At 69.2% G+C, this 54,149-nt stretch carries 62 protein-coding genes (1 of these 62 running past the window's edge); 34 read left to right on the top strand and 28 right to left on the bottom strand.

Features of this window, described 5'->3' with window-relative positions; translation table 11 throughout:
* Window positions 1-486 carry the start of an MMPL family transporter gene (locus BQ2383_RS05335; protein WP_091030696.1) on the bottom strand. It extends 1,647 nt beyond the left edge of the window, so 486 of the gene's 2,133 nt are visible here — the first part of the coding sequence; the start codon lies at window positions 484-486; its stop codon lies off the left edge, out of view.
* A 203-nt stretch (window positions 487-689) separates the two neighbouring features.
* Here BQ2383_RS05335 and BQ2383_RS05330 point away from each other — a divergent pair, with 203 nt between their 5' ends.
* The 8 genes from BQ2383_RS05330 (at window position 690) to BQ2383_RS05295 (ending at window position 8,066) form a co-directional block, all read left to right on the top strand.
* Window positions 690-1,676, top strand: coding sequence for an aldo/keto reductase (locus tag BQ2383_RS05330; RefSeq protein ID WP_091030693.1), 987 nt, complete (start codon window positions 690-692; stop codon window positions 1,674-1,676).
* 30 nt (window positions 1,677-1,706) lie between these two features.
* Window positions 1,707-2,360 carry an IMPACT family protein gene (locus BQ2383_RS05325; RefSeq protein WP_091030690.1) on the top strand — a complete coding sequence of 218 codons (654 nt, stop codon included), beginning with the start codon at window positions 1,707-1,709 and terminating at the stop codon, window positions 2,358-2,360.
* A gap of 70 nt (window positions 2,361-2,430) precedes the next feature.
* A complete protein-coding gene (locus BQ2383_RS05320; RefSeq protein ID WP_029264336.1) occupies window positions 2,431-3,351 on the top strand; it encodes a J domain-containing protein in 921 nt (306 codons plus the stop codon).
* A 31-nt stretch (window positions 3,352-3,382) separates the two neighbouring features.
* A complete protein-coding gene (locus tag BQ2383_RS05315) occupies window positions 3,383-4,039 on the top strand; it encodes a histidine phosphatase family protein (protein ID WP_091030687.1) in 657 nt (218 codons plus the stop codon).
* Window positions 4,040-4,096: 57 nt separating this feature from the next.
* Entirely contained in the window at window positions 4,097-5,062 is a 966-nt protein-coding gene (locus BQ2383_RS05310; RefSeq protein WP_091030683.1) for a squalene cyclase, read from the top strand.
* A 79-nt stretch (window positions 5,063-5,141) separates the two neighbouring features.
* Window positions 5,142-5,564: a Fur family transcriptional regulator gene (locus BQ2383_RS05305; RefSeq protein ID WP_029264333.1), complete on the top strand. Its 423-nt coding sequence runs from the start codon at window positions 5,142-5,144 to the stop codon at window positions 5,562-5,564.
* A 65-nt stretch (window positions 5,565-5,629) separates the two neighbouring features.
* Window positions 5,630-7,099: a catalase gene (locus BQ2383_RS05300; protein WP_091030679.1), complete on the top strand. Its 1,470-nt coding sequence runs from the start codon at window positions 5,630-5,632 to the stop codon at window positions 7,097-7,099.
* 166 nt (window positions 7,100-7,265) lie between these two features.
* Complete coding sequence (locus BQ2383_RS05295) at window positions 7,266-8,066, top strand: alpha/beta fold hydrolase (RefSeq protein WP_091030674.1); 801 nt, start codon at window positions 7,266-7,268, stop codon at window positions 8,064-8,066.
* A 129-nt stretch (window positions 8,067-8,195) separates the two neighbouring features.
* On the opposite strand, the gene msrA is transcribed toward BQ2383_RS05295, so the two are convergent.
* The gene (gene msrA / locus BQ2383_RS05290; protein WP_091030671.1) at window positions 8,196-8,741 is read right to left on the bottom strand and encodes a peptide-methionine (S)-S-oxide reductase MsrA; all 546 of its coding nucleotides are present in this window, start codon (window positions 8,739-8,741) and stop codon (window positions 8,196-8,198) included.
* Window positions 8,738-9,226 carry a peptide-methionine (R)-S-oxide reductase MsrB gene (gene msrB / locus BQ2383_RS05285; protein WP_091030668.1) on the bottom strand — a complete coding sequence of 163 codons (489 nt, stop codon included), beginning with the start codon at window positions 9,224-9,226 and terminating at the stop codon, window positions 8,738-8,740. Before msrB ends, msrA begins: the two co-directional genes overlap by 4 nt.
* 156 nt (window positions 9,227-9,382) lie before the next feature.
* On the opposite strand from msrB, the gene BQ2383_RS05280 reads away from it, so the two are divergent.
* The 3 genes from BQ2383_RS05280 to pnuC are packed head-to-tail and all read left to right on the top strand — an operon-like array spanning window position 9,383 to window position 11,567.
* Window positions 9,383-10,300, top strand: a complete 918-nt coding sequence (locus BQ2383_RS05280; protein WP_091030665.1) for a DUF808 domain-containing protein — start codon at window positions 9,383-9,385, stop codon at window positions 10,298-10,300.
* Between the two features lie 23 nt (window positions 10,301-10,323).
* Window positions 10,324-10,851, top strand: coding sequence for a GNAT family N-acetyltransferase (locus BQ2383_RS05275; protein ID WP_091030662.1), 528 nt, complete (start codon window positions 10,324-10,326; stop codon window positions 10,849-10,851).
* A gap of 2 nt (window positions 10,852-10,853) precedes the next feature.
* A complete protein-coding gene (gene pnuC, locus BQ2383_RS05270) occupies window positions 10,854-11,567 on the top strand; it encodes a nicotinamide riboside transporter PnuC (RefSeq protein WP_091030659.1) in 714 nt (237 codons plus the stop codon).
* 35 nt (window positions 11,568-11,602) lie between these two features.
* Here pnuC and BQ2383_RS05265 read toward each other — a convergent pair whose 3' ends face one another.
* The 6 genes from BQ2383_RS05265 to BQ2383_RS05240 all read right to left on the bottom strand — a co-directional run bounded on the left by BQ2383_RS05265 (window position 11,603) and on the right by BQ2383_RS05240 (window position 17,352).
* Window positions 11,603-12,340 carry an amino acid ABC transporter ATP-binding protein gene (locus BQ2383_RS05265; RefSeq protein ID WP_091030656.1) on the bottom strand — a complete coding sequence of 246 codons (738 nt, stop codon included), beginning with the start codon at window positions 12,338-12,340 and terminating at the stop codon, window positions 11,603-11,605.
* Window positions 12,337-13,203, bottom strand: coding sequence for an amino acid ABC transporter permease (locus tag BQ2383_RS05260; RefSeq protein WP_091030652.1), 867 nt, complete (start codon window positions 13,201-13,203; stop codon window positions 12,337-12,339). Before BQ2383_RS05260 ends, BQ2383_RS05265 begins: the two co-directional genes overlap by 4 nt.
* Entirely contained in the window at window positions 13,200-14,054 is an 855-nt protein-coding gene (locus BQ2383_RS05255) for an ABC transporter substrate-binding protein (protein ID WP_091030649.1), read from the bottom strand. The genes BQ2383_RS05260 and BQ2383_RS05255 overlap by 4 nt, the downstream gene beginning before the upstream one ends.
* Before the next feature lie 75 nt (window positions 14,055-14,129).
* Entirely contained in the window at window positions 14,130-14,558 is a 429-nt protein-coding gene (locus tag BQ2383_RS05250) for a cupin domain-containing protein (RefSeq protein ID WP_091030645.1), read from the bottom strand.
* Complete coding sequence (locus BQ2383_RS05245) at window positions 14,555-15,913, bottom strand: amidohydrolase family protein (protein WP_244175904.1); 1,359 nt, start codon at window positions 15,911-15,913, stop codon at window positions 14,555-14,557. The genes BQ2383_RS05250 and BQ2383_RS05245 overlap by 4 nt, the downstream gene beginning before the upstream one ends.
* Entirely contained in the window at window positions 15,910-17,352 is a 1,443-nt protein-coding gene (locus tag BQ2383_RS05240; protein ID WP_091030642.1) for an adenosylhomocysteinase, read from the bottom strand. The genes BQ2383_RS05245 and BQ2383_RS05240 overlap by 4 nt, the downstream gene beginning before the upstream one ends.
* 81 nt (window positions 17,353-17,433) lie before the next feature.
* Here BQ2383_RS05240 and BQ2383_RS05235 point away from each other — a divergent pair, with 81 nt between their 5' ends.
* The 7 genes from BQ2383_RS05235 to BQ2383_RS05205 all read left to right on the top strand — a co-directional run bounded on the left by BQ2383_RS05235 (window position 17,434) and on the right by BQ2383_RS05205 (window position 21,397).
* A complete protein-coding gene (locus tag BQ2383_RS05235) occupies window positions 17,434-18,012 on the top strand; it encodes an AAA family ATPase (protein WP_091030639.1) in 579 nt (192 codons plus the stop codon).
* Between the two features lie 60 nt (window positions 18,013-18,072).
* Complete coding sequence (locus BQ2383_RS05230) at window positions 18,073-18,321, top strand: type II toxin-antitoxin system Phd/YefM family antitoxin (RefSeq protein WP_029264316.1); 249 nt, start codon at window positions 18,073-18,075, stop codon at window positions 18,319-18,321.
* Entirely contained in the window at window positions 18,318-18,575 is a 258-nt protein-coding gene (locus tag BQ2383_RS05225) for a type II toxin-antitoxin system RelE family toxin (RefSeq protein WP_091030635.1), read from the top strand. Before BQ2383_RS05230 ends, BQ2383_RS05225 begins: the two co-directional genes overlap by 4 nt.
* Before the next feature lie 85 nt (window positions 18,576-18,660).
* Window positions 18,661-20,046: an LLM class flavin-dependent oxidoreductase gene (locus BQ2383_RS05220; RefSeq protein WP_208617622.1), complete on the top strand. Its 1,386-nt coding sequence runs from the start codon at window positions 18,661-18,663 to the stop codon at window positions 20,044-20,046.
* Window positions 20,047-20,110: 64 nt separating this feature from the next.
* On the top strand, window positions 20,111-20,323 hold the full coding sequence (locus BQ2383_RS19655; protein ID WP_091030628.1) for a type II toxin-antitoxin system HicA family toxin: 213 nt from the start codon (window positions 20,111-20,113) through the stop codon (window positions 20,321-20,323).
* An 11-nt stretch (window positions 20,324-20,334) separates the two neighbouring features.
* On the top strand, window positions 20,335-20,742 hold the full coding sequence (locus BQ2383_RS05210) for a hypothetical protein (protein WP_091030624.1): 408 nt from the start codon (window positions 20,335-20,337) through the stop codon (window positions 20,740-20,742).
* A gap of 112 nt (window positions 20,743-20,854) precedes the next feature.
* Entirely contained in the window at window positions 20,855-21,397 is a 543-nt protein-coding gene (locus BQ2383_RS05205; protein WP_091030621.1) for a dihydrofolate reductase family protein, read from the top strand.
* A 41-nt stretch (window positions 21,398-21,438) separates the two neighbouring features.
* On the opposite strand, the gene BQ2383_RS19300 is transcribed toward BQ2383_RS05205, so the two are convergent.
* Window positions 21,439-21,615, bottom strand: a complete 177-nt coding sequence (locus tag BQ2383_RS19300; protein ID WP_047522894.1) for a hypothetical protein — start codon at window positions 21,613-21,615, stop codon at window positions 21,439-21,441.
* Window positions 21,616-21,624: 9 nt separating this feature from the next.
* Window positions 21,625-21,996, bottom strand: a complete 372-nt coding sequence (locus BQ2383_RS05200) for a DUF4406 domain-containing protein (RefSeq protein WP_091030617.1) — start codon at window positions 21,994-21,996, stop codon at window positions 21,625-21,627.
* Window positions 21,997-22,050: 54 nt separating this feature from the next.
* Between BQ2383_RS05200 and BQ2383_RS05195 the strand changes: the two genes are divergently transcribed.
* A complete protein-coding gene (locus BQ2383_RS05195) occupies window positions 22,051-22,797 on the top strand; it encodes a DeoR/GlpR family DNA-binding transcription regulator (RefSeq protein ID WP_091030615.1) in 747 nt (248 codons plus the stop codon).
* Between the two features lie 32 nt (window positions 22,798-22,829).
* Here BQ2383_RS05195 and BQ2383_RS05190 read toward each other — a convergent pair whose 3' ends face one another.
* Window positions 22,830-24,002, bottom strand: coding sequence for an exo-beta-N-acetylmuramidase NamZ family protein (locus BQ2383_RS05190; RefSeq protein ID WP_091030611.1), 1,173 nt, complete (start codon window positions 24,000-24,002; stop codon window positions 22,830-22,832).
* A gap of 4 nt (window positions 24,003-24,006) precedes the next feature.
* The gene (locus tag BQ2383_RS05185; RefSeq protein WP_244175903.1) at window positions 24,007-24,873 is read right to left on the bottom strand and encodes a MurR/RpiR family transcriptional regulator; all 867 of its coding nucleotides are present in this window, start codon (window positions 24,871-24,873) and stop codon (window positions 24,007-24,009) included.
* A gap of 149 nt (window positions 24,874-25,022) precedes the next feature.
* Here BQ2383_RS05185 and BQ2383_RS05180 point away from each other — a divergent pair, with 149 nt between their 5' ends.
* From BQ2383_RS05180 to BQ2383_RS05160, 5 genes are all read left to right on the top strand, one after another.
* Window positions 25,023-26,309, top strand: a complete 1,287-nt coding sequence (locus BQ2383_RS05180; RefSeq protein ID WP_091030604.1) for an ABC transporter substrate-binding protein — start codon at window positions 25,023-25,025, stop codon at window positions 26,307-26,309.
* 54 nt (window positions 26,310-26,363) lie between these two features.
* The gene (locus BQ2383_RS05175) at window positions 26,364-27,320 is read left to right on the top strand and encodes a carbohydrate ABC transporter permease (protein ID WP_091030601.1); all 957 of its coding nucleotides are present in this window, start codon (window positions 26,364-26,366) and stop codon (window positions 27,318-27,320) included.
* Window positions 27,320-28,237: a carbohydrate ABC transporter permease gene (locus BQ2383_RS05170; RefSeq protein ID WP_091030597.1), complete on the top strand. Its 918-nt coding sequence runs from the start codon at window positions 27,320-27,322 to the stop codon at window positions 28,235-28,237. The genes BQ2383_RS05175 and BQ2383_RS05170 overlap by 1 nt, the downstream gene beginning before the upstream one ends.
* A gap of 64 nt (window positions 28,238-28,301) precedes the next feature.
* Window positions 28,302-29,225 carry a serine hydrolase domain-containing protein gene (locus BQ2383_RS05165; protein WP_244175902.1) on the top strand — a complete coding sequence of 308 codons (924 nt, stop codon included), beginning with the start codon at window positions 28,302-28,304 and terminating at the stop codon, window positions 29,223-29,225.
* 39 nt (window positions 29,226-29,264) lie between these two features.
* On the top strand, window positions 29,265-29,894 hold the full coding sequence (locus BQ2383_RS05160) for a hypothetical protein (RefSeq protein ID WP_091030591.1): 630 nt from the start codon (window positions 29,265-29,267) through the stop codon (window positions 29,892-29,894).
* A gap of 27 nt (window positions 29,895-29,921) precedes the next feature.
* Here BQ2383_RS05160 and BQ2383_RS05155 read toward each other — a convergent pair whose 3' ends face one another.
* Complete coding sequence (locus BQ2383_RS05155) at window positions 29,922-30,839, bottom strand: TY-Chap domain-containing protein (protein WP_091030587.1); 918 nt, start codon at window positions 30,837-30,839, stop codon at window positions 29,922-29,924.
* A gap of 65 nt (window positions 30,840-30,904) precedes the next feature.
* A complete protein-coding gene (locus BQ2383_RS05150; protein ID WP_244175901.1) occupies window positions 30,905-31,627 on the bottom strand; it encodes a MerR family transcriptional regulator in 723 nt (240 codons plus the stop codon).
* 61 nt (window positions 31,628-31,688) lie between these two features.
* Here BQ2383_RS05150 and BQ2383_RS05145 point away from each other — a divergent pair, with 61 nt between their 5' ends.
* The 6 genes from BQ2383_RS05145 (at window position 31,689) to BQ2383_RS05120 (ending at window position 35,962) form a co-directional block, all read left to right on the top strand.
* Complete coding sequence (locus tag BQ2383_RS05145; RefSeq protein ID WP_091030584.1) at window positions 31,689-32,129, top strand: DUF6194 family protein; 441 nt, start codon at window positions 31,689-31,691, stop codon at window positions 32,127-32,129.
* A 2-nt stretch (window positions 32,130-32,131) separates the two neighbouring features.
* Entirely contained in the window at window positions 32,132-32,662 is a 531-nt protein-coding gene (locus BQ2383_RS05140) for a putative immunity protein (RefSeq protein WP_091030580.1), read from the top strand.
* A gap of 54 nt (window positions 32,663-32,716) precedes the next feature.
* Window positions 32,717-33,394 (top strand): response regulator transcription factor, encoded by a 678-nt coding sequence (locus tag BQ2383_RS05135; RefSeq protein WP_091030577.1) that lies wholly within the window; start codon window positions 32,717-32,719, stop codon window positions 33,392-33,394.
* On the top strand, window positions 33,387-34,703 hold the full coding sequence (locus BQ2383_RS05130) for a HAMP domain-containing sensor histidine kinase (RefSeq protein ID WP_244175900.1): 1,317 nt from the start codon (window positions 33,387-33,389) through the stop codon (window positions 34,701-34,703). The genes BQ2383_RS05135 and BQ2383_RS05130 overlap by 8 nt, the downstream gene beginning before the upstream one ends.
* Window positions 34,704-34,781: 78 nt before the next feature.
* On the top strand, window positions 34,782-35,612 hold the full coding sequence (locus BQ2383_RS05125; protein ID WP_091030572.1) for a PepSY domain-containing protein: 831 nt from the start codon (window positions 34,782-34,784) through the stop codon (window positions 35,610-35,612).
* A 122-nt stretch (window positions 35,613-35,734) separates the two neighbouring features.
* Window positions 35,735-35,962 carry an RNA-binding S4 domain-containing protein gene (locus BQ2383_RS05120; RefSeq protein ID WP_091030570.1) on the top strand — a complete coding sequence of 76 codons (228 nt, stop codon included), beginning with the start codon at window positions 35,735-35,737 and terminating at the stop codon, window positions 35,960-35,962.
* A gap of 9 nt (window positions 35,963-35,971) precedes the next feature.
* Here the strand turns inward: BQ2383_RS05120 and BQ2383_RS05115 are convergent, their stop codons facing one another.
* On the bottom strand, window positions 35,972-36,424 hold the full coding sequence (locus tag BQ2383_RS05115; protein WP_091030567.1) for a hypothetical protein: 453 nt from the start codon (window positions 36,422-36,424) through the stop codon (window positions 35,972-35,974).
* Between the two features lie 98 nt (window positions 36,425-36,522).
* On the bottom strand, window positions 36,523-37,146 hold the full coding sequence (locus BQ2383_RS05110; RefSeq protein ID WP_091030564.1) for a LysE family translocator: 624 nt from the start codon (window positions 37,144-37,146) through the stop codon (window positions 36,523-36,525).
* Between the two features lie 98 nt (window positions 37,147-37,244).
* Between BQ2383_RS05110 and BQ2383_RS05105 the strand changes: the two genes are divergently transcribed.
* Entirely contained in the window at window positions 37,245-37,700 is a 456-nt protein-coding gene (locus BQ2383_RS05105) for an Lrp/AsnC family transcriptional regulator (RefSeq protein ID WP_029264299.1), read from the top strand.
* 37 nt (window positions 37,701-37,737) lie between these two features.
* On the opposite strand, the gene BQ2383_RS05100 is transcribed toward BQ2383_RS05105, so the two are convergent.
* From BQ2383_RS05100 to BQ2383_RS05085, 4 genes are all read right to left on the bottom strand, one after another.
* On the bottom strand, window positions 37,738-38,136 hold the full coding sequence (locus BQ2383_RS05100) for a hypothetical protein (RefSeq protein ID WP_051662217.1): 399 nt from the start codon (window positions 38,134-38,136) through the stop codon (window positions 37,738-37,740).
* Window positions 38,133-39,032, bottom strand: a complete 900-nt coding sequence (locus BQ2383_RS05095) for an RNA polymerase sigma-70 factor (RefSeq protein ID WP_091030729.1) — start codon at window positions 39,030-39,032, stop codon at window positions 38,133-38,135. The genes BQ2383_RS05100 and BQ2383_RS05095 overlap by 4 nt, the downstream gene beginning before the upstream one ends.
* A 22-nt stretch (window positions 39,033-39,054) precedes the next feature.
* Window positions 39,055-39,825, bottom strand: a complete 771-nt coding sequence (locus tag BQ2383_RS05090; protein WP_091030562.1) for an SDR family oxidoreductase — start codon at window positions 39,823-39,825, stop codon at window positions 39,055-39,057.
* 100 nt (window positions 39,826-39,925) lie between these two features.
* Window positions 39,926-40,516, bottom strand: a complete 591-nt coding sequence (locus tag BQ2383_RS05085) for a hypothetical protein (protein ID WP_091030559.1) — start codon at window positions 40,514-40,516, stop codon at window positions 39,926-39,928.
* Window positions 40,517-40,738: 222 nt separating this feature from the next.
* Here BQ2383_RS05085 and BQ2383_RS05080 point away from each other — a divergent pair, with 222 nt between their 5' ends.
* Complete coding sequence (locus tag BQ2383_RS05080) at window positions 40,739-41,476, top strand: SDR family oxidoreductase (protein WP_091030555.1); 738 nt, start codon at window positions 40,739-40,741, stop codon at window positions 41,474-41,476.
* 67 nt (window positions 41,477-41,543) lie between these two features.
* Here the strand turns inward: BQ2383_RS05080 and BQ2383_RS05075 are convergent, their stop codons facing one another.
* From BQ2383_RS05075 to BQ2383_RS05065, 3 genes are all read right to left on the bottom strand, one after another.
* Window positions 41,544-42,482 (bottom strand): alpha/beta fold hydrolase, encoded by a 939-nt coding sequence (locus BQ2383_RS05075; protein ID WP_244175899.1) that lies wholly within the window; start codon window positions 42,480-42,482, stop codon window positions 41,544-41,546.
* Window positions 42,483-42,552: 70 nt separating this feature from the next.
* Window positions 42,553-43,296, bottom strand: coding sequence for an alpha/beta fold hydrolase (locus BQ2383_RS05070; RefSeq protein ID WP_091030548.1), 744 nt, complete (start codon window positions 43,294-43,296; stop codon window positions 42,553-42,555).
* 36 nt (window positions 43,297-43,332) lie between these two features.
* A complete protein-coding gene (locus BQ2383_RS05065) occupies window positions 43,333-44,283 on the bottom strand; it encodes an alpha/beta hydrolase (protein ID WP_091030541.1) in 951 nt (316 codons plus the stop codon).
* 208 nt (window positions 44,284-44,491) lie between these two features.
* Between BQ2383_RS05065 and BQ2383_RS05060 the strand changes: the two genes are divergently transcribed.
* Window positions 44,492-45,247, top strand: coding sequence for an SDR family oxidoreductase (locus BQ2383_RS05060; RefSeq protein WP_091030537.1), 756 nt, complete (start codon window positions 44,492-44,494; stop codon window positions 45,245-45,247).
* A gap of 98 nt (window positions 45,248-45,345) precedes the next feature.
* Window positions 45,346-46,101, top strand: a complete 756-nt coding sequence (locus BQ2383_RS05055) for an SDR family oxidoreductase (protein WP_091030532.1) — start codon at window positions 45,346-45,348, stop codon at window positions 46,099-46,101.
* Window positions 46,102-46,159: 58 nt separating this feature from the next.
* Here BQ2383_RS05055 and BQ2383_RS05050 read toward each other — a convergent pair whose 3' ends face one another.
* From BQ2383_RS05050 to BQ2383_RS05035, 4 genes are read right to left on the bottom strand one after another with little or no spacing between them, the layout of a single operon-like run.
* Window positions 46,160-48,679, bottom strand: coding sequence for an FG-GAP-like repeat-containing protein (locus tag BQ2383_RS05050; protein ID WP_091030529.1), 2,520 nt, complete (start codon window positions 48,677-48,679; stop codon window positions 46,160-46,162).
* A 51-nt stretch (window positions 48,680-48,730) separates the two neighbouring features.
* Window positions 48,731-50,248, bottom strand: coding sequence for a hypothetical protein (locus tag BQ2383_RS05045; protein WP_091030526.1), 1,518 nt, complete (start codon window positions 50,246-50,248; stop codon window positions 48,731-48,733).
* Window positions 50,241-52,817 carry a family 78 glycoside hydrolase catalytic domain gene (locus tag BQ2383_RS05040; protein WP_167381541.1) on the bottom strand — a complete coding sequence of 859 codons (2,577 nt, stop codon included), beginning with the start codon at window positions 52,815-52,817 and terminating at the stop codon, window positions 50,241-50,243. Before BQ2383_RS05040 ends, BQ2383_RS05045 begins: the two co-directional genes overlap by 8 nt.
* Before the next feature lie 19 nt (window positions 52,818-52,836).
* Entirely contained in the window at window positions 52,837-54,108 is a 1,272-nt protein-coding gene (locus BQ2383_RS05035; protein ID WP_091030519.1) for an ABC transporter substrate-binding protein, read from the bottom strand.
* Window positions 54,109-54,149 lie beyond the last annotated feature (41 nt).

The raw sequence follows: 54,149 nt of genomic DNA, 5'->3' as shown, positions 1-54,149 counted from the left end.
GGGGCCACCCGTGACCTGCACGCTCACCCCGTCGATCGGGTGCTCGGCCACGCTGTCGCGCAGGCCGTGCACGGCATCCGCGGCGGCATCGTCGTCGGCCTCGTCCAGGGTCAGCGTCGCCTGGATCACCGCTGCCTGCCCGTCGTCGCTGACGATCGGACCCCGCGGTGCGACCCCCGTCTGCGCCTCGACATCGGTGGCGAGGGATCCGAGTGCAGCGAGGTCTGCATCGCCGAGGCGTCCGCCGTCATCGCGAGCCGCGACCAGCAGCACCGCGTGCTCGTCCGCGTCGGGGAACTGCTCGGCGAGCGCCGCCGCCCGAGCCGATTCGGAGTCCGGCGGAGCCACGTCGTTGCCCGAGGGGAGCGATGCGCGACCGAGGGCGCCGAGGAGCGCCGTGAAAGCCACGACCGCGATCAGCAGGGAGATCCACCCGCCGCGTCGAGAGGTGAGCCACAGCGGAAGGGAGCGGAGGGTGCGGAGCATGGGTCCAGTCCAGCCGCGACGGCGCCGAGGAGGATCGGGCGGGAGGGTGAGACGCGTCTCCATCGTTCGATGGATGCTCCGTACCGCCGCGGGAGGTTCCCGCGAACGGGGTTCCCTCAGAACCTCCCCCATCGCGGCCTCCGGGCGTAGCGTCGGATCGACGGCCGCGGATCGCATCCGCGGCGAAGACGAAAGGACAGCTCATGCACACTCGCACTCTCGGACAGGGCCTCCAGGTCTCGGCGGTCGGACTCGGCTGCATGGGGATGTCGCAGAGCTATGGCCCGAACCCCGGCAGCCGCGACGACATGATCGCGGTGCTCCGGTCGGCGGTCGACCACGGCGTGGACTTCTTCGACACGGCCGAGGTGTACGGACCGTATGTGAACGAGGAGCTCGTCGGCGAGGCGCTCGAGCCGATCCGCGACAGGGTCGTCATCGCGACCAAGTTCGGGTGGGACATCCAGGAGGGGAAGAGCGTCGGGCTGAACAGCCGACCCGACCAGATCCGCCGGGTGGCCGAGGCATCGCTGCGGAGTCTGCGCACCGATGTGATCGACCTCTTCTACCAGCACCGCGTCGACCCCGACGTGCCGATCGAAGACGTCGCCGGCACCGTGGGCGAGCTGATCGCCGAGGGCAAGGTGCGCCACTTCGGTCTCTCGGAGGCTTCGGCCGACACCATCCGCCGCGCCCATGCCGCGCATCCGGTGACCGCGCTGCAGAGCGAGTACTCGCTGTGGACGCGCGAGCCCGAGGCCGAGATCCTTCCGGTGCTGGCCGAGCTCGGCATCGGGTTCGTTCCCTTCAGCCCGCTCGGCAAGGGGTTCCTGACCGGCACGGTCGACACCGCGGCGGACTTCGCGGCAGGTGACATCCGCGCCACGATCCCCCGCTTCACGGCAGAGAACCGGGTGGCGAACCAGGCGCTCGTGGCGCACGTCGCCGAGCTGGCCGCGACGAAGGAGGCCACCCCGGGCCAGATCGCCCTCGCCTGGCTGCTCGCCCAGCAGCCGTGGATCGTGCCCATCCCCGGCACCCGGCGCACCGCGCGCATCGCCGAGAACGCGGGCAGCACCGCCACCGCGCTCTCCGCCGACGAGGTCGCCGACCTGTCGACCCTGGCCGCGCGCATCGGTGTGGCCGGCGACCGCTACAACCCGCAGCAGATGGCGTTCGTCGACCGTTGAGCCGCCGACGGCCTCGGTATCGTGAGGCGGGTGACCTCCGCCCGCAGCTACCCCGCGACCATCGCGGCCGCGGTCGAGCACGAGACGGTCATCCGCAAGTCGCGCTTCCTCACCCGCATCGAGCCCGTCACGTCGGTCGAGCGGGCCGAAGCGGTGATCGCCGGCATCCGCAAGCGGGCCTGGGACGCGAACCACAACTGCACCGCGATGGTCACGGGCCTGCTCGGTGATCAGGCGCGATCGTCGGATGACGGAGAACCGTCGGGCACCGCGGGGATCCCGATGCTCGAGGTGCTGCGTCGACGCGAGCTGACCGACGTGGTCGCGGTCGTGACCCGGTACTTCGGCGGCGTGAAGCTCGGGGCGGGCGGGCTCGTACGGGCATACTCCTCGGCGGTGTCGGAGGCGCTCGACCTGGCGGCCCTCGTGCGGCGTGCGGCGCTCAGGCAGGTAACGCTCGAAGTTCCGCATGCGGATGCCGGGCGCTACGACAACCTGCTGCGCGAGTGGGCGGTGCATCACGGTGCGACGCTCGGCGAACCGACCTACACGGCGACCGCGACGCTCGAGCTGTGGGCTCCGGAGGCAGAACTCCCCCGGCTCGCCGACGACCTGGCCGCCGCATCCGCGGGTTCGGTCATCCCCGTGCTGGGCGTCGAGCGCATCGTCGACGTGCCCGACTGAACCCGGCGGGAACGGCGAAACCACAAGATCCGGCGGATATCCTGGATGCCGCGGTCGCGGAGGGAGAGCGATGTTCGACAGTCCGCTCTCGGCTTCGGCCTACGAGATCCTCGAGGTCGACCCCGGCGTCGATGACGTCGAGCTGCGCCGCGCCTACCGTCTGCGCCTGCGCCAGACCCACCCCGACACCGGTGGTGACGCGGCGATCTTCATCCAGGTGCAGCGCGCCTGGGAGCTGATCGGCACGGCAGAGGGCCGCGCCGCCTACGACCGCCGGACCGGTGTGACCCACGAGGCGGGCTCCGAGTGGAGCGGATGGCGGCCGCCGCCGACCCGCACCGACACCCGCCCCCGCGCCCGGTCGTACGGCCACCCCGGCGGCTGGCGGCGCGAGCGCTACCTCGACCTCATCCGCGAATGGGCCGGCCGTGGCGTCGAGGTCCCCGATCCCTACGACCCCGCACTCGTGCGCTCGGCGCCTCGGGATCTGCGCCGGCTCCTCGCCGATGCGCTGGCGGAAGAGGCGACCGCGCGCACGGTGTCCGACCTGGGCATGGGCTTCACGGTGTGGCACGACGTCGCCGCGGGAGCCACCGCCGACGACAAGCTCGACCACGTGGTGCTCGGCCCGTCGGGTCTGTACGGCGTCATGTCGGAGGACTTCGGCGGGGTGGTCGGCTTCCGCCGCGGCGAGATCACCGGTCCGAGCCTCGGCACCCGCGCGCCCGTGACCGCCGCGCTCGGGCGGATGCGCACGGTCGCCAAGGCTGCCCGCGTGAAGTTCGGCGGTGCGATCATCGTGCTCCCCGACGACGACCTCTCCCAGGCGGTCACCCCGCTCGGCACGACCAGGGGCGTCCCGGTCGTGGTGGTGCGGCGCAGCGCGCTCGCGATGGTGCTGCGTCAGGGCGTTCCACAGGCGCGGGCCATCGGCGGCAACGAGCTGTTCGACGTGCGCACCCGACTGCAGCAGACCGTCCGCTTCGTCTGACTCCGACGCCGGCGGGGGTTACGGTGTCGTTGTGCCCGCACACGAACCGATACTCGAACACCCCGCCCCCGAAGCACCGACCGGAAAGCTGGTCCTCCTGCGCCACGGCGAGACCGAATGGTCGCGGACCGGGAGGCACACGGGGCTCACGGACATCCCTCTCACCGCGCGGGGAGAGGGTCTGGCCCGTCGCGCCGGTGGGCTCGTCGCGGACTACGACTTCTCCCTCGTTCTGACCTCTCCTCTCGTCCGTGCGCAGCGCACCGCGGAACTCGCGGGCCTCCACGCCGAGATCGACCCGCTCCTCGTCGAGTGGGACTACGGCGGGTACGAGGGTCGCACCACGAAGGACATCCGTGCGGAGCTCGGCTACGGCTGGAGCACGTTCACCCACGGAGTGATCCCCGGACGCACCCCCGGCGAGACCGTGGAAGAGGTCGCCGCGCGAGCGTCGCGCGTGCTCACGCGGGTGCTCCCGGCCATGTCGCAGGGGGATGTCGCACTGGTGGCCCACGGCCACTTCCTGCGCATCCTGACGGCGGTGTACCTGCGACTCGCTCCGCGCTTCGGCGCCCAGATCAGCCTGGATGCCGGATCGGTGTCGGTGCTCGGCTTCGCGCGCGAGCAGCCCGCCATCCTGTCGTGGAACTACGGCCCGGAGCTGCCTTCGGCACCCGCCGAATCCTGACGCGACGGCATCCGCCAGGGGGTATGCGTCCGCCGCGCCGAGGAGTAGCGTGCCCGCATGGCGATCTCGGCGGAGACGATGCAGTGGCTGCTCGACGGGGACCCCGCGCTGCGCTGGCAGGTGGAGCGCGACCTGCTGCGGGTGCCCGAGCAGGTGTGGCAGGCGACGCGGGCCCGGGTGGCGACCGAGGGCTTCGGCGCCGCGCTCCTCGCCCGGCAGGACGACGACGGCCAGTGGGCCGGCGGCGCATACTTCCCCGCAGGTTTCTTCGGCAGCGCGGAGGCCGAGGAACCGGGGCAGCCGTGGACGGCCACGACCTGGTCGCTGAACACTCTGCGCGAGTGGGGCGTGGATGCCGCCGTGCTCGGCGACACCGCGGAGCGCCTGGCGCAGAACAGCCGGTGGGAGTACGACGACCTGCCCTATTGGGGCGGCGAGGTCGACGTGTGCATCAACGCCTACACGCTGGCGAACGGCGCCTGGCTGGGGGCGGATGTCGCCGCCCTCGCCGCCTGGTTCCCGGCCCACCGCCTGGACGACGGCGGGTGGAACTGCGAGGCCGAGGAGGGCGACTCGGTGCGGTCGTCCTTCCACTCCACGCTCAACGCCCTGCGCGGGATGCTCGCCTACGAGCGACTCACCGGCGACACGTCGTTGCGCGAGGCGCGGCACTCGGGTGAGGAGTACCTGCTGCGGCGTCGACTGCTGTACCGCGAGTCGACCGGAGAGCAGGTCGGCCCGTTCGTGGGGCGCTTCGTGTATCCGAGTCGCCATCGGTACAGCGCGCTGACGGCCCTGGACCACTTCCGCGAAGCGTCGCTCGTCGAGGGCCGCGCTCCCGACGACCGGATCGCGGATGCCGTCGAGCTGGTCCGCACCGCGCGACGGGCGGACGGCACGTGGACGCAGACCACTCCGCTCGCCGGTCGCACCTGGTTCCCGGTCGATGCCGGGGAGGGTCATCCCTCCCGCTGGCTGACACTCATCGGCACCCGCGTGCTCGACTGGGCCGGACGCGCCTGAACCGGGGCCGCACCGCCGCGGCGCAGCATCCTGATATGCGTTCTTTTGAGTTATTCAAATAACGGGGTACACTCGAGACATGGAGACAGAACTCGACTCGGCGCTTCGCGTTGCCGGGCTTCGGGCGACCGCGGGCCGCGTCGCCGTTCTCGAGGCTCTCGACTCCATGGCCCATACGGATGCGGAGCGGGTCTACCGTGCCGTGTCCGAAGTGCTGCCGACCACGTCGATCCAGTCGGTGCACAACATCCTCGCGGACCTGACGACGGCGGGTCTCATCCGCCGGATCGAACCGGCGGGTTCCGCGGCGCTCTATGAGCGGCGCATCGACGACAACCACCACCACGTCGTCTGCACCTCCTGCGGTGCGGTCGGCGATGTGGACTGCGTCGTCGGCGAAGCGCCGTGTCTCACCCCGTCCTCGACGGGTGGATTCACCGTCCAGACCGCCGAGGTCACCTTCTGGGGCCTCTGCCCCAGCTGCCAGAACGCCGCGCAATAGCCGACCGACGAACACCCATCCACGGATGGGGTATTCGTCGCGCCTGCGCGGAGAAGGAGAGAACCATGACGAAACCTGCCGATTCGTACCGTCCGTCCACCACCACGCAGGCCGGAGCCCCGATCGTGAGCGACGAGCATTCGCTGACTGTCGGCCCTGACGGCCCCACGGTCCTGCACGATCACTACCTGGTCGAGAAGATCGCGGCGTTCAACCGCGAGCGTGTGCCGGAGCGCAACCCGCACGCGAAGGGCGGCGGCGCCTTCGGCGAGTTCGTCGTCACCGAAGACGTGTCGGCCTTCACGCGGGCTGCCGTGTTCCAGCCCGGCGCCAAGGTCGAGGCGCTCATCCGCTTCTCGACGGTCGCCGGCGAGCAGGGCTCGCCCGACACCTGGCGCGACGTGCGCGGGTTCTCGCTGCGCCTGTACACGGAAGAGGGCAACCTCGACATCGTCGGCAACAACACCCCGACGTTCTTCCTGCGCGACGCGATCAAGTTCCCGGACTTCATCCACTCCCAGAAGCGCCTCGGCGACTCGGGCCTGCGCGACCCCGACATGCAGTGGGACTTCTGGACGCTCTCTCCCGAGACCGCGCACCAGGTCACCTACCTCATGGGCGACCGCGGCCTTCCCCGCAGCTGGCGGCACATGAACGGCTACGGCTCGCACACCTTCTCGTGGGTGAACGAAGCCGGCGAGCTCTTCTGGATGCGCTACCACTTCGTCTCGAACCAGGGCGTCGAGGCGATGGGCGCCGAGGAGGCGCAGCAGCTCGCCGGATCCGACGCCGACTTCTACCGCCGCGACCTGTTCGACGCGATCGCCCGCGGCGACCACCCCTCCTGGGACCTGTACGTGCAGATCATGCCGTACGGCGAGGCGAAGGACTACCGGTTCAACCCGTTCGACCTCACCAAGACCATCTCGCTCAAGGACTACCCGCGCATCAAGGTCGGCACGCTGACCCTGAACCGCAACCCGGAGAACTTCTTCACGCAGATCGAGCAGGCCGGCTTCTCGCCCAGCAACCTGGTGCCCGGCACCGGGCTCTCGCCGGACAAGATGCTGTTGGGCCGCATCTTCGCGTACCCTGATGCCCAGCGTCACCGCATCGGCCCGAACTACAACCAGCTGCCCGTGAACCAGCCGCACGCGGCCGAGGCGCGCAACTACCAGCACGAAGGTTCGATGCGGTACCAGCACAACGACGCCGCACACCGCACCTACCACCCGAACTCGTTCGGCGCAGCCGGGGGCCCCGAAGCGGATCCGACCGTGGCGCTCGAGGCGAACTGGGAGGCCGACGGCCAGCTCGTGCGCTCGGCGGCCACGCTGCACGCCGAGGACGACGACTTCGGTCAGGCGGGCACGCTCTACCGCGAGGTCTTCGACGGCGAGCAGCGGGCGCGGTTCCTCGAGACCCTCACCGGTCAGGGCCGCTCCATCACCATCGACGACATCCGCGAGCGGTTCTTCCAGTACTGGACGAACGTGGATGCCGAGCTCGGCGCCGCCCTGCGGGATCGGGTCTGATCCGCGTCATCCGCTGAGAACCCGTCTTCGCGCCGAGACCCCCTCCTGCCCACGTCGGCAAGAGGGGGTCTCGGCGTTACGGCGGGGTCTCGGGGTTGGAGGCGGGGTCTCGGCGCGGGGCCGTGGGAGCAGCGCCGCTGACGCAGAACCGGGCCAAGATGGAAGGGTGGCCACCCCCCTCTCCGACCTGACCAGCATGCCCGACCCGCAGCACGTGTACGCCGCCGACGGCACACGCCTGGCGACGTACACCTGGGGCGATCCGAATGCTCCGGTCGTCGTGATCGTGCACGGATTCGCGTCGAGCGCCCGCGACAACTGGGTCCTCACCGGCTGGGTGCGCGAGCTCGACCGTGCCGGCTACCGGGTGCTCGCGCTCGATCAGCGGGGGCACGGGCGCAGCGAGAAGCCGCACGATCCGGAGGGCTACCGCATCCGGACACTCGTCACCGATGTCGAGACCGTGATGGACACGTACCTCGTGGACGATGCGTTCTACGTCGGATACTCGCTCGGCGCCCGCGTGGGCTGGGAAGTGGTGCGCGAGCTGCCCCACCGCATCGGCCGGGCCGTGCTCGGCGGAGTGCCGGACGGCATCCCCCTGGCCCGCCTCGACCTGGACCAGGTGCGGGCGTACATCGCCGACGGCACCCCGGTCGAAGACCCCACGACGCAGAACTACATCGCGCTGACGGAGCGGGTTCCCGGCAACGACCTGCAGGCGCTGGTCGCGCTCGCGGAGGGCATGCGGTCGTCGGGCATGATCGACCCCGATCCATCGGATGCGCCGACCCGCCCGATCCTGTTCGCCACGGGGTCGAAGGATGCGATCATCGAGGGCTCACGGGCGCTGGCGTCCGCGGCGCCCGACGGTCGTTTCTTCGAGATCCCGAATCGGAACCACTTCAACGCTCCGGGCTCGCGGGACTTCAAAGAGGCCGCGCTGGAGTTCCTGAAAGAGGCGTAGCCGCGCGCACGCCCGCCCATTGCGAAGGAGTTCTCACGGAATGAAGGAACGGATGCAGCATCCGCTCCTTCATGCCGTGAGTTCTCCTTCGTTCCGTGCGAGCGGCGCGATGGTCTCTGGGACCCCGGCCTAGACGGCGGAGCTCTCCGCGCGCTGGGGCAGCACCCATCCCGCACGCGGGAAGTGGCAGGTGTAGCCGTTGGGGTACTTGATCAGGTAGTCCTGGTGCTCTTCCTCGGCCTCCCAGAACGGACCCTCGGGCTCGATCGTGGTGACGGCCTTGCCCGGCCACAGGCCCGAGGCGTCGACGTCGGCGATCGTGTCGCGTGCGACCGTCTCCTGCTCGGGAGAGAGCGGGAAGATCGCCGAGCGGTAGCTCGAGCCGATGTCGTTGCCCTGACGGTCCTTGGTGGACGGGTCGTGGATCTGGAAGAAGAACGCGAGGATGTCGCGGTACGTCGTCTTGGTCGGGTCGAACACGATCTCCACGGCCTCGGCGTGGCCGGGGTGGTTGCGGTAGGTCGCGTGTTCGTTCGAGCCGCCGGTGTAGCCGACGCGCGTGCCGATCACGCCGGGCTGGCGGCGGATCAGGTCTTCCATGCCCCAGAAACAGCCGCCGGCGAGGACGGCCGTCTCGGTCCCGGGCGTGCGCGTGATGGTTCCGGTGTCGGTCATGACTGCTCCTCAGAGGTGTCGGTGGTGGGGGTGTTCGGCGTCTTCGCGAAGAGGGGACTGTAGCGACCGTACCCCTCCTCCTCCAGCCTGTCAGCCGGGACGAAGCGCAGGGCCGCCGAGTTCATGCAGTAGCGGAGTCCGCCTTCGTCACGGGGGCCGTCGTCGAAGACGTGGCCGAGGTGGCTGTCGGCGTTCGCGGAGCGCGCTTCGGTGCGCTTCATGAACAGCGAGCGGTCGGTGCGCGTGGTGACGGCATCCGCATCGATGGGCTTGGTGAAGCTGGGCCATCCGGTTCCGCTGTCGAACTTGTCGGTCGATGAGAACAGTGGCTCGCCCGAGACGACGTCGACGTAGATGCCGTCGTCGTGGTTGTTCCAGTACGCGTTGCGGAACGGCGGTTCGGTCGCGTCCTGCTGCGTCACCTCGTACTGCAGGTTCGTGAGACCGCTGACGGCCTCGGGGGTCTTGCCGTAGTCGTTCGACATGATCTGACTCCTTAGTCCGACGTCGCTGGCTGCGGCGTCATAGAAGGAGAACCGTGGACGGCGCCGTTTTGGTCCCGCAGGGCTGGGAGCGCGCTGTGAGTTTCTGCGAAGTCGATAGAGTTGCCTCCGCACTGCACACCGCCCGAGGGGAACCACATGTCCGTAGGACTGCTCGCCGTCGTCGACGACATCCTGAGCGCCGCGATGAAGGCCTCGGCCAAGGCGGCAGGTGTCGTGATCGACGATGCCGCGGTCACCCCGCAGTATGTGCAGGGCATCACGCCCGCGCGCGAGCTGCCGGTGGTCGGCAAGATCGCGCTCGGCTCGCTCGCGAACAAGTTCCTCATCATCATCCCGGCGGCACTGCTGCTCACCGCGTTCGCGCCGTGGGTGCTGCCGTATCTGCTGATCCTGGGTGGCGCGTACCTGTGCTTCGAGGGCGCCGAGAAGGTGCTGGAGTGGTTCGGCGTGCAGCACGGCCATGCCGACGAGGGCGCCCGTGACGAGAAGAAGCTGGTCCTGGGCGCGGTGCGCACCGACCTGATCCTCTCGACCGAGATCATGCTCATCTCGCTGGCGAGCCTCGAGAAGGGGCTCGACATCTGGGCGACGCTCGCCATCCTCGCCGTGATCGCGCTCCTGATGACGGGCGTCGTCTATGGCGCGGTCGCCCTGCTCGTGAAGATCGACGACATCGGGCTGAAGATGGCGAAGAACCCGGTGCGACGCGTACGGCACACCGGCACCCGGATCGTGCGTTCCATGCCCGCGGTGTTCCGCTTCATCAGCATCCTGGGCACGGTCGCGATGCTCTGGGTCGGTGGACACCTCGTGCTCGTGAACCTGGGCGAGGTCGGCTGGCACTTCCCGGTCGACGTGCTGCACGGCGTGGAGCACGCACTCCACAACCTCGGCCCGGTCGTCGTCTGGATCGTCGACACCATCATCTCCGCGATCGCCGGTCTCATCCTCGGGCTGCTCATCGTCGGGATCGTGCTGGGCATCGCGAAGCTGTTCGGCAAGACGCCGAACTTCCACGAGGGCGAGGAATCCCCCGCCGACGTGCACGTCTGAGTCGGGAAGAGAGCCACCCGCCGATGACAGACGTCCGGATCAGGGATGCGGAGACCGCAGACCTCGAGACGATCACCGCGATCCACAACCACGCGGTGCTGCACACCACCGCGATCTGGAACGAGGATGCGGTCGACCTCGCCGACCGCATCGCCTGGCTCGCCGATCGCACCTCCCGCGGCTACCCGGTGATCGTCGCGGTCGACGACTCCGGCGTGCTCGGCTACGCGTCGTACGCGCAGTGGCGTCCGCACAGCGGCTACCGGCACACGGTCGAGCACTCCGTGTACGTCGTCGGCGGTCAGCACGGCCGCGGCATCGGCACCGCGCTGATGGTCGCACTGGTCGAACGCGCCCGCGCCGCAGGGATGCACGTCATGATCGGCGGAATCGAGAGCGGGAACACCGCGTCCATCGCCCTGCACGAGCGCCTCGGCTTCACCGAGGTCGGACGGATGCCGCAGGTCGGCGCGAAGTTCGGACGCTGGCTCGACCTGAGCATGCTCCAGCTCGTGCTCGACGACCGCGCCGAGCCCGGCGCGGCATCCTGACCATGGACCTGCTGCAGTGGTTCGTCGACGCCTTCAACTCGTACTGGACGCTGCCCGGCGGCCAGACGCTCCTCGTCCGTGAGGTCGTCGGCAACGCGTTCGGCCTGGCGAGTGCGCTCGGCGGCATGCGCCGGAAGATCTGGGCGTGGCCCGTCGGCATCATCGGCAACCTGCTGCTGCTCACCGTCTTCCTCGGATCCGCCCTCAGCCCCGATCCCTCGCTGCCGCATCTGCTCGGTCAGGCCGGCCGGCAGATCATGTTCATCGCCGTCGCGATCTACGGATGGATACGTTGGCGCAACGCCGAGGGTGGACAGATCGTGCCGAAGTGGGCACCGACGGGGGCACGCATCGGCCTGGTGATCGTGATGGTCGTCGGCACCGTCGCGCTGACCCCGCTGTTCCGCGCGCTGGGCTCATGGGAGCCGGTGTGGGCGGACGCCTGGACCTTCGTCGGATCCCTGCTCGCCACCTACGGCATGGCCAAGGGGTGGACCGAGTTCTGGCTCATCTGGATCGCGGTCGACGTGGTCGGCGTGCCCCTGCTCTTCAGCTCCGGGTACTACGCGACCGGCTTCATGTACGTCTTCTACGGCATCTTCACCGCGGTCGGATTCGTCATCTGGTGGCGGGCGCAGCGCAGCGCCGCGCATCCGGTCGTGATCCTGCCGCCCGACCCGAACCCGCGACGCCCGGAAGACGACGAGCTGGTTTGAGCCCGCCGCTGCCGGATCCGCTGTCGGCCGGGAGCTCAGTGCCGGACGCGCGCGAGGAACTCCGCGGTCGCTGCCTGCTGCGGCGCATCGAACACCTGCGACGGCGGCCCCTGCTCGACGACCACGCCGTGCTCGAGGAACACGATACGGTCGGCGACCTCGCGGGCGAACGACATCTCGTGCGTCGCCATCACGATGGTCGCACCCTGCTGCTTGAGCTCGCGCACCAGGTCGAGCACCTCGCCGACCAGCTGCGGGTCGAGCGCGCTGGTGATCTCGTCGAGCAGCAGCACCTCGGGCTGCGTGAGGATCGCGCGCACGATCGCGACGCGCTGCTGCTGCCCGCCCGAGAGCCGGTCGGGGTACTCGTCGGCCTTGGCGCCGAGCCCGAGCGTCTCGAGCAGTTCGCGCGCCTTGGCCCGCGCCTCGGTCTTGCGCATGCCGTGCACGCGGACGGCCGCGAGCGTGACGTTGTCGAGCACGGTCAGGTGCGGGAACAGGTTGAAGTGCTGGAACACGACGCCGATCCGGGCGCGCACGGCGTCGGCATCCACCCGCGGATCGGTGATGTCCTCACCCGAGAGGAAGATCTGTCCGTCGTCGATGCCCTCGATGAGGTTCATCGTCTTCAGCAGCGTCGACTTGCCCGAGCCGGAAGCGCCGATGAGCACGACCACCTCGTGCGTGCCGACGGCGAGGTCGATGCCGCGGAGCACGTCGTGGTCACCGAAGCGCTTGCGCACTCCCCTGGCCTCGATCACCGGGACGCTCATACGACTCCTCCGGCCTGCTCGCGCTTGTTCATCCGTGCCGTGACGACGTCGGTCAGCCGGATCATCGGCCAGCTGAGGATGATGAACATGAGCCCTGCGACGATGTAGGGCGTGTAGTTGTAGGTGTCGGCGACCATCAGCTGGGCGGCGCGGACGGCGTCGACCACGCCGAGCACCGAGATCAGGCCGACGTCTTTCTGCATCGACACGAAGTCGTTCATGAGCGCGGGCACGACCTTGCGCACACCCTGCGGGATCACGACGATCCGGAGTGTCTGGCCGTGGGTCAGTCCGAGCGATCGCGCGGCGATGCGCTGCGACGGGTGCACGGCCTCCATGCCGGCGCGGAGCACCTCCGCCACGTAAGCGGAGTAGGTGAGGACGAGCGCGATCGTGCCCCAGAACATCGCGGGCATGCGCGGGAAGATCATCAGCGCCGGGATGCCGAAGCCGATCAGGTACAGCACGATCAGCAGGGGGATGCCGCGGAAGAAGTCGGTGTAGGCCGCCGCGAGCGCGCGCAGCGGGAAGAACACCGGACCGCGCAGCGAGCGCATGGTGGCCAGGGTGGTGCCGAAGATGGCCACGCAGACCGCGGCGATCACCAGCACCAGGAGGTTGACGAGCAGCCCCTGGAAGATCGGGCCGATGCTGTCGAGCGCGACCTGCGGGTCGAAGAACGTCTGACTGACGACCGCCCACCCGGGGGTGTTGACGACGACGATGACCAGCACCGCCGCGACGACGAGGCTGCTGATAAGTGCGATCAGGACGGACCGGGTGGTCGCCCGGCGCCGCAGGACGCGGCGCGACAGCTCGAGCTCGCTCGGCTGCCACGCCGTGTCGACGGGCTGTGAGGTCATTTGAAGACGGGGACGTCGACCGCGTCGCTGAGCCACTTCTGCTGCAGCTCGTCGAGCGTTCCGTCTTCACGCAGGGCGTCGACCGCGTCAGTCACGGCCGGCGTGAGCGCCGAGCCCTTGGGCAGCACGATGCCGAAATCGTCGCCGCCGTCGGCCCCGGCGAACTGTCCGGTCACGACGCCGTCGTCGAGCTGTGCGCCGACGACGTAGAAAGCGCCGGGGAGGTCGGTGATCATGGCGTCGATCTGGCCACCCTTGAGGGCGAGCACGACGTCGTCGACCGAGTTGAAGACGCTGAGGTTCGCTTCGCCCAGCTCGGCCTTGGCGACCGTGTAGCTGGTGGTGCCGCTGGCGACGCCGACCTTGGTGGCCTTGAGCTCGTCGATGGTCGTCGCGGATGCCGCGGGCGAGTCGCCGACCGCGACCACGGCCTGCGTGGTCGTGTAGTACGGCGACGAGAAGTCGACGGCCTTCTTGCGGTCATCCGTGATGGAGAACTGCTGCAGGTTGATGTCCCAGTCCTTCGGGCCCGGCGCGATGGCGCCGTCGAAGGTCGTGCGCACCCAGACGATGTCGTCGGCCTTGTAGCCGAGCTGCTCGGCGACCGCATTCGCGACCGCACCCTCGAAGCCCTCGCCGTTGGAGGGGTCGTCATCGACGAACCAGGGCTCGTAGTTGGGCTCGCCGGTCGCGATCGTGAGCTTGCCCTCGGTCACGGTCTGCAGGCCCGAGTCGTCACCGCTGCCGGATCCGGTCTCGGCAGCGGGGGCGCTGCAGGCGGCGAGGGTGATGGCGAGGGCGGCGGCAGCGGCTGCGGCTGCCGCGCGGCGGAGGGAGGGAGCGAAGGGCACGATGACTCCAGTGCGAGAAGGGTGTGGTGGAGACGGCGAGGCAGGCGGGTCTGCTTCTGCAGAGACGGTCTGCCTCTACAGAGTAGGCGATTCGGCGAGACGCCAATCGGCGAAATCGAAACCTGGAGACACGAAGCACGAGACCAGTGCCTCGTCGGCATCGAGCGGGCGGGCGGCCTGCCAGATACCGGCGGGAACCAGCACCTGGGCGGCATCGTCGGGGCCGAGTACGACCGTGGTCGCCGCGCCCGGTTCCGCACCGTCGCCGCCGAGGCGGAGTTCGAGTCGCCCCGGACCGTGCCAGAGCCACAGTTCGTCACTGGTCACGACGTGCCATTCGCTGCGCTCGGTGGGCAGCAGCAGGTAGTGGATGCAGGTGGCGGCCGGGCGCGGGCCGTTCGGCGTCTCCACGGGCAGCGGGCTCGTCCACGTGCGACGGAACCAGCCGCCCTCGGGGTGCGCGGCGAGGTCGAGCCGTTCGGCGGTCGCGGGGCGCGGTGTCATGCGGAACCTCCGGATGCGGGTTCGACGGGTCGGGATTCGGCGGGTGCGGATTCGACGGGTGCGGATTCGACGGCGGCGCGCTCGAAGGACTCGATCGCGTAGCGCACCTCGCCGGAGACGACCGTCGCGGCGGTGCGGCCGGCCCCGTGCTCGACGAGATCGGCGACGGCATCCGGGCCGGCCGGGATGTCGAAGAAAGTGAGGTCGGCGAGAGCGCCGACGGCGAGGTATCCGGTGCGTTCGGGGCCGACGTCGATCCCCATGGCGTGCGCGCCGCCGAGGGTCGCGGCACCGAGCAGTCGCGCGTGCAGGTCGCGGTCGGTGTAGCCCTGCGACCGGGCGATGCGGGCGAGCTCCGCCACATCGGCGAGCACGTCGAGCGAGGGGCTGGACGACAGGGAGTCGGTGCCGACGGCGATCGGGCTGCCTTCGCGCAGGTACGCGGCGATGGGCGGCTCCTCGAGTCCGATGACGGCGTTCGAGCGCGGGCACAGTGCCACGGTGGTGCGGCGCTCCCGCAGGATGGCACGGTCTCGGGCGCTCATGTACACGCCGTGCGCGATGTGGCAGTCGGGACCGAGCACGCCGAGCTGGTCGACGAACTCGGTGGCGCTGGTCCCGAATCCGGCCTTGCGCAGCTCTTGGAAGCTGGCGAGACCGGCCGTGTGCCAGGCCTGCGGATGCTCGTGCGCGAATTCGCTCTCGAACGCGGCCTCGCCGAGGTGGATATGGATGCGTCCGCCGCGCTCACGCACGATGTCGGGGATCTCCAGCAGCGGCTCGATGTCGAGCGAGTACGGAGCGTGCGGCGACAGGCCAGTCCCGGGCGGGGTCGGCAGCGCGTCGAGGGCCCGCTCGACCTGCGCGCGTCCGGTGCGCGCCCAGTCGTCGTTGGTCCAGCTCATCACCTCCCAGTAGGTGATGCCGTGCAGTCGGGCGTCGTGCAGGGCGGTCGCCGCCGCGCGGTCGGTCACGACGTCGGCCACCGCTGTCGTGCCCGAGCGCAGCGCCTGTGCCGCGCCGTCGGCGGCATCCGCGGCCCAGTCGCGCCCGCCCTCGTAGACCGGGTCGAACGCCCGCACCCAGTCGTCGAACCCGTCGTACTGTCCGCGGCCGACCGAGGCCATGCCGGTGTACTGCAGGTGGGTGTGCGCGTTCACGAGACCCGGGGTCAGCACGCCGGGCCAGTGCACCTCGTCGGCCTCGATCCCGCGCTCGGACAGCGACCGCAGCACCCACTCGCGCTCGCCCACGTGCATGATGCGGCCGTCGCGCACGGCGACCGCGCCGTCGACGATCGGTGGCGCGGTGATCGGCACCACGAGCCCGGCGGAGTAGACGGTGACGACGGTCATGCGGATGCTCCCCGGAATCGCGGCGAGCGCCACTCGCGCAGTGCATCGACCTGCGCGGGGCTGCGCTCGTCGATGCGCTCTCCGCGGACGGCGAGTGCGGCCGTGCCGATCGTGGTGTCGGCCTCGGGCGGGAGCGGATGCACTCCGGCGGGCAGGTCGTGCGTGAGCAGATGCTCGACGGCGAAGAGCTGCACCGCGAACGACAGATCCATGATCTCGATCGGGTTGCCCTCGCCAGCCGACAGGTTCACGCAGCCACCGCGGGCGATGACGAGCGCCCCGTCTCCGGCGCGTTCGACGAACGGAGAGGCTTCGCCGTTCTCGTCCGCGTACTGTTGCAGCGTCGAGGGGTCGAGGTCGATCTCGTGCGGAACGCCGCCCGCGACCGCGACGACCGCCGCCGTGCGCAGGACTTCGACGTCGACCGTGTGCGGAGCGCCCGTGGCCGAGACGACGAGTGCGCCCGGTGCGAGGTCGTGCAGCCGGCCGATGCGGTGGCCGTCGTGGGCGGCGCGGAGCGCGCGGACGGGGTCTGTCTCCGTGACCGCGACCTCGACGCCGAGTGCCCGCAGGTGCGCGGCGACGCCCTCGCCGACGGGGCCGTATCCGACCACGACCGCGGGCTGGTCGCGGATGTCGATGCCCGCGGCATCCAGCGCATCGGCGATCGCGAACACGCACGACTGGCCGGTGCCGTAGCGGTTGTCGAAGGAGGTCTTGGTGAGGGCGTCGTTCACGGCGATGACGGGGATCTCGAGCACGCCTTCGCGCTCCATCAGCCGCAGCGGGGTGAGTCCACTCGTCGTCTCCTCCGCCGCGCCCTTCATTTCTACGGCTAGGCCCTCCTCATGCGCGAGGCGGATCAGATGCGAGCCGTCATCGAGCAGCAGGTCGAATCCGCGGCGCAGGAACGCCACGGCGGCGGCGCGTTCGGCCGCTCCCGCGAGCGCCGGGTCGCCGTCGACGGGGATACCCCGGGCGCGCAGCACCGCGGCCACCTCGACGTCGATCTCGTCGGGGTGCGCGTAGACGGTGACCGTGGCTCCGGCATCCCGCAGCAGCAGGGCGAGTTGGGCGGTCTTGGGTTCGAGCACCATCGCGATGCCGATCCGGACGTCGCGCACGGTCCCGGCCTCGCCGAGACGCCGGGCGAGGTCCGACGAGACGGGCATGTGGCGTCCGGCCGCATCCACGCGGTCCTCGGCGGTCTTCCGCACCGGCAACGGGTGGCCGTCGAGGAGGATCTCGGGCGCCTCCCCCGTCACGAACGTGACGCCGTCGTCGCCCAGGTGTGCACCGAGCGCGGGCAGCAGCTGACGCAGTGCATCGGCCACGGCATCCGTCCCGACGACCGAGAAGTCCCGACCCGACACGAGCAGGTTGGTCTCGCGGGCGAAGCGGCGCACCAGACGCTGGGCGGTCACGGTCTCGTCGGTCACCTGTCAAGGGTAGAGCCCGTGGGGGCGGGTGAATGCCAGCAGATGACGCCACGCGATCCGCCCGAATGTGAGACTTGAGGGATGACGGCCGTGGGATCAGTGGACACTCGCCTTGTCGTGTTCCGCGGCGACTCCGGTTCGGGCAAGACGACGACGGCGACATCGCTGCGTCCGCTGCTCCGCGCCAAGACCGCGGTCATCCATCAGGACCATTTCCGGCGCACGCTTCTGGCAGGCGGCGAGAAGGCGTCTCGATCGGCCGACGCCGCCGCACTCATCGACACCGTCGCCCGCCAATCGCTGGACCTGGGGTACGACGTCATCCTCGACGGGGTCTTCAACCTCCGGGATTATGCCGGGCGGTTGGAACAGCTGTGGCGGGACCATCGAGGCGTCACTCGCATCTACCAGTTCGACGTCGGGTTCGAGGAGACCGTCCGACGCCACGAGACACGAGAACTGCGCGACGCCTTCAGTCCAGAGCAGATGCGCGCGTGGTACGACGGCTGGCAGCCGCTCGAGTTCGTCGAGGAAGGCCGCATCGGCCCGGAGGAGACGCTCCCTACGATCCTCGCCCGCATCGTCGCCGACTTGTGCGAGGGCAGCTCCTCCCCAGTCGCCGATTCTCGGAGACCGAAGGATCGATTCACGGATTCGTAGATGCCACCGCCTGGCCGCGGCATCATGTACATCTCAGACTTCAAGATGTACAATTGGCCCATGTCCACGATCAGCGTCGCCGACGCGCGCAACAACCTCTCGACGGTCATCGCCCGCTCTCAGGAGGAGGCCGTGTTCATCGAGCGACGCGGTCAGCGTGCCGCCGTCGTGGTCAGCCCGGAGCAGTACGAGCGGATGATCGAGGCACTCGAAGATGCCGAAGACGTGGCCGCGTTCGACGAGGCGATGGCCGAAGAAGGCCCGGACATCCCCTGGGATCAGGTAAAGGCCGACCTGGGCTGGACGTGAGTTATCGGATCGAACTGCGCCCCGCTGCGGTTCGAGCATTGAAGAAAGTCGACCATCAGGATCGCGACCGGATCCGCGGTGCCATCGCCCTGCTCGGCGAGAACCCCCGCCCGCCGGGAACGAAGGCGCTGCAGGGACGCAACGGACTCCGCGTCCGCGTCGGGAACTACCGCATCATCTACACGATCGACGACGACGTGCTCATCGTCGCGGTCGTCACGCTGGGTCATCGGCGGGACGTCTACGAGCGCTGACCACCCTGCCCGACACATCCCCGGAATGTGTCCGCGCATTTCGGCGGCCCTGGACCACCCCGCGCCGTTCGCCTTTCATGGGGGCATGACCCGTCAGATCCGCTTCAACGCCTTCGACATGAACTGCGTCGCCCACCAGTCGTCCGGCCTGTGGCGGCACCCCGACGACCGGTCGCGGCATTACAACACGATCTCGTACTGGACGGATCTGGCGAAGCTGCTGGAGAGCGCGACCTTCGATGGCGTCTTCATCGCCGACGTGCTCGGCACCTACGACGTCTACGGCGGCACGAACGAGGCCGCGATCCGCAACGGCGCCCAGGTGCCCGTGAACGACCCGATCCTGCTGGTGAGCGCGATGGCCGCGGTCACCGAGAACCTCGGATTCGGCATCACAGCCGGCACCGCGTTCGAGCACCCTTACCCGTTCGCGCGACGTCTGAGCACGCTCGACCACCTGACGCAGGGCCGGATCGGCTGGAACGTCGTGACCGGATACCTGCCCAGCGCCGCCCGCAACATGGGCCAGGAGGATCAGCTCGCGCACGACGACCGTTACGACCACGCGGACGAGTACGTCGAGGTGCTCTACAAGCTCTGGGAGGGCTCGTGGGAAGACGATGCCGTGGTCGAGGACCGCGAGCGCGGCATCTTCACCGACCCGTCGAAGGTGCACCCGATCGGGCATGAGGGGAAGCACTTCAGCGTTCCCGGCATCCACATCTCTGAGCCGTCGCCGCAGCGCACACCGGTGATCTACCAGGCCGGTGCGAGCCCGCGCGGAGTGAAGTTCGCGGCCGAGAACGCCGAGGCCATCTTCGTCGCCGCCCCTTCGAAGGAGGTGCTCGCCGGCACCGTGAAGCGCATCCGCGATGCCCTGGAAGCTGCCGGACGCGACCGCTACGACGCGCGCGTCTACACACTGCTCACGGTGATCACCGCCGCGACGAGCGAGGAGGCGACCGCGAAGCACGCCGAGTACCTCTCGTATGCGAGCCCCGAGGGCGCGCTCACCTTCATGTCGGGCTGGATGGGCGTCGACCTCTCGCAGTACGCCGAGGACGAGCCGGTCGGGAACGTCGAGTCGAACGCGATCCAGTCGGTGCTGCAGCATCTCAAGGAAGAGGCCGACCTCGGCCGCGAATGGACCGTCGGCGACTTCGGACGCCACAACGCGATCGGCGGCCTCGGCCCCACGGTCGTCGGGTCGGGTGTCGAGATCGCCGACGAGCTGCAGTCCTGGGTCGAAGAGACCGACATCGACGGCTTCAACCTCGCCTACGCGGTCACGCCCGGCACCTGGCAGGACGTGATCGAGCACGTGATCCCGGTCCTGCGCGAGCGCGGCGTCTACCCGAACGAGTACACGCCGGGCACGCTGCGAAACAAGCTGCAGGGCAAGGGAGACCGCGTACAGGACACGCACCGCGCCGCGAGGTACCGCGTCGGGGCGTTCGCGCCGAGCGCCTGAGAGCAGTACTCCGGAATAGAACAAGCAGTATTTGTACTCGCAGTACAAGCGTCATTAGCATAGAATGATGACCAAGCCGCAGAGGTACCGGGATGTCTCGCGATTCCTCCGCGGGCAAGGCTGGCAGAACACCCGCACACGCGGCAGCCACCACATCTGGCAGTCCGGAGACCGAACGCAGACGCTGTCCATCCCGGTCCACGGTGACACAGTAAAAGCCGGAATCGTCCGCCAGGTGCAGACCGCGTTCCCGAACACTCCGAGCGCATGGAATTGAAGGGCAGAGACATGACGACCAGACTCAGTGCCCGCGCCTCCCGCGATGACGACGGATCGTGGACGATCGAGATTCCGGAGCTCACCTCCGAGACGCCCAGCGGCGCAACGATCGTGGCGACGGGCAGCGCGCTCACTTTCCGCGGAATCAAGAAAGCCGCCTCCGACCTCGCGTCCGTCTGGCTTGATGTCGAGCCCACTGATGTCGAGGTTGACGTCGTCATCGATGCGCCCAGCCGAGTTATGCAGTTGCTCGCGGACAGCAATGACGCGACGGCCGCCGGAGAGGCGGCGATAGAACGAGCGGACAGGCTCCGGCGCGAAGCAGCTCGTGCGCTCCGCGCCGACGGCTACCCTCTCGAAGCAGCCGGCGCTATCCTCGGCGTCACGTACCAGCGGGTGCAGCAGCTCGCCAGCTAGAACACGCACGTTCTTGAGGCGCCTGCCGGGGGCGAGTTGGATCACCAGCACTCCGACGACGCAAGTCGCTCGACGCAAGTCACCTGACTCACCTCCACGGAAGGAGCAGATCATGGCTCGAGTGATCGTCCACGCGACCGTGACCCTCGACGGGTTCCTGGCGGATGCGGACGGCGGAGTCGACTGGATGTTCGGCCGCCCCTCCGCTCCCGAAGACGATGTCGTCGTCGAGAACGTCATGAAGAACATCGGCGCCATCGTCGGCGGGGCGAACAAGACGCAGACCATCGACGACGGAGAGATCCCCTACGGCGGCATGCTCAAGGTGCCGGTCTACCTCATGACCCACAGCGAGCACGAGCCGATCGAACGCGACGGGATCACCTACACGTTCGTGGTCGACGACATCGCGCAGGCGGTCGAATCAGCCGCGCAGGCTGCGGGCGACAAGTGGGTCAGCCTGCTCGGCGGGAGCATCTCGCGACAGTGCCTCCAGCTCGGACTCGTCGACGAACTCCACCTCGACGTCGCGCCGGTCCTGCTGGGCGGCGGCATCTCGCTGTTCGCCGGGCTCGGGCAGCGCATCGAGTTGGAACGCCTCGAGACCTCGGCCTTCGCGAGCGAGACCCACCTCCGCTACCGCGTGCTCCGCTAGGACCTCTCGCCGAGAACGCGTCCGACGAGGGGGCCGCGCCGTCAGTCGTCGCTGCGGCTGAAGATCCCGCGCAGAACGAGGAACACCACCACGGCGACGACCGCGACGATCGCGAGCTTGAAGATGAACGCGAGCACCGAGAACAGCGCACTCACGATCCACCACGCGATCACGACGGCGAGGATGACGCCGAGGATGGTCCAGATGTTCTTGGTCATGCCTCCAGCCTACGGAGTCGAGGCTGAGGGGATCTCCTCGAGCGAGCGATAGACGGGCAATCCGCGCTCCTGGGCGATCTCGACATCCTTGTCCGCACCCGACGACTCACCGGTAAGGCGCAGCACGGCGTCGCAGTGCTGCAGCAGCCGGTGCGCCGTCTCGTACATCACATCGCCGTCGCCGTCGCCGGCTTCGGCGGAATCGAGCGTGCGCAGGATCGGCAGCGCCACCCACTCCCCGATCATCGGCACGTGGCCGAGACGGAAGATCGGCCCGGAGGCCTCTTCGAGGCGCGCCAGGTTCCGGGCGATGAGTTCGGGGTCGCCGCCGGTGCCCGAGCGGTACGGACCGGCGATCAGGATCAGGAGTGGTTTTGTCATGCGGATGACTGTAGTCTGAATCGTGCAAGAACGTGCAACTTCGTGAGGAAACATATGCTGGCCGCGCAACGCAAAGACCACCTGCTCGCCCTCCTCGACCGCGAGGGACGAGTGGTGGCCAAAGCTGTCGCCGACGAGCTCGGAGTTTCGGAGGATGCCATCCGCCGCGACCTCCGCGAGCTCGCCGAAGAGGGGAAGCTCCTCCGCGTGTACGGCGGCGCACTTCCGCTCGCCGCGCCGGAACCCCCGGTTCGCGAGCGCGCCGAGCTGGCGACCGAGAGCAAGGAACGCGTGGCCCGCGCTGCCGTCGCCACCATCCGTCCCGGATCGACGATCGTCCTCGACGCCGGCACGACCACACTGGCGATGGCCCGGATGCTGCCCTCCGGCACAGGAATCACCGTCATCACGGCGAGTCCCGCCGTCGCCCTCGCCGTCGCCGAGCACTCGGACGCACGGGTGATCATGATCGGCGGCGAACTCTCCCGACACTCCCTCGTGACGGGCGGCGGGCTGGCGATGGAGGCGATCCAGCACCTGTCTGCCGACACCTTCTTCCTCGGCACCACCGGCATCGATCCCGACCGCGGCCTCACCACAGGCGAACTCGACGATGCCGTCACGAAGCGCGCGCTCGCGTCGCGCTGCACCGAGACCGTCGTGCTTGCGAGTGAGGAGAAGATCGGCGCCGTCGCGCGCTACCCCGTCCTGGCGCTCGATGCCGTCACCGCGATCGTCACCGACTCGGCCGACACCAACCCGCTCATCGCGGAGATCGCGGGACGGGTCGGAGGAGACTGACCCCCGCTTCGGGCCCGAGACGGGCGGGAACCTCAGACGTAGAGCAGATCCTGGGCGACCGCATCCCTCCACCCGGGAACGGCGAGGCGCTCGGGATCGTCCCATTCGCCGCCGACGATCTGCGCGAACGCCCCCTCCACACCGAAGAGCTTCTCGAGCGGGGTCCAGTCGGACTCCCCGGGCATGGGCACGAGGGAGCGCTCCTCGAGCATCCCGGGGTGGATCTCCTCGATCAGCGACAGCAGGCGCACGCCCGTGCGCACGGGCCGCAGCGCCTCGGCATCCGTGACGTGCAGGATCACCCCCTCGCACGCGTCACCGGCGTGATCGCGGACCAGCGGTGTGAAGCCGTAGGGAACCGCGGCGATGCCGGGAAGCCCGGCCGCCGTGATGGCTGCGGCATAGCGCTCCCCGTCGATGAAGGGCGCCGCGATCACGCGGAACGGCACCGCGGTGCTTCGCCCCTCCGAGACGTTCACGCCCTCCGCCAGGCAGGTGCCGGGGTACAGCAGGGCCGTCGTGGGGCTGGGGAGGTTCGGGGACGGCGGCATCCACGTGCCCTCATCCACGCGGCGAGCCGTATCGCGAGACCACCCGTCCACCGTGACGACTTCGAGTTCGACATCGATCCCGCGCGTCCGCACCCAGTGGCGGGCCAGCTCGCCGATCGTGAGCCCGTGCCGAATCGGCATGCTCCAGCGTCCCACCAGGGACTGCGCCCGCTCGTCGAGCATCGGTCCTTCGGCCCGGTCGAGGCGGCCGCCGATCGGGTTCGGACGATCGAGCACCACGACCGCCACACCGGCATCGGCGCACGCCTCGAGCACGTGGCTCATCGTCCAGATGTACGTGTAGAACCGGGCACCGACGTCGGGCAGATCGATCAGCATCACGTCGAGGTCGGCCAGGTCGGAGGCGGCAGGACGCACGGCGTCGCCGTACAGACTGCGCACCTCGACGCCGGTGACCGGATCGACGAGATCTCCGACGAGTTCACCCTCTCGCGCACGCCCGCTGAGTCCGTGCTCGGGACCGAAGAGCCGAGTGAACCGCCATCCGGTCTCGGCCAGCGGCTGCCGTCCGCGTCGGAGATCGGAGGTGAGCGCGAGGTCGTTCGTGACCATCCCGACGCGACCCCCTTCGAGGCGCGCGAGCAGATCGGGACGGATGTCGCGTCGGATCAGGCGGTCGATGCCGAGAAGCATGGGATCAGTCGATTCTGTGGTCGGTGACGGCGTTGTAGGTGCGCTGCAGGTTGTCGGAGATGGTGTCGTAGTCGGCCTGCGCGATGCGGGTGAACAGGAAGTCGAGCACTGCGAGCTGGGCGATCCGACTCGCCATCGCGCCGGATCGGAACGTCGACTCCGAGACCGCGGTGACGAGGACCAGCGAGCAGACCCGTGCGAGCGGAGACCGGGGATTGTTGGTGATGGCGATGGTCGTCGCCCCGGCGCGGGCTGCGACCTTGGCCGACTGGACGATCTCGAGAGTGCGACCGGAGTGCGAGATCGCGACCGCGACATCCCGTTCGTCGAGGAGTGCGGCACCGGTGAGCGCGAGGTGGAGATCGGTCCGCGCCTGCGCCACGAGTCCCGCGCGGTGCAGCTTCTGCTCCAGGTCCTGCGCGGCGAGGCCGCTGGAGGCCGCGCCATAGATGTCGATGCGGCGGGCGGCGCGCACCGCATCGACGCAGCGCTCCAGTTCGTCGATGTCGATCTGCCGTGCCGTGCGTTCGATGGCCGACGCCTCGGCGAACGCGATCTTGCGCACGGTGGTGAGCGCGTCGTCGTGCCGGCTGACATCGCTCTCCGACACCTGGAACCGCTCACGGTCGGAGGCGCTGCGGTCGAGCTCGGTCGCGAGAGCGAGGCGCAGATCCGGGTACCCGGAGAACCCGAGGCTCTGCGTGAAGCGGGCGATGCTCGCGACCGATGTACCGCAGGCGGCGGCGAGATGGGTGATCGAGTTGTCGACCACGCTCTGCGGATCGGCGAGCACGTGCGTGGCGATGCGGCGCTCGGTGGGCGTGAGCGCGGACAGGCGCTGATGGATGGCGGTCATCGCACTGGTGGACACGGCACCAGGATGACACGACCATGTTACGAATGGAAGTAATTTTCGGAAAGGGCTTGAGTTTCTGTAAAAGATTCCCCAAAGTGGGCGGAGGCTTTCACAGCAGAGATGCCCCGGTCCCGCCGACGGCTCTCACAACCGAGAGGAACACCATGCGATACCGCACCACCCGACTCGCGTTCACCGCAGGTCTCCTGGTCACGGGGCTGGCCGTGGCCGGATGTGCACCCGCGGCTTCCAGCGGAGAGGCCGGCGGCGAGGACGTCACTCTGAAGATCTGGTCGTGGCAGGCTTCTTCCTCCCCCAAGTGGGAAGCCGTCTTCGACAAGTACGAGGAATCGCACCCCGGCGTGACCATCGAGTTCGAGGGCTACCAGCCGACCGAGTACAACCAGATCCTCGCAACCGGCCTCGAGGGCAGTGACGGCCCCGACATCGCCATGCTCCGCGCGTACGGCGGCATCCAGCCGGCGATCCAGTCCGAGCAGATCGTCCCGATCGACGACATCGTCGACGGGCTCGACCAGTTCGATCCGACCGTGCTGCGCGCGGCTCAGGGCAAGGACGACGGCAAGACCTACGGCGTGCCCTTCGCGTACCAGACGATGCAGATGTTCTACAACAAGACGATGTTCGACGAGATGAAACTGAAGGAGCCGAAGGACTGGGACGAGTTCATCGAGCTCCAGGAGAAGCTCCTCGACGAGGGCGTCACCCCGATGGCCCTCGGCGCCCGTGAGGACTGGGTCCTGCCGATGTTCCACGACATCGTCGGTTCGGCGAACTACGGCGGTGCCGACTTCGAGGAGAAGGTGCTCGCCGGCGACGTCGACTTCACCGACCCGGCCTACGTGTCGTCGCTCGGGATCGTCAAGGACATGCAGAAGTACCTCGACAAGAACGTCAACGCGATCGCCGTGGCGGATGCCGTGCTGCAGTTCACGTCGGGTCAGGCCGCGCAGTGGCCCGGCGGCTCGTTCGACCTGCCGACCTTCCAGAACTCGGCACCCGACACCGAGTGGGGCGTCTACGAGGTGCCGCCGGCTCCGGGCAGCGCGCTCGACCACGCCGTCACCCCCGGCTACGCCGACGGCAGCTTCGGCATCAACGCCTCCAGCGACCAGCAGGAGGCCGCGACAGAGCTGCTGAACTGGATGACCACGAAGGAGTTCGGCCAGCTCGTCGCCGACGAGGTCGACCAGTTCTCCGCCCTGCCCGGTGTGAAGTACTCCGACCCGCTGATGCAGGAGATGAACGAGCAGTACACCGCCAACCCGGCGCCGTACCTGCTGCTCGTCGACTTCCGCTACGGCGACCCGACCGGCACGGCCGTGCTCGGACCGGACATCCAGGCGATGTTCCTCGGAGACAAGACCCCCGAGCAGCTCGGCACCGACCTGCAGACCGGGATCTCCACCTGGTTCACCCCCGCATCCTGACCCGACCGTGAGGGGCGCCGGCCTCGGCGCCCCTCACGCAGCGAAAGAGGCATCATGGCCCTGACCCTCCCCCTCCGCCGGGAGAAGACACGGCGCTCACGCGCGGGAATCGCGCTGTCGACCCCGACCGCGACGCTGTTCGTCCTTCCCGCCGCGGTGCTGTTCGCCGTGCTCATCCTCTATCCGATGCTCGCCGCGCTCAGCTACTCGTTCTTCGACTGGCAGGGAACCAAGCAGGGCGGTTTCGCCGGCGTCGCGAACTACATCACCCTCCTCACGAAGGAGCCGTACGCCTCCGAGCTGTGGAACGCGTTCGGACACAACCTGCTGCTGTTCGCGGGCGCACTCGTCTTCCAGAACTCGCTCGGCCTCGGCATCGCGACGCTGCTACACCGTCGCAAGCGCACCAAGCGCTTCTTCCAGACGATCTTCGCGCTCCCCTACCTCGTGAGCCCGATGGTCATCGGCTACCTGTGGTCGCTCATGCTCTCCCCGCTGTTCGGCCCCGTCAATGCGATCCTCCGCGGCGTCGGGCTCGAGAGCCTCGCGCTGCCGTGGCTGGGCGACCCGCAGCTCGCGATCTGGGTGATCGTGCTCGTGAGCGCCTGGCAGTGGATCGGCTTCCCGATCCTGCTCTACGGCGCAGCGCTCGGCGGCATCCCCGAGGAGATCGAAGAAGCCGCCGCCCTGGACGGCGCCACCGCAGGCAAGCGCTTCCGGTACATCACCCTCCCGATGCTCACGCCGACCATCGGCATCATCACCGTGCTCACGTTCATCGGCAGCATGGAGGCCATGGCGATCCCGTTCGCGCTCGCGGGCTCGAACGGCGCCCCGGCCGGATCCACCGACGTGATGATGCTGCTCTTCTATCGCACCGCGTTCGAGTCGGGGAACCCGAACTCGATCGGCGTCTCCTCCGCGCTCGCGACCGTCCTGTTCATCTTCATCATGGTGATCTCGGTCGTGATCACCTCCACGATGCGTCGCGCCGAACGAAAGCTGTTCTGATGAGCACCGCCACCGAACCCCGCACCGAGCCGACGACCGAGGCGATCGTCTCGGGCCGTCCCTCCGCACCGCGTCGCCGCACGAGCCGCACCTCGGACACCCCGTTCATCGGGCGGCTGTTCGCGAACATCTTCCTCTGGGGATATGCGCTCATCGCGATCGGTCCCCTGCTGCTCATGGTCAACAACTCGCTGCGTACCCAGCAGCAGATCGCGACCGAGCCGCTGGGCCTCCCGGTGCCGCCGACCTTCACGAGCTTCCAGAGCGCGTGGATCACGGCATCCTTCGACACCTACTTCCTCAACTCCATCACCGTCACGGTCGGGTCCGTCATCGTCACGACGGTGGTGTCCGTGCTCGCCGCGTACGCGTTCGCCCGGGCGAGGGCGAAGTTCTTCCGCGGCATCGAGGCGGTCTTCCTCTCCGGGCTCATGCTGCCCGTGCACCTGGCGATCCTGCCGCTGTTCTACCTGCTCGACTCGCTGAAGATGACCAGCAACGTGTTCAGCCTGATCCTCGTCTACGGCGCTCTCGGCATCCCGTTCACGACGTTCGTGCTGACGGTGTTCTTCCGGGCGCTGCCGATCGAGCTGGAAGAAGCCGCCCGCATCGACGGAGCCGGTCCGTTCCGCACGTTCATCCAGATCCTGCTGCCGCTCGTGCGGCCCGCCCTCGCGACCGTGATCGTGTTCCGCTTCGTGCCGGTGTGGAACGACTTCTTCTACCCGCTGATCCTGCTGCGCGACCGCGACTCGTACACGCTGCCCGTCGGGCTCACCCGCTTCTTCGGCGAGTACTCCACCGACTGGCCGCAGTTGTTCGCCGGGCTGACGATCGCGACGATCCCGCTGATCGTGCTGTTCCTGCTCGCGACCAAGCAGATCATCAACGGGCTCACCTCCGGAATGAGCAAGTGAGGCGCCCGTGGTGAACGGGGCGCCGGGCTCGGCGTGGGCCTCGTTGCGGAGCCCACACCGAGGGGTGGCCGAGGAGCTGACGCTGCTCGGCACCCCCGCGGACGACGACCCCGAGCCGCTCGGCGCTGATCATCTGTTCGACCTGGCCTCGCTCACGAAGATCTTCACGACCGTTGCCGCGCTGCGCCTGGTGGATGCCGGGATGCTCGACCTCGATGAACCGGTCGCGCCCGTGCTGCCGGTCGGCACGGGCACGGGTGCCGCGCTCATCACTCCCCGGCACCTACTGACGCACACCGCTGGGCTTCCGGCCGAAGGCGGCGCGTGGCGATCGGGGCTCGCGGGCGAAGAACTGCGCTCCACCGTGCTGCGAAGTGCACTGCGTGCCGAGCCGGGCACCGCGCACCTCTACTCGGACGTCGGATTCATCGCCGTCGGTGAGCTGATCGAGCGGGTCTCGGGCCGCTCTCTCGCGGAGCTCGTCGCGGACGCGGCCACGGTCATGGGCGCGGAGGCACTCACCTGGAGCCCTTCAGCGACCCGTGCGGTGGCCACCGAAGTGCAGCCGCATCGCGGGCTGGTACGGGGAGAGGTCCACGACGAGTTGGCGCACGCGCTCGCTCGCCCCGCGGGTCACGCCGGGCTGTTCGGGACCGTGCACGACGTCGCCGCCCTCGCCCGCACGATCCGCGACGGCGGCGAGGGGGTCCACGGGCCGGTTCTCTCTGTGGAGAGCGTGCGCCTGATGGTGACACCGGTCGTCACCGCGGCGGCGGGCTACGGCCAGGCGGTCGGTCTGCGGGTGCGGGACTCGGCGTGGATGGGCGAGGTGCACGCCGTCGGCCACACCGGCTTCACCGGCACCGCTTTCGCGGTCGATCTCGACTCCGGAGGCTGGGGCGTGCTGCTGACGAATCGCGTGCATCCCTCACGGGAGGGCGCCGATGTGACCGCGGTGCGCCGGGACTTCTTCCGGACGATCGTCTGAGGTCCCCGCCTGCCCTTCGCACTCCAGTAGCGTCTTCCCATGAGCTTCACGCCCCTCCGGTCCCGGTCGCGCAATCTCTACACCTGGTTCGCCACACGCCCTGATCTCTTCGTCTCCGAGCGCTCGCCCCGCAAGTCGGCGACCTGGCTCGTGATCGCCGGGCTCATGGTGGTCGTGATGCTCCTCGTCTACCTCAACCCGGAGTCGACGGCCGAGCTCCTCGGCGGCCGCGTGCGCAGCGGGCTCGCGATCGCCGGTGCCTTCTTCCTCCCGCCGGCTGTCTTCGTCGCCGGCATCGTGATGTTCTTCGTCAGCGCCCGACGCTGGCGGATCAAGGGCGGAGGCGTCCTCACGAATCCGGTGATCCACGGTGTCGCCGCGGGATTCCCGCTCGATCAGACCGTGTCCGCGCTGCGGCGCGGCAGCTCCGACAGCGCCGGCATCGTCGCCGCACTGAAGGACGTGATCGAACACCGGGGCGATGACCGACTGCTGACCATCTGGACCTCCGACGCCGATCGGGCGATGTACATCGGCGTGATCCGCGTCGCGGGGAAGGAACTCTGGATCGACTCCGAGCCGGTCGCCGTGGACCCCGCGCTCTTCTTCGACGCGAAGGAGCTCAACCGCACCGCGATGCGCGAGCAGGCCGGCCTCGGCGGTCGCTGAACCGCGCCGGCGTCCCGAAGGCGCTGATCAGACCTGGGCGGGACCGAGCCCTGGGAACTCGAGTGAGGTCTGCTCCGGATCGCGCCAGGCACGGTGCACGAGGGTGTCGGGGCTCGTCGCTCCATAGGCATCCCGCAGCGCCGCGACGCAACGCTCGGCGAGTTCCCGGAAGTCGCTCGCGTACGCGGGCAGCGGGAGCTCCGAAGTCCAGTTCGGCTGCGCGGCTCCCGGCTCGTTCCATCCGGCGGCTCGCAGCACCGACTCATCGGCATCCGCGACCAGATCGCGCGCCGGCGCCTCGGCGTGGAGCGTCCCGGGGTCTCCGGCGAACTGCACGTAGCGCAGCGGGTCGCCGTCGACCGAGACGATGAGGAACACGCCGTCGGTCACACCGCGGAGCGCCGTGATGAGACGGAGAGTGAACGCTCCCCAGGCCGACGGCTCGGCGTCGGACGGCCGCGGGACCGGGCGCTGCGCGACGGCGTCTCGGGTCGACGCCGCCCACGGCATCGGCTCGGGTGTGCGGGTGGTCGTGAAGACGAGGTCCCGGTCGTCGGCGGACACGAACTTGAGCCACGACTGCAGCTCGGGCCGCTCGAACCCGAACCTCTCGAACCCCTGCTCGGCTGCGCGCGGATCGCGGGTGTCGAGGCGTACCAATGCTCCGCCGCCCGGCTCGACGGTGACCGGGATGCCGCGATACGTGCCGCGGTGCGCGACGCGGAAGCACTCCAGCTGTTCGTCGGGTGCGATGTTGCGGACCCACCCGTTCCCGATCTTCCGGAAACCCTCGACCGGGGTGGGGCTCCAGAGCGCCCAGTTGCCGCCCGGGCTGGCGAGCGGGTACTCCGTGTCCCCGGCGCGGACGTATCGTCCCGACTTCTGCATGGTCAGCACCCCGGATTCCGGATCGGCGCCGCGAGCACGCGCATCATCTTCGGCCACCGCAAGCTGCACGTCATACGAGCCACCCTAAGCGAGCCGTCCGACCTCGCGGTCGACGACGACCGTCAGTCTCCCTCGCCCCGATCGGCGAGCAGCGCGTGCAGGTGCCCGGCGGCCGCGAGGAGCGCGACGCTGCGCCGCGTGAGCACGACCAGCCGGTCCTGGAGGATGCGCTGCACCTCGCCCGTGTCGGCATGCTGCCGCACGTGTTCGAGGATGCGCGAGATCGGCGGGATGCCGTAACCGCCGGCGCGCAGGGCGGCGACGATGCGCGCCTCGGTGATCGCCGCCGCACCGTACGAGCGCGTGGATGCCGTGCCGCGGCGCGGGTGCACCAACCCTTCCCGCTCCCAGTGACGCAGCGCGGACGGACGGATGCCGAGAGCTAGCGCGAGTTCGCCGATGGTCATCGCGTCCGCGTCATCGAAGTCGTCGTCGGCCTCGACCAGAGCGACATCGAGGCCGTGCAGGGCCTCGCGCACGCGGGAGCGCTCGTCCGCGAGGCCGACGTGCAGCTCGTCGATGCGCTCGGCTGCGGCCTCGACCGAGGCGCCGATCAGAGTCGGCATCAGTCGCCGGGCCGGCACAGGGCCGATGGCGGCCGCCATCGCACGATAAGCGCGCGCGGCGGTCTCGTGCCGCCGCGCGTAGCGGCGATAGCCGTTGGACGCGCGCTCGGCCGGAGGGATGACCCCGAGCCGCTCCAGGTCGCGCACCTGCTGCGTCGAGTAGCCCACGCGTCGTCCGAGCGCAGCCGTCGTCATGACATCCTCTTGAGGGTTCAGCATGCGAATCTCCCTCCTTCCCGCATCAAAGTCCACATAAGCACGTGAACCTCATCATTGAGGGATGACAATGCAGGAGATCATCGACACAGTCCGTGGCTTCGACGGCGTCCTCGTCGTCACCCCCGAAGAGGGCAGCGACTTCCCCGCGCTTTCCTGGGGAGACGCCTACTTCTATCACGCACCGGACGGGCGGATGCCGGAGCGCACCCAGCCGTACGGAACGATCATCACGAAGGACTACCCCGACGACACGACATCCGCGCTGGATGCGCCAGGGCGGTTCCGCGTCAACATCAACGTCGGCCGCGAGCGCGCGGTGTCACTCGTCGCCGTCGGCCCCGCACCGACGGAGGTCGACGTGTTCCACCGGCATCCGCTCTACGGTGCGGCCGGGTGGGTGTGCGTGATCGACCCGGGCGAGCGGACCGAGGGCGCCGTGCTCGATCTGCTCCGCCAGGCGCACGAGTCCGCACGGCAGCGGGCCGAGCGGCGGGCGAGGTGAGCATGACCACTCCCCAGGGCATGACCGAAGCCGACCGGCGGATCGTCGCAGTGTGGGCCGCCGACTGCGCCGAGCGGGTGCTGCCCCTGTTCGAGACAGAGGCGCCGGACGATGACCGCGCCCGCGACGCGATCGCGAGAGCTCGAGCCTTCGCCCGGGGCGAGCTCACCGCCGCCGGCGAGATCCGTCGGCGATTCGTCGCGGGCAGGGCTGCGCACAGTGCGAGCTCACCGGCAGGGGCTGCCGCCGCCCGTGCCGCCGCGCAGGCCGCGGGCGTCGCACACATGGGCGCCCATGCACTCGGAGCGGCGGCATACGCCGCGAAAGCCGTGGAGCTGGCGCATCCGTCGAATCCATCGGCCCGCGCCGAGGAGGTGCGCCGGCAACTCGCCGCCCTCTCCCCTGAGGCATCCGCCGCTCTGCGCGCACTCCCCCCGCTCGGCGAGGATTCCGCGGGCCCTCTCGGCCCCGGCCTGCTCGCCACCGGCACGCTGGGCGAGGTGATCCGCGAGCTCCAGGCTCACCTCCGCTGACGCGTCCTCCCGAGCTTCAGCCCCGATTCAGCCTCTACCGGCCACACTGGAGGAATGCGGATCCTGGTGGTGGACGACGAGGTGCGCCTGGCCGAGGGTGTGCGCCGCGGCTTGGAGGCCGAGGGCTTCGCCGTCGACGTCGCGCACAACGGCGTCGACGGACTATGGCGGGCGCGGGAGACCCGGTATGACGCGATCGTGCTCGACCTGATGATGCCGGGCATGAGCGGCTGGAAGGTGTGCGAGGCGCTGCGCGCCGAGGAGAACTGGACGCCCGTGCTGATGCTGACCGCCAAGGACGGCGAGTGGGACCAGGTCGAGGCGCTCGAGACCGGAGCCGACGACTACGTCACCAAGCCGTTCTCATTCGCGATCCTCGTCGCCCGCCTCCGCGCCCTCGTGCGCCGCGGGGCCGTCGCGCGCCCCGCGATCCTGGAGGCCGGCGATCTGCGACTCGACCCCGCCGCCCACCGGGTGTGGCGCGGCGACACCCCCGTGACCCTCACCGCACGGGAGTTCTCGGTGCTGGAGTACCTCATGCGCCACCGCGGCCAGGTCCTGTCGAAGCGCGCACTCATCGAGGGTGTCTGGGACGACGACTTCGACGGCGACCCGAACATCGTCGAGGTCTACGTCGGGCATCTGCGCCGCAAGCTCGACAAGCCGTTCGGCCGCGAGGCGATCGAGACGATCCGCGGTGCGGGCTACCGGCTGGCGGCCGACGGTGGCTAGGCGCAGCTGGCGCTCGGTGCGCGGGAGGACCACGCTCGGGGCGACGGTCGTCGTCGCGGTGGCCCTGCTCATCGGCGCCTTCTCGTTCTACGGGGTGCTCAGCGCCAGCATCCACGGCAGCACAGAGCGGGCGGCTGAGCAGCGCCTCGATGAGCTCGCCGAGCGCAGCGACGGACCGGGCCGCGGCGGGATCGACTCCCTCGAGGACGAGTTCGTGCAGCTCATCGGCCCGGACGGATCGGTACGGGCGGCCAGCGAAGATGCCAGGGAAGCGCTCGGTTCCGCGGCTCTGCCCGTGTCCGACGACCCGCAGACGCTGACCGTCGACGGGGAGCGGATGCTCGTCGTCTCGGACGACCTCGATGATGACCAGACGCTCGTGCTGGCCGTGTCGATGGATGACGACGCCGAGACCCTGACCACGGTCGCGACTCTGCTCGCCATCGCCGTGCCCCTGCTCCTGCTGCTCGTCGCGGTGACCACCTGGCTCGTGGTCGGCCGGGCGCTCCGTCCGGTCGAGCGCATCCGCGAGAAGGTCGACGGCATCACCGCCGAGCGCCTGCACCAGCGCGTGCCGGTGCCCGAGACAGCGGATGAGATCGCGGCGCTCGCGACCACCATGAACGGGATGCTCGATCGACTCGATGCCGCGGCCACCGCGCAGCGACGTTTCGTGTCGGATGCCTCGCACGAGCTGCGCTCTCCCCTCGCGACGATCCGTCAGCACGCCGAGCTCGCGCAGGCCCACCCCGACGTGACGAGCATCGGCGAGCTCGCGGAGGTCGTCTCGGAAGAGGGGCTGCGCCTGCAGGGCATCGTCGAGTCCCTGCTGCTGCTCGCCCGCCTCGACGAGGGCGCGAGCACGCACGACGAGGCGGTCGACCTCGACGACATCGCGCTCGGCGAGGTGCGCCGGCTGCGCGCGGCCGGGTTCGACGTCGACGGCTCCGGCATCCAGGCGGCCAGGGTGAACGGCGATCCTCGCCTGCTCGGGCAGCTGGTGCGCAACCTCGCCGACAACGCCGTGCGGCACAGCCGCGGCCGGGTCGCGATCGCCGTGACCCCCTCCGGCAGGCATGTGTTCGTGACGGTCGAAGACGACGGCACCGGCGTGCCCGCCGAGGAGCGGGAGCGCATCTTCGAGCGCTTCGTGCGCCTCGATGACGCGCGGAGCCGCGACGCCGGTGGCAGCGGACTGGGTCTCGCGATCGCCCGCGGCATCGCCTCATCGGCTCGCGGGACTCTCGCGGTCGACGACTCCCGCTGGGGTGGCGCCCGCTTCGTCGTCACGCTGCCGCTCGGCGCCTGAGCGCGGATCCCCCCGTTCCTGAAGACGGCTTCAGGAGGCTTCAGGGAGGCTTCAGCGCCCGCGCGAGACCATCGGGACATGGACGACAAGACACCCACCCCGGACCAGACTCCCGACCAGACCCCCGCGAGCACCCCGGATGCGCAGACCGTCCCGGTCGCGCCCGCTCCCCCCGCCATGGCCCCGACCGCCGACGCCGGGCAGCACCCGACGTTCCCCGCGGCCGAGCCGGTCGCCACCCCCGCCGCATCCGAGGCCAAGCCCGGACGCAAGCGCGCCCTCCTCATCGGCGGCGGCATCGCTGCGGCCGTGATCCTCGCGGGCGGCGGCATCGCAGTCGGCGCGGCGATCGGCGACGAGTTCGGCGACGACGACGACCGCTCTTCGATGTCGGACGGCCCCCGTCACGACGAAGGAGCACCCCAGGGCGATCACGACGACGATCGACAGGACGACGACAGCACCTCGTCGAACGACCGCGGCCCGGTGACCGGCATCGGCACGGCATCGGCAGACGAGCTCATCGAGATCGCGGATGCCGCACGAGGCGCCGCCGAGGGCGAGGTCACGTCGATCGATGCGAAGCGCGACGGCACCTGGGAGGTGCAGCTCACGACGACCGACGGGACCGAGACCGACGTCCGCGTCGACGAGAACCTCGCGGCTTCCGTCATCGAGACCGATCCCGCTGACGGCGACGACACCGGTCCCGCGCTCACCCTCGACGACGCGGCGATCCGCTCGCTGGTCGATGCCGCGCTCGCCGAGGCCGACGGCATGATCACCGACCTCGATGTGGACGGCGACGACGTGAGCCCCTACGACGCGTCGGTCCTCACGTCGGACAACCGTTCGATCGACATCGACTTCAGCGCCGACTTCGCCGTCGTCGGAACCGACATCGACTGAGCCGAGGGCCTCGTCCCCCCGCCGTCCTGCGACGTCCGAAACGCCCGATGCCGCCGCCCCTCCCCGGGGGCGGCGGCATCGTCATGCGCCGGGGCGGACGCGGCGACGGCTAGCATTCAGGGATGAGCAACTCCGGACCGATCGACGACATCTCCATCGGCGGCGAAGTGATCCGCCTCGGACAGTTCCTCAAGTTCGCCGGCCTCCTCGACTCGGGCGGCAACGCCAAAGAGGTCATCATCGACGGGTATGTGACGGTCAACGGTGAGGTCGATCGCCGCCGCGGACGCCAGCTGCGCGACGGCGACCTGGTGTCGTTCGAGGGCCGAACGGTGCGCGTCCGTCCCTGATGCGGGAGCTCAGCGGATGTCGCCCGGCAGGATCTTCCGGACGGTCACGACGATCAGGGCGATCAGCAGACCGACCAGAGTCACATCGGCCACGATGTACGCGTAGTGCGCCCAGTTGGTCCCGGCGGCCGCGAGTCCCGCGATCACCAGATCGCTGCGCTGATTCAGCACGGGGCGGATGACGGCGACCTCGACGAGGTAGACGAGCCAGATCGCGCCGAGGATCCCCAGCGTCGCGCGCCCCGCCCGCGCGCGCACGCTCACCACGGTGAGGACGATCAGCACCACGCCCGCGAGCACGTTCAACGCCGTGAACACGAGCCGCCCGATGCCCAGTCCGATCGGGATCGTGACACCCGGCGCCAGGAACTTCAGCGGCGCCTCCAGGAACGAGAGGGCGATGATCGCGCCGAGCAGGAACGCCGGCAGCAGCAGACGGAGCGCCGTGGTGGTCCGTGCCATGCCTGTCACCGCTTCCCGTCGCCCACAGATGGATCCGCGTCCGACGCTACCCCGGCCCTGTGATCGAGGCGTCGCCGAGCACCGTGCTTAAACGCTGCTCACAACCACTCGAACACCTGCTCCACGAGGATTCCGACGCCGATGACGGTCATCGCGATGCCGGCGAGGCGGGTGACCAGCGAACTCGCGCGCGGCCGGGTGCGCAGCAGGCGGCGGGCGAGCAGTCCGACCGTCGTGTAGACGACGGCGGTGTTGAGCAGATGCAGTCCGCCGAGCGCGAGCATCTGCGTCGTCGACGACCAGCCGTCGGGACTCGTGAACTGCGGCAGCAGGGCGAGCAGGAGCAACAGTCCCTTGGGGTTGATGCCACTCACTCCCGACCCTCGCAGGAACTGCGACCATCCGCCGGTCGCGATCGGCTCCCCGCTCTCGGCGATCGGAGCCGGTCGGCTGGCGAGCGTCGTCGCGCCGAGGAAGATCAGGTAGAGCGCCCCGACCACGGTCAGGGTCGTGAGCGTGACCGGATACGCGGTGACGAGCGCGCCGAGCCCCAGCGCGACGGCGACAATGACGACCGTGTAGCCGGCGAGCATCCCGAGGATCGACGGCGCGATCGAGCGGGCCCGCAAGCCGGCCGAGATCGCGTACGCCCAGTCGGCGCCGGGGGTCAGCGCGAGCATGACCGCGACCAGCCAGAACTGCATGACCAGTGCGATATCCATCGGTCCTCCTCAATCCGAGGAAGAGACTACGAAGGATTCTGCGAAAGGTGCTTCGATTCTTCGCGTAGTCGCGACCGATTCCTGCAAGACTTGTCGCCATGGATGCACTTGACCGGGAGATTCTCTCGCTGCTGCAGGATGACGGCCGGATGAGCGCGACGAACCTCGCTTCGCAGGTCGGTCTGAGCCTCTCCGCCTGTCATCGACGGCTCAAGGAGCTGGAACAGTCCGGGGCGATCGAGCGGTACCGCGCGGTGGTGGCTCCGAAGGCGGTCGGGCTCACGTTCGAGGCCATCGTGTTCGTGACGATCGGGCGCACCGACAAGGACACCATCGTCGCGTTCGAAGAGGCGGTCGTGGCCATCCCCGCGGTCGCCGAGGCGCAGCGCCTGTTCGGCGACCCCGACTACATGCTGCGCATCCTCACCCGCGACATGAGCGCGTACCAGGAGCTCTACGACAGCACCCTCGGAGCGCTCCCCGGCGTGCAGCGGCTCACCTCGACCATGGTGATGAAGCGCCTCGGCGCCGACCGCGCGGTGCCGATTCCCTGAGGCACCGAGCGACGTCACCGCCGGCGGACGCGCTCCGCTATCGATTCCAGTGACGCAGCTTGTCGGGGTTGCACACGATCCAGATGTTGGACAGCAGACGTGATCGCATTTCCGCCGTGAGTGCGGCGACGACACGCTCGTCGCGGACGAGTGTGAGCCCGGGGACACCGTTGATCGATGCGGTAGCGATGAAGGTCCCCGGCGTCATCAGCGCACGCAGCTCCGCGGCAGCCGCCTCCGGCCCCGTCGCCGGCATCGGACCGGTTGGAACGTGACCGCCGCTGTCGATGACGACCTCGACCTCCGGGTGGAGCAGCGCCTGGATCGCCTCCTCGTCCAACGAGCAGAGCGCGCTCGCGAGCGACTCGACGGTGTCGACATCGGCAGCATCATGACGGCGCCGTCGCAGCCACGCCGGGTAGTGCTTGCGGGTCATGCGGTGACCGCGGTGACGTGCCCAAGCTTCTGCGGACTCATCACCCAGAGCAGCTGCAGGATGCCTTCGCTGGACGTGGTCACCGTGACCATGGTCGTGACCGTCCCGTTCTCGACGAGAGTGGCCGCGGGCTGGCCGTTCACCTGCACCCAGTCGATGGTCTTCCCGATCCAGAAGTGGTGCGCGAACGCCGCGACGAACTTCGCCACGCGCCCGCGACCCATCACGGGGATACGCGCAGCGAGCTTGACGCCGTTGCCATCGGTGTAGCTGACGACATCGGCGGCGAAGAGCGCCTCGAGCTCGTGCGCATCGCCCTTCTGAGCAGCCGTGAGGAACGCCTCGAGCAGGCGGCGCTGAGCCACCGGATCGACGTGGGCGTTGCGCGCCGACGACAGGTGCGCCCGCGCCCTGCTGACGAGTTGCCTCGCGCTCACGACGCTGCTGGAGATCACCTCGGCGATACGTGGGTACGGATAGTCGAACGCCTCGCGCAGGATGTAGGCCGCCCGCTCGGTCGGCGTCAGCTTCTCCAGCGTCAGGAGGATCGCGAACTGCAGCGCTTCGGCCCGCTCGGCACCGAGCGCCGGATCGTCATCCGTGTTCACCGGCTCGGGGAGCCACGGACCGATGTACGTCTCCCGCCGCGAGTGCGAGGACTGCAGCACATTGATCGAGAGGCGGGTGGTGATCGTCGTCAGGAACGCCACGGGCTCCTGGATCTTGCTGCGATCCGTGTTCTGCCAGCGGATCCATGTCTCCTGCACGATGTCCTCCGCGTCGGCGACCGTGCTCAGCATCCGGTACGCGATGCCGAAGAGTCGTCGGCGGTGCGTGTCGAAGATCCGTACTGCCTCGTCGAGGTCGGCGGCCTCGCCGAATCCGCTGTCGGCCATCGTCACGCCCTTCCCCCTGTCTTCATCGGAGTCCTGCGACAAGGCGTCGGCCTTCTTCGTGAACCCAGGTATCGAGGGTCGTGGACGCGAGACGCAGCGGAGACCGAGGAAGCAGCAGGTCTCCGGAGATGTTGAAGCCCAGGGTAGTGGTCTCCGCGTCCTCGACGACATAGCGCGGGTCATGGTCGACGCGGAGTACCCGACGCACGAAGTCCGGCAGAGGCATCTGCTCGGGGCCGCCGAAGTCGACCGCGCCGCCGAGCGGATCACCCATCGCCAGGTCGACGAGCGCTTCGGCCACGTCGGATGCCGCGACGGGTTGGACGGGCTTCGGTGGCAGATGCACGGTGTCCTGTGCGGTGTTCCACTCGGCGATCTGCCGCGCGAAGTCGTAGAACTGCGTGGATCGGAGGATGGAGTGGGCGATCGGCCCCGACCGCACGAGGTTCTCCTGCACGCCCTTGGCGGCGAAGTAGCCGTCTTCCCCGGCGTGATCCGCGCCGACGATCGACAGCACGACGTGGTGCTTCACTCCCGCGCGCTCCTCCGCCTCCAGCAGACGCTGCGTCGTGGTCTCGAAGAACTCGCGTGCGGCGGCACCCGACACGTCCGGGGCGTTGGTGACGTCGATGACGGCATCCGCGAACTCGAGCGCCGCATCGAGGCCCTGCCCCGTGCGCGCATCCACGCCGCTCGCCGGCGCAGCCACCACGACCGCCTGAGCTCGACGTTCGAGTCTCTCGACGACCATCCGGCCCACTTGGCCGGTCCCACCCAACACGACGATCCGCATCTCGCTCGCTCCGTTCCTGGGTCCCGCGCCGTGCGCGCAGGGGGTTCTCCTCAACAGTGACCGGACAGCACCTCGAAGTGTGACAACAGTCAGAGAACTTTCACGTGGCGGCCCGGATCCGTCGTCGTTCGTAGATCAGGGTCGCGGTCAGCAGGAGCGCACCGATGACGATGCCCGCGGTCTGGGCGGGCAGCTCGGAGACGGAGAAGACACCGACGAGCACCAGGGTCACGAGGGCACCGCCGAGGACGGCATTCACCGCGCCGACCATGCTGGCCATGGTGAACAGGAACGAGGACCGCGCGTACCGCACCCCGAGCTCGCCGGACTGGGGCGTGTCGAGCGCGATCAGCTCGGGACCCCGCGGATGCAGGCTGACGAAGTATGCGCGGATCCGCTCCATGCGTCGACGCGCAGTGATGTTCTCGACGCTCGTGTCGACGAGTCTCACGACCGTGAACCATCCCAGCGCGAAGATCGCCGGAAGGACGGTGAACGCGAGAATTCCGATCAGGGCGGGCGAGTTCGCGGCGAACCCGATGGCCACCAGACCGCTGGACAGGGTCGACAGGTAGATGGAGCTGCGCGTTCCCGCTTCGCTGATCGTCGAGCTCGCCGCCGACTGCAGCACGAACAGTTCCGTCCCGACCGCGCTGTTCAGGGCGGAGAGGTCGGGCGTCTCATCGGTCATGATTCGCGCCGTCGCTCGGCGTCGGTGAGGGAGAATGCCTGCTCGCTGATGGTCGACATGTTCACCTTCCGGATCGTGGGGCGCGATATCGCCCTGTCCACAGCAGAGACCGGGCGGGGGACCCGGTTGTGACAGGCCTTGAGCGAACAGCCCCTCCGAGGTGTCACAGGGCGAAGTGGTTCGCGGTCACATTGGTGTCCGAGAAAAGATCAGGAGAAGCAGATGGAAAGCAGTCTCAGAAGCAAAGTCGTGCTCGTGACCGGTGCGTCGTCGGGAATCGGCCGGGCCACCGCGCTCGCCATGTCCGGTGCCGGAGCACTCGTGGTGGCGGCCGGGCGTCGTGCAGAACGCCTGCAGGCGCTGGTCGAGGAAGCGCCGGGAGAGATGGTGGCCATGGAGTTGGATGTGACCAGCCCGGACTCCGTGGACCGGGTGGTCTCCGCGGTCGTCGCCCGTTTCGGCCGGCTCGACGCCCTCGTGAACAACGCGGGTCTGATGCTCGCCGGCATGATCCTGAATGCGGATACGAACGAGTGGGTGCGGATGGTGGAGACGAATCTGCTGGGTTCGATGCGTGTCGCCCATGCGGCTCTCCCTCACCTCATCGAGTCACGCGGCTCGTACGTGCAGGTGTCTTCGACATCGGGGCGCATCGCGTCAGCCGGCGCCGCCGCCTACTCGGCGACGAAGTTCGGCATCACCGCGTTCGCCGAATCCTTCCGCCAGGAAGCCACGCCGTACGGGGTGCGGACGATCGTCGTGGAGCCGGGCTTCGTCGCCACGGAGCTGACGGATCACACCACCGACCCGGTGATGCGCGAGGCGGCCGATCGCATCGGCGAGTCGATGCGCACCCTCCAACCCGAGGACATCGCGGCGGCCGTCGTGTACGCCCTCGGACAGCCCGAGCATGTGGCAGTGAACGAGATCCTGGTGCGGCCCACCGATCAACTGCACTGAGGACCACGGCTCCCTCCGTGTCGCGAATGGTGCGCCGCCGTCGTCCTGACGGCGGCGCACCTTCAGCTCACGGAGTCCCCGCGCCGTCCCCCGGCGGCTCGGCGACGTCGGCCACCGCCTCGGCGAACGCGTGGGGCGCCTCGGCCGGGAGGTGATGCCCCGCGTGTGGGATACGTCGATGCTCGCGCGGCCCGGTGAACAGGTGGGACTGCGGCGTGCCGTCGGTCGCCGGGAAGTTGCCGTCCGCCTCGCCGTCCAGCGTGATGGTTGGGACGCTGATGGGCGGCGCCGAGGCCAGCGCGTGCTCGAGGTCTTCGTACTTCGGCGCCCCCGGTGCGAGTCCGAGCCGATGACGGTAGGAGTGGATCACCACGTCGACGTAGTCGGGGTTGTCGAACGCGGCGGCGGCACGATCCATCTCGGCATCGCTGAACGCCCACTCCGGCGAGTTGCGGCGCCAGATCACGTCGGCGATCTCGCGCCGGTTGGCGTCGAGCCCTCGGCGTCCGCGATCGGTGGCGAAGTACCAGAAGTACCAGAATCCGGCTTCCAGATCCGGACGGATCGGCGTCTGCGAAGCGGCGATGTTCTGGATGAGATACCCGTTCACCGAGACGAGGCCCGAGATCCGCTCGGGCCACAGCGCCGCGACGACGCAGGCGGCGCGCCCGCCCCAGTCGTACCCGGCGAGGACCGGCTCGTCCAGGTCGAGGGCGTCGATGAACGCCAGGAGGTCGGACCCGAGCGCCGCCTGCTCTCCGGTCCGAGGTGCGTCCCGATCGCGGAACCGTGTGTCGCCGTGGCCGCGCAGATACGGGACGATCGCCCGGTATCCCGCTTCGACGAGCATCGGCGCGACTTCGACATAGCTGTGCACGTCGTACGGGTAGCCGTGCAGGAGCACGACGGGATCCGCCTGCGGATCGCCGAGGTCGAAGTAGGAGACGGAGAGGTCTCCCGCATCGACACGGCTGGCGGCGGGGAACGGTGAGGGGGCAGTGGTCATGGTCATTCCTTCTCTGGCCGATGGTGCGGCGCCCCGCACCGCGGCGGCAGTGCGGGGCGCCGCGGTCATGTCAGGCCGCGCTCGACGTCTGACTCGCGACGTACGCTTTGCCCGCGGAGGCGATGACCTCGGCGACGATGTCGGGGTTCGACACCAGGGCGGCGTGCGATGCCCCCGCGATCTCACGCGTCCCCTGCGAGGAGGCGCGCTCCGCACCGGCGCGGAAGACGGCGACGGGGATGTTGAGGTCCTGGTCGCCGAACACGTGCCAGGACGGGATGCTCTTCCAGGCCGGGTTCGCGGCGGTGACCGCATCCGAGAGCGCCGCCTCTGTGACGGGGCGCTGGGTCGCGGCCATGAGTGCGGCGACGTCCTCCGCCACATCTGCCGCGAACTGGTGGTGGAAGGCTTCCGTGCGAATGGCGAGCTCGTTGCCGCCGGTCGCCACCGGGTAGGCGGTGAGCGTCTCGCCGAGGGTGCTTCCCGGTGCGCTGCTCGACAGGTCGAGAGCGCTCTGGCCGGTCTCCGGGACGAACGCCGAGACGTAGACGAGACCGACGACGGCAGGGTTGTCGGCCGCGGCCTCGGTGATCACGATGCCGCCGTAGGAGTGGCCGACGAGGATGACGGGTCCGCCGATGGAGGCGATCACGTCGCGCACGTAGGCGGCGTCGACGGCGAGGCTGCGCAGCGGGTTCGCGACCGCGACGACCGTCACGCCGTGGCTCTGCAGCCGGCCGATGACCGCATTCCAGGAGGCGGATTCGGCGAACGCGCCGTGGACGAGGACGATGGTGGGCTTCTCGATGGACATGGTGTCTTCTTTCTTCTGGGGTGGGGTCGTGCGGGGTCAGGCGGCGGTCAGGGCTTTGCGGAGCACATGGATGGCCTGCTCGATGGCGGCCGTGGTGGCGGCGGAGCTGCGCAGCGGGTTGAGCATCATGAAGTCGTGGATCGTGCCGTCGTAGCGCACGAGGGTCGTCCGCACGCCGGCCTCGATGAGCTTGCGGCCGTACGCCTCCCCCTCGTCGCGGAGCACATCGTTCTCGTCGACGATGAGCAGGGTCTCCGGCAGCCCCTCGAGTTCGCTGATCGGGGCGCGCAGCGGGGAGGCGGTCACGTCCTTGCGGGCTTCCACGTCGGGGAGGTAGCAGTCCCAGAACCAGGCCATCGCATCGGCGCGCAGGTGGTAACCCTCGGCGTACTCGCGGTAGCTCTCGGTGTTCTGGCCGGCGTCGGTGACCGGGTAGTACAGCGACTGGTGAAGGAAGACGACGTCACCGCGCCGCTTGGCGAGGATCGCCACGACGGCGGCCATATTCCCGCCGACCGAGTCTCCGGCGATGGCGAGCCGGGACGCGTCGAGGCCACTACTCGCACCGTCGTCCATGATCCATCGCGCTGTGGCATAGACCTGCTCGATGGCGACGGGGTGGTGCACCTCCGGCGAGCGGTCGTACTCGACGAAAACGATCGCCGCTTCCACGCCGTTCGCGAGTTCACGCACCAGACGGTCGTGCGTGCCGGAGTTGCCCAGCACCCAGCCGCCGCCGTGGACGTAGAGCACGACGGGGAGGTCACCAGTCGCGCCGGCGGGCTTGACGATGCGCACCTGCACGTCGCCGACCTCCGCAGGGACGGTGATCCACTCGTCGGCGACGTCAGCTTTCGCGATGGGGCCGGCCTGGACGTCGTCCAGCAGTGTGCGCGCGCCGTCGACGCCGAGGTCGGCGAGGAACGGGGGCTTTCCCGCGGCATCGGCGAAGGCCCGGGCTTCGGGCTCGAGTACATGGTCGGTCATGACAGGTCCTCTCGTGTGGGGTCGAGCCGGTTCGGATCGTCGCCGATCATGTGGCTCATGCAAGACAGGACCAGGTGAGGCCGAAGAATGTGACGACATCTTCGGAGCCGGTCGGCCACCCGTCGGTCGGTGTCACAACCGGTGCGCCTGCGCGGTCATGTTCGTACGGAGAGGATCCGGAACGGGCAATCGGCAACGAGGGAGAGACATGAGAATCACGGTCATCGGCGGAACGGGATTGATCGGAACGAGGCTCGTCCGCACGCTGCGAGCGAGCGGACATGATGTCGTCGCCGCCGCTCGCGCCACCGGCGTCAATTCATACACGGGCGAAGGACTGGAGGATGCTCTGACCGGCGCGGACGTCGTCGTCGACGTCTCGAACTCCTCGTACACCGACGAGGAGGCCGCCCGCGACTTCTTCTACACCTCGACGATGAACCTGCTCACCTACGGCGAGGCCGCCGGAGTCCGCCATCACGTCGCACTCTCCGTCGTCGGCACCGACCGTCTGGCCCGTGCGGAGGGCGGTTACTTCGTGGCGAAAGAGCAGCAGGAGCGGATGATCGTCGAGTCGCGACGCCCATACTCCCTCGTGCACGCCACCCAGTTCTTCGAGTTCATCCGCAACATCACCGACCAGGCGGCGCGCAGCGGCGCCGTCCGTGTCGCGGATGTGCTCGTGCAGCCGATGGCCGCCGACGATGTCGCCGAAGCGGTCGCTCGCACGGCCGTCGGCGAACCGCTCTTCGGCATGGTGGAGTTCGGCGGTCCGGAGGTCTTCAGCCTCGAACAGATCGCCGCCCAGGATCTCCGGGCCCGGCAGGACGAGCGTGAAGTGGTCGCGGACCCTCTCGGCACCTATTTCGGAGCGCGTCTGCAGAACCGCGATCTGCTCCCCGAAGCGACCGCGACGATCGCTCCCACGAGGTACCACGAGTGGCGTATCGCGGCGACCGTCTGAAGACCAGACCGTGCGCGATGGCATCCGTCACAACGAGGGCTGCCACTCGGTCATAGCTGATGGGCACCCCTTCGGCGCCCCGGAAAGGAAGGCATGAAATGGCAAAGATCGTCGTCATCGGAGGAACCGGCCTCATCGGTTCGAAGGTCGTCGCGAAGCTGAGCGAGCACGGCCACGAGGCCGTCGCCGCCTCTCCCAACACCGGCGTCAACTCGCTCACCGGCGAAGGACTCGCCGAGGTCCTGGTCGGCGCGAACACGGTCGTCGACGTCTCCAACTCGCCGTCGTTCGAGGCCCAGGACGTCCTGAAGTTCTTCACCACCTCCACGCGCAACCTGCTGGCAGCCGAGGCGGAGGCGGGCGTGACCCACCACGTCGCGCTCACCATCGTGGGCACGAACCGCCCGCAGCACATCGACTACTTCGCCGCGAAGGTGGCGCAGGAGCAGCTCATCCGTGAGTCGGGCATCCCGTACTCCCTCGTGCACGCCACGCAGTTCTTCGAGTTCGTCGGCAGCATCGCCGATATCTCGACGGAGGGCGACACTGTGAGCCTGCCGGGCGCGCTGATCCAGCCCATCGCAGCCGAGGACGTGGCGACCGCCGTCGCGCGCGCTGCGGCGGGCGAACCGGCCGGCGACGTCGAGATCGCGGGCCCCGAGGCCATGGGCATGGACGAGTTCGCCCGGCGCGCGCTGACGTTCCGTGGCGACGCCCGCACGGTGGTCCGCGACGACACCGCTCCGTACTACGGCGCCGTGATCGAGGAGCGCACCCTCATCCCCGTCGAGGGCGCGCACATCTTCGAGACGACTCTCGAACAGTGGCTGCCGCTGAACCCGCCCCGCAAGTAACAGACCGCACCACGTAGCGGGCACCCTCCTCGACCGAGAAGGGTGCCCGCTTCGTCGCCTACTGGTAGGTGACCGTCGCGTCCCACGCCGTCGTGTCGTACGCCGCGGTGGAGCGCGCCTGGGTGACGAACTCCAGACGGTCGCCGGCCGCGACCGTCACCGGCACCCGGAACGTGCGCGCCGCGGCAGTCGTCAGAGTGATGCCCGTCGTGCCGGTCGGCCAGATCTGAGTGTTGTTCTTGAGGATGCGCACGACCACTCCGTCACCACCCGCCTGCGGCTTGGAGACGACCCCTGTGACCACCGTGCTGCCCGCAGTCGGGGCGACATAGACGCGCGCGGCATCGGCTCCGACATCCGGATGCTGTGCGTCGGACCGGACCATGGTCCAGGTGGCCGTCCCCTTCCACCGGGTGTTGGCGGCATCCCACGTCATCGGCGCGATCACTCGTGAGCCGCTCGGATAGGTCCACTGCTCGTACGACCACCCTCCGGCGCCCTGGGTGCTGGCGAAGTCGGACTTCGCATGATGCACGGCGTCCGGATGCTTCAGCTGGCGCACGAAGTCCTTCGTCATGTTCCAGTACATCGAGTTGTCGATCACGCCGTCGGTGTTGGTCCACTTCTCGGCGGGTGCCACGAGACCGCTCGTGTCGGCGATCTGCACCGATGTCTCCTCGGCGAACTCGTTGAACGAGTTGATCACGACGCTCTCGGGCGGGGTCGGCCGGTCGAGCACCCGCCGCCACGTCTTCTCGATGTAATAGAGCCCGTTCTGACGCGAGACCGGGGTGTAGCCGGGCACGTTGTTGTTCCACCCGGGCATGGTGAGCATCACCTCGTCGTTCGACGGCGAGCCGTCGGGGCCGAGCTGCCAGCCGTACTCACCCGGCAGCGCGCTCGAAGCGAAGCGCACGGTGAAGTGGTTCGACGCGCTCTTGTCACCCGTGTAGGAGCGCCACGCGTTCTGCGTCGAGACCGGCGCGTAGACCACGAGCAGCGGCTTCCCGTCGACTTCGTGGTAGTGCTCGGGACCGCCGATCGCGGGGTCACCGGCGAACTCGGCCCAGGTCTGCGCCGCTTCCTGCTCGATCGTCACGGGGGTGCCCGTCCACTGCACCCGGCCGATGGCGAAGGCGTATCGGATGTCGCGTTTCGCGGGTTGCGCGTTGTGCACCGCGATGCGCGCCGCGACGTCGGCCGCCCGGTTGAGGATGGCACCGCTGACGTTGTTCAGACCGTTCGTCTCGTCGAGCAGGAGCCAGTCGATCTCCGCACCGGAGATGGTGTTCAGGTGCTCGTCGATCACCGCCGAGTTCCCGCTGTCGTACGTCTGGTAGCTGCCGAGGGTGTACGGGACGTACCGGATCGCCGGCTTGCCGGGGAATCCCGCCCAGGTGTTGGTGGAGACGCTGTCCGCCGAGCGATATCGCAGAGCGTTCCAGGTTCCGCCGCCGACTCCGGCGGTGAAGGCGACGGTCGCCTTCCAGCCGTAGCGGTCACCGGTGATGTTCCCCTGCAACAGACGCGTCGCGCCCACCCCGAACCCCGTATGCAGCGCGATGTTCTCCGGCGAGATGGCCTTGAGCGCGCGGTCGTACTCGCGGCCCATCAGGTCGCCGCCCACGCCGTCGCCCGTGACGTCGGCGTGGAAGTAGACGTAGGGCTCCGCGTAACCGTCGCCGTTGCCGTCCGTGACGAACTGGTCGTTCGATCCGATGCCGTGCGTGGTGGTCCACGCGGCGGGGGCTCCGAACGCGGTGCCGGTCGACGGGGTCGTGTACCAGGACCCGTCCCACGCGGCGAAGTACACCGCATCCGCCTTGCCGTCTCCCGTCGTGTCGGCGAGGAACTGGCGGGTCGTGTTACCGCCGAAACCGGTCCGCCAGGTCGTGAGGGCGGCGAAGCCGGTGCCCGATGAGGCGCCGGCGTGCCACGTGCCACTGTTCACCGCTCCGGAACCGTTGGTGAAGGTGGCGAGATCCGCGCGGCCGTCTCCGGTCACGTCGGCGACGAAACGTGCATTGGCGCTCGCCCCGGTGTTCGCCCTCCAGAGCGTGTACTGCTGGAACGACGTCCCCGACGAGAGCGCGACATACCAGTCGCCCGGCTGCCCGTCGCCGTTGCCGTCAGTGGCGAAGTACGCGACCGCATCCGCGCGGCCGTCACCGTTGACATCGGCCATGAAGCGCTCACTCGACCCGGCTCCGTGGCCGGACACCCAGGCGGTCGCGGCCGCGAAACCGGTGCCCGTCGAGAGCCCCACCCTCCACACACCCGTGGCATCGAACGTGACGGCGTCGTCCTTTCCATCGCCGTTCACATCGGCGAGGAACTGGCTCGCACTGGAGGCGCCGTGGCCCGTCGCGGAGGTGATCGGCAGTGCAGGGACCTTCGAGTACCAGGTGGCGTACCAGATGCCGACATTCGGCGTAGCGGCCGCGGTCGCGGTCGCGCCGGAGGTGGTGGCGTCGGTGGCCGCATCGACGGCGCCATCCGCGGCGACAGCGGGCGACACTGCGCCCGTGGCCACGAGCGCGACCGCGGCGAGCGCCCCGATCAGATTGCGATATCTCATGTGTGCTCTCCTTTGAGCGTCCGGCATCGGTGCCGGTCCGGTGTTCGGCTGTTATCGACGCCGCCCGTCGACGTCGAGAGTGAGGATCAGGCGGGGGCCGGCCACGCCGAGGAAGGTGCCCGCGAAGTCGGTGAGCGGCCGCGGCGGCGCGTCGGGATCGTGGGCATCGCGCACCAACAGCACCGGACCCACCCGCTCGACATCCGCTTCGGTGAGCTGTTCGCGGTGCGGCGAGAAGACGAGCTCGACGACCGCGGTCGCCCCGATCCGAGCCGGGAGGGTCACGGTGCGAACCACGTCTTCGACGGCGATCTCGATCACGAACTCCCCGGTCGTCTCCGGCGCTTCGACGACCGTGAAACCGACCGTCGTGTCTGCGGGGTAGCGCGTCTCCTGGCGGATGCGCCAGACGCCGGCGTCCGTGTGCACCACGTGCGTGCCGGGGTACAGGTCGGTGACCACCAACACCTCCCCGTGCAGCCGGGCTGCGGTCTCCCGAGCCTCGAGCAGCCCGATCGCCCCGCGGATCGTGCAGCACCAGTGCGCATCGGGTTCGACCGCCGCGAGGATCGGATCGCTCGCGGTGGCGATCGTGTCGAGCCCGAAGCTGCCGTCGAGGCGCTCGGCGAAGGACAGCCCGTTGTGCGCGATGCGGGCGGCATCCACTCGGTACCGGCCATCGCCGGTCAGCTCGTGGAGGGATCCCGCGACGCCGATCGAGTCGACGATCGCGCACGGCTCCGTCCAGCTGTCGGGGCGGCCGAACCAGTTGAAGGTGGCGTGATTGAGCGTGCGCCCCTCGCGCGCATACGTGTCATAGAGCACGGTCGCGACATCGGCGGCCTGTGCGTCGCCGGTCGCGACCGACCAGTCGGCGAGGTTGCGGGCGGCGGCGAGCACCGCGTGCAGCTGGGCCCGGTGCGCGACGACATCCAGGGTGCTCACGGTCTGCGTCAGTTCGACGATGAGATCGGCGAGATCGGAGCGCCCGCTGAGGAGAGCCGCCGGCACGAGCGCGTTCAAGGACAGCAGCACGCACCACACGTCGCTCGAGACGGCCCACCCGTCGATCACCTCGGTGGCGGTGCCCGATGGCGCACCGCCGTAGGTGGGGACGACGCGCGCCCACGGATAGTCGCGGCGCCGGAGAGCCGGGGCGATGAGCGCGTCGATCACGCGGAACGCGGCCCTCCGGGAGCGTTCGTCGCCGGCGACGTGGAAGAACTGCAGCAGCCCCGCGGCCACCCACCCATGGCAGGCGACCTGCTGCTCATCGCTGACCTCCCCGACCTCGGGGCCGAGATACCCGCGCGGCACGAGCGCATCGAGCATCGCCTCGTTCAGTTGCGTCGCACGCTCGAGGGTCGGCATTCCGGCCCGCGCGTACCGGGAGAGCGAGAGCAGCAGGCGCCCGGCGAGGTCTCCCGGCCAGTCGCTCTCGAGAGTGCTCCGCATCACGTCGGCCACCTCGTAGTCGTCGCGCAGCAGCCTCTGCACCGAGGCGCGGAGCGCGTGATCCTCCTCGAGTGCCGACACGAAAGCCGGCGTGCCGGAGCGCACGTCAACCATGAGCGCTCACCTCCGCCGCAGCCATGACCGTGTCGGCGTCGTCTGCGAGGTACACGTGCGTACCGGGGCCGACGTCATGCGGCGCGACGCCCGGGATCAGCACCCTCGCCTGCCCGTCGACCGGAATCTCGATCTCCACACGCACGTGCGGCCCTTCCCGGTGCCATGCCACCCGGTAGGTGCCGCGCACCGAGTGGTAGACCGATGCGGCGCTCGGCACGTCGGCCAGGAAGGTCGGAGAGATCACCGCTGACCGCCACGCGATGGAGGTCGGACTTTGACGAAGACCCGCGACATCGCTCTGCAGCCAGTGGTCGATCATCCCGAGCATGAAGTGGTTGTTGGAACCCTCGCCGACGGTGAGCCTCTCGGCCGACCAGGTCTCCGCGAGGGCGGTCACCCCGCGCGAGAGCTGCATGCCGTATCCGGGAACATCGGTGCGCGAGATCGTGCGATGCACGAGCTCGGCATGACCGCGCCGGTGCAGCAGATCGACGAGCAGCGCGAAGGTGACCTCGCCGACGGTGAACGCGTCGCCGTCGGCAGCGATGCGCTCGAGCAGCGAGGCGAAGAAGGCGTCGGATGCCGCGCCGTCACCGCGCTTCTCGGCGATGTCCGTGAGGATCACGAGCTCGGTCTGACTGGCATCGGCGCCGGGAGCCTCGTGCCGCCGGAGCGCGTGGAGCACGGAACCCGCCAGCGCCCGGAGCTCCGACGCCCACGCCTGCTCGCCCACGATCTCCGCGATCACCTCGGCGGACTCGAGCACGCGCAGGAACCCGTGCGAGGCCACGAGTTCGCGGGGGGCCGAGGCGTCGATGGCGATCCAGTCGCCGAGGCCGAAGTCGATCAGCCCCGCCACCTGACGGCTTGCGAGATAGGCGACGTACGCCTTCATGGCAGCGACGTTGTCTTCGAGCACGCGTCGGTCGCCGTACTCCCGGTAGTGCGCGAGCGGGAGATGCACGATGACGCCACCCCAGTTGACGTCGAAACGGAACGCATCGTCATCGTCGAGGTAGGCGTGTCCGCTGAAGTCGACGAACTCGGGGACCGTATTCGGAATGGCCCCGGAGGGCAGCTGGGCCGTCCTCGCGTGATGCAGCATGTCGCGCAGGTGCGCTTCGACGTCGTAGCCGCGCGCGATCGCGTCGAAGCAGAAGTGCAGCTGCTCCAGCCAGCCGAGCTTCTCGCGGTGCGGGCAGTCGGTGAAGACGCTGTGCATGTTCCCCTGCACGGCGCGGTCGATGACCTCGTGCAGTCGCTGGAGGAACGGATCGCCGCTCGTGAAACCGCCGGCGCGCGCGTTGGCGGCCCGGATGACGTGAGCGGAGACTTCGATCCCCGCGCTGGGTCCTCGGAGCTCGACGTACCGGAAGCCGTGATACCCGAACCGGGGCGACCACGAGCCGGCTGTTCCCGCCGGTATGCGCACGCTGTCGAAGATCGGCGTTCCCGTGCTGTCCTGGTCGACGCCGTCGCCGCTGATCAGCTCGGCGGGGTGCAGTTCCACGACACGGTCCTCCGCGGCTGGCTGCCACCGGACCTCGGGCATGCCGGCGACATTGACCCCGAAGTCGACGACACGTCCGCGCGAGCCCTCCCAGGCGGCGCTCGCCTCCCGCGTCTCCACCACGGCGAGGGGCGGATGCTCCGGCCACCAGATCTTCGGAGAGGGGGCGCCGGCCGCGACCGCGACCGCGTCGGTGCCGTGCTCCCACGGTTCGGGGACACCCGCGTCGTAGTCCTCGCCGCCATACCAGTGCGCGGCGAGCGTCGCGCCGCGGCCGGTGCGCGTGTGCCCCGCCATGCTCGTCGTGACGCGGGGGCTCGCTCCGAACTGCTCGATAGCGGCGAGCAGCCGTGGCGCCTGATGCTGCGCGGCGAACTTTCGGTAGCGCGCGGGGTCGTCCGAGATCCAGTACGGCCCCGATGCCATCTCGATCGTCACCGTGTGCGACCCCGGGGCGAGCAGGCCGAGGTCGTGCGTCGCCGCAGACGCCTCCGTACGCAGGTCGCTGTAACCGGGGCCGAGCAGGCCGTCGCGTCGCAGACGTCCGTCGACGCGCACCTCGACCACCCCGGCGGCTGCCAGGTGAAGGAGCGTGCGGGTGTCGGAGGCGTGGGACTCGATGTCGAAGGCGAACCACACCGTGCGGTCATCGCCCTCGGCGCGAGCGCGCGCCACCTCGGGATGGGCGACCCACTGCGCCCCCGTCGATTCGAGATCGGGGGCGGTGGTGAAGCCGCGCGGGGCATCCCACGCGATTCGACCTTCTCGCCGCACTCCCACCCGCCACTGCACGAGCCGGCCTGCCGGTCGGGGCAGCACGATCGACCGCGCATCGGCGCTCAGCACGTGCAGGTGATCGGTGGCCGAGTCGCTGTCGAGCTCGACGACGATGAGGTCGTCGGGCCGCAGCGGCTGGTCGGCACTCCAGCTCAGACGCACCGACGTCGAGTCGACCCCGAGTGGAGAATCGAGCCCGTTGACGCGCAGGCGGGAAAAGGTGTTCGGCATCAGCTCGTTCTCCGTGAGGACGGGCAGCGCGGGTGGCGGGCCGGTCACGGCCCGCCACCTCACGTGCTCAGTTGTCGGCGAGGTCCTTGGCGAAGGCCGCATCGAGCCGTTCGGCCGCGACCTCAGGCGAATCGGAGCCGAGGATGACCGTCTGAGTCACCTCGTTCAGTTCGAGCTGGGTCGCCGTCCCCGGCCATCCCTGGTCGGGCCAGGTCGCCGTCTTGCCCGACACGACATACTCGAGCACCGTCGCCTGGTTCGGGCTGTCCGGCGAGAAGGAGTCGTTCGGGAGCGAGGGCGCCCCCTTCGACGCGGTCGCGTAGGCGTTCTGCGCATCCGCCGTCGCGAGGAAGTCGATGAACACCTTCGCGGCATCCTGGTTGTCGGACTTGGCGTTGATGCCGAAGCCCGAGGAGTCGGCGGCGGCCAGGTAGTTGTCACCCGAGTCGTCGACCGGGAACGGGGCGATCGAGAAGGTCGTGCCCTCCGGAGCCACGTCTTCCAGCGACGTGGTGTCCGAGAACGCGAACGTGGCGAGCGCCTGACCGGTGGCGACCTGCTCGAACGAGACGTTCCACTCCGTGCCGGTCGGCCCCTCGTTGAAGCAGCCGGCGGCGAGCATCTCCTGCTGCATGGCGAAGGCGTCGACCCATTCCGAGTCGGCGAAGGACTGGTCGCCCGCGATCTGCTCGACGGTGAAGTCGGGGTTCGGGCCATAGAGGAGCGGCGCCAGCATGGCGTAGCTCGGGATCGAGCTGCCACCCTTGAGGAACATCGTGTACGCGACCTTGCCGTTGTCCTTCGCGGCGGCGCACAGGTCGAGCACCTCGGAGTAGGTCTCGGGAATCTCGAGGCCGAGCTGCTCCATCGTCTGGTCGTTGTACACGGGCCCGAGGCCGAGCGCGCCGATCGGCACCGACAGCAGCTTGTCGTCGTTGCTGAAGAGGTTGTTCTGCGTGGGCGACAGCTCGCCCGCCCATTCGGCCCCGCTGAGGTCGACGAGCTGGCTGGCTTCGTCGAGCGGAACCACGCTCACGACGTTGCCGGCGCCGGGGAAGGTGCGGATCACGTCGGCGGCGGTGCCGGCGGCGAGACCCGTGCGGAGGAAGGTGGGATAGTCGCTGCCACCGTCCTGGATCTCGACGGTGATGTCGGGGTGGGCCGCCTCGAACTCTTCGACGACCGCCTCCAGCGGAGCGACGTTGTCGGTGGCGATGGTGAGCGTCTTCTGGTCGCCGGTCGATCCCGTGTTCGTGGGTTCGTCTGACGTCGAGCAGGCGGTGAGGGCCAGGACGGCGACGATGCCGACAGCCGCCGCGGGTGCACTGCGTTGTAACATGCGGGTTTTCCTCTCGGGTGGGGCAGGGTGGGGCAGGGGGG

The sequence above is a fragment of the Microbacterium oxydans genome, assembly GCF_900095745.1.
Classification (GTDB): Bacteria; Actinomycetota; Actinomycetes; order Actinomycetales; family Microbacteriaceae; genus Microbacterium; species Microbacterium oxydans_B.
The sequence above is the reverse complement of the archived record's forward strand: the minus strand, read 5'-3'. Positions and strand labels throughout refer to the sequence as shown.

Excerpts from the sequence above, each read along its gene's own strand:
- BQ2383_RS05275 (WP_091030662.1), top strand. The coding sequence starts at position 10,324 with ATGACAGACGTCCGGATCAGGGATGCGGAGACCGCAGACCTCGAGACG.
- BQ2383_RS05080 (WP_091030555.1), top strand. The coding sequence starts at position 40,739 with ATGGAAAGCAGTCTCAGAAGCAAAGTCGTGCTCGTGACCGGTGCGTCG.
- BQ2383_RS05195 (WP_091030615.1), top strand. The coding sequence starts at position 22,051 with ATGCTGGCCGCGCAACGCAAAGACCACCTGCTCGCCCTCCTCGACCGC.
- BQ2383_RS05100 (WP_051662217.1), bottom strand. The coding sequence starts at position 38,136 with ATGACCCGCAAGCACTACCCGGCGTGGCTGCGACGGCGCCGTCATGAT.
- BQ2383_RS05085 (WP_091030559.1), bottom strand. The coding sequence starts at position 40,516 with ATGACCGATGAGACGCCCGACCTCTCCGCCCTGAACAGCGCGGTCGGG.
- BQ2383_RS05045 (WP_091030526.1), bottom strand. The coding sequence starts at position 50,248 with ATGGTTGACGTGCGCTCCGGCACGCCGGCTTTCGTGTCGGCACTCGAG.
- BQ2383_RS05175 (WP_091030601.1), top strand. The coding sequence starts at position 26,364 with ATGGCCCTGACCCTCCCCCTCCGCCGGGAGAAGACACGGCGCTCACGC.
- BQ2383_RS05260 (WP_091030652.1), bottom strand. The coding sequence starts at position 13,203 with ATGACCTCACAGCCCGTCGACACGGCGTGGCAGCCGAGCGAGCTCGAG.
- BQ2383_RS05220 (WP_208617622.1), top strand. The coding sequence starts at position 18,661 with ATGACCCGTCAGATCCGCTTCAACGCCTTCGACATGAACTGCGTCGCC.
- BQ2383_RS05050 (WP_091030529.1), bottom strand. The coding sequence starts at position 48,679 with ATGAGATATCGCAATCTGATCGGGGCGCTCGCCGCGGTCGCGCTCGTG.
- BQ2383_RS05280 (WP_091030665.1), top strand. The coding sequence starts at position 9,383 with ATGTCCGTAGGACTGCTCGCCGTCGTCGACGACATCCTGAGCGCCGCG.
- BQ2383_RS05210 (WP_091030624.1), top strand. The coding sequence starts at position 20,335 with ATGACGACCAGACTCAGTGCCCGCGCCTCCCGCGATGACGACGGATCG.
- BQ2383_RS05135 (WP_091030577.1), top strand. The coding sequence starts at position 32,717 with ATGCGGATCCTGGTGGTGGACGACGAGGTGCGCCTGGCCGAGGGTGTG.
- BQ2383_RS05305 (WP_029264333.1), top strand. The coding sequence starts at position 5,142 with ATGGAGACAGAACTCGACTCGGCGCTTCGCGTTGCCGGGCTTCGGGCG.
- BQ2383_RS05170 (WP_091030597.1), top strand. The coding sequence starts at position 27,320 with ATGAGCACCGCCACCGAACCCCGCACCGAGCCGACGACCGAGGCGATC.
- BQ2383_RS05330 (WP_091030693.1), top strand. The coding sequence starts at position 690 with ATGCACACTCGCACTCTCGGACAGGGCCTCCAGGTCTCGGCGGTCGGA.
- msrA (WP_091030671.1), bottom strand. The coding sequence starts at position 8,741 with ATGACCGACACCGGAACCATCACGCGCACGCCCGGGACCGAGACGGCC.
- BQ2383_RS05265 (WP_091030656.1), bottom strand. The coding sequence starts at position 12,340 with ATGAGCGTCCCGGTGATCGAGGCCAGGGGAGTGCGCAAGCGCTTCGGT.
- BQ2383_RS05200 (WP_091030617.1), bottom strand. The coding sequence starts at position 21,996 with ATGACAAAACCACTCCTGATCCTGATCGCCGGTCCGTACCGCTCGGGC.
- BQ2383_RS05140 (WP_091030580.1), top strand. The coding sequence starts at position 32,132 with ATGACCACTCCCCAGGGCATGACCGAAGCCGACCGGCGGATCGTCGCA.
- BQ2383_RS05060 (WP_091030537.1), top strand. The coding sequence starts at position 44,492 with ATGAGAATCACGGTCATCGGCGGAACGGGATTGATCGGAACGAGGCTC.
- BQ2383_RS05250 (WP_091030645.1), bottom strand. The coding sequence starts at position 14,558 with ATGACACCGCGCCCCGCGACCGCCGAACGGCTCGACCTCGCCGCGCAC.
- pnuC (WP_091030659.1), top strand. The coding sequence starts at position 10,854 with ATGGACCTGCTGCAGTGGTTCGTCGACGCCTTCAACTCGTACTGGACG.
- BQ2383_RS05125 (WP_091030572.1), top strand. The coding sequence starts at position 34,782 with ATGGACGACAAGACACCCACCCCGGACCAGACTCCCGACCAGACCCCC.
- BQ2383_RS05095 (WP_091030729.1), bottom strand. The coding sequence starts at position 39,032 with ATGGCCGACAGCGGATTCGGCGAGGCCGCCGACCTCGACGAGGCAGTA.
- BQ2383_RS05160 (WP_091030591.1), top strand. The coding sequence starts at position 29,265 with ATGAGCTTCACGCCCCTCCGGTCCCGGTCGCGCAATCTCTACACCTGG.
- BQ2383_RS05150 (WP_244175901.1), bottom strand. The coding sequence starts at position 31,627 with ATGCTGAACCCTCAAGAGGATGTCATGACGACGGCTGCGCTCGGACGA.
- BQ2383_RS05065 (WP_091030541.1), bottom strand. The coding sequence starts at position 44,283 with ATGACCGACCATGTACTCGAGCCCGAAGCCCGGGCCTTCGCCGATGCC.
- msrB (WP_091030668.1), bottom strand. The coding sequence starts at position 9,226 with ATGTCGAACGACTACGGCAAGACCCCCGAGGCCGTCAGCGGTCTCACG.
- BQ2383_RS05230 (WP_029264316.1), top strand. The coding sequence starts at position 18,073 with ATGTCCACGATCAGCGTCGCCGACGCGCGCAACAACCTCTCGACGGTC.
- BQ2383_RS05235 (WP_091030639.1), top strand. The coding sequence starts at position 17,434 with ATGACGGCCGTGGGATCAGTGGACACTCGCCTTGTCGTGTTCCGCGGC.
- BQ2383_RS19655 (WP_091030628.1), top strand. The coding sequence starts at position 20,111 with ATGATGACCAAGCCGCAGAGGTACCGGGATGTCTCGCGATTCCTCCGC.
- BQ2383_RS05190 (WP_091030611.1), bottom strand. The coding sequence starts at position 24,002 with ATGCTTCTCGGCATCGACCGCCTGATCCGACGCGACATCCGTCCCGAT.
- BQ2383_RS05035 (WP_091030519.1), bottom strand. The coding sequence starts at position 54,108 with ATGTTACAACGCAGTGCACCCGCGGCGGCTGTCGGCATCGTCGCCGTC.
- BQ2383_RS05205 (WP_091030621.1), top strand. The coding sequence starts at position 20,855 with ATGGCTCGAGTGATCGTCCACGCGACCGTGACCCTCGACGGGTTCCTG.
- BQ2383_RS05320 (WP_029264336.1), top strand. The coding sequence starts at position 2,431 with ATGTTCGACAGTCCGCTCTCGGCTTCGGCCTACGAGATCCTCGAGGTC.
- BQ2383_RS05300 (WP_091030679.1), top strand. The coding sequence starts at position 5,630 with ATGACGAAACCTGCCGATTCGTACCGTCCGTCCACCACCACGCAGGCC.
- BQ2383_RS05145 (WP_091030584.1), top strand. The coding sequence starts at position 31,689 with ATGACAATGCAGGAGATCATCGACACAGTCCGTGGCTTCGACGGCGTC.
- BQ2383_RS05245 (WP_244175904.1), bottom strand. The coding sequence starts at position 15,913 with ATGACCGTCGTCACCGTCTACTCCGCCGGGCTCGTGGTGCCGATCACC.
- BQ2383_RS05090 (WP_091030562.1), bottom strand. The coding sequence starts at position 39,825 with ATGCGGATCGTCGTGTTGGGTGGGACCGGCCAAGTGGGCCGGATGGTC.
- BQ2383_RS05115 (WP_091030567.1), bottom strand. The coding sequence starts at position 36,424 with ATGGCACGGACCACCACGGCGCTCCGTCTGCTGCTGCCGGCGTTCCTG.
- BQ2383_RS05070 (WP_091030548.1), bottom strand. The coding sequence starts at position 43,296 with ATGTCCATCGAGAAGCCCACCATCGTCCTCGTCCACGGCGCGTTCGCC.
- BQ2383_RS05310 (WP_091030683.1), top strand. The coding sequence starts at position 4,097 with ATGGCGATCTCGGCGGAGACGATGCAGTGGCTGCTCGACGGGGACCCC.
- BQ2383_RS05180 (WP_091030604.1), top strand. The coding sequence starts at position 25,023 with ATGCGATACCGCACCACCCGACTCGCGTTCACCGCAGGTCTCCTGGTC.
- BQ2383_RS05105 (WP_029264299.1), top strand. The coding sequence starts at position 37,245 with ATGGATGCACTTGACCGGGAGATTCTCTCGCTGCTGCAGGATGACGGC.
- BQ2383_RS19300 (WP_047522894.1), bottom strand. The coding sequence starts at position 21,615 with ATGACCAAGAACATCTGGACCATCCTCGGCGTCATCCTCGCCGTCGTG.
- BQ2383_RS05120 (WP_091030570.1), top strand. The coding sequence starts at position 35,735 with ATGAGCAACTCCGGACCGATCGACGACATCTCCATCGGCGGCGAAGTG.
- BQ2383_RS05110 (WP_091030564.1), bottom strand. The coding sequence starts at position 37,146 with ATGGATATCGCACTGGTCATGCAGTTCTGGCTGGTCGCGGTCATGCTC.
- BQ2383_RS05075 (WP_244175899.1), bottom strand. The coding sequence starts at position 42,482 with ATGACCACTGCCCCCTCACCGTTCCCCGCCGCCAGCCGTGTCGATGCG.
- BQ2383_RS05055 (WP_091030532.1), top strand. The coding sequence starts at position 45,346 with ATGGCAAAGATCGTCGTCATCGGAGGAACCGGCCTCATCGGTTCGAAG.